55 protein-coding genes, 1 tRNA gene and 1 riboswitch (1 of these 57 only partly in view) are annotated in these 56,658 nt (G+C 68.0%); of the genes, 27 read left to right on the forward strand and 29 right to left on the reverse strand.

Annotation, left to right across the window (positions count from 1 at the left end; all coding sequences use genetic code 11):
- Positions 1–374: 374 nt before the first annotated feature.
- Positions 375–2,000 carry a chaperonin GroEL gene (gene groL / locus ACIA76_RS27795; protein WP_397155690.1) on the reverse strand — a complete coding sequence of 542 codons (1,626 nt, stop codon included), beginning with the start codon at positions 1,998–2,000 and terminating at the stop codon, positions 375–377.
- A 182-nt stretch (positions 2,001–2,182) separates the two neighbouring features.
- Complete coding sequence (locus ACIA76_RS27800) at positions 2,183–2,473, reverse strand: hypothetical protein (protein ID WP_397155692.1); 291 nt, start codon at positions 2,471–2,473, stop codon at positions 2,183–2,185.
- A gap of 95 nt (positions 2,474–2,568) precedes the next feature.
- Here ACIA76_RS27800 and ACIA76_RS27805 point away from each other — a divergent pair, with 95 nt between their 5' ends.
- Positions 2,569–3,336 carry a trans-aconitate 2-methyltransferase gene (locus tag ACIA76_RS27805; protein WP_397155694.1) on the forward strand — a complete coding sequence of 256 codons (768 nt, stop codon included), beginning with the start codon at positions 2,569–2,571 and terminating at the stop codon, positions 3,334–3,336.
- Between the two features lie 3 nt (positions 3,337–3,339).
- Here ACIA76_RS27805 and ACIA76_RS27810 read toward each other — a convergent pair whose 3' ends face one another.
- The 10 genes from ACIA76_RS27810 to ACIA76_RS27855 form a co-directional block, all read right to left on the reverse strand.
- A complete protein-coding gene (locus tag ACIA76_RS27810; protein WP_397155696.1) occupies positions 3,340–4,155 on the reverse strand; it encodes a Clp protease N-terminal domain-containing protein in 816 nt (271 codons plus the stop codon).
- Between the two features lie 56 nt (positions 4,156–4,211).
- On the reverse strand, positions 4,212–5,294 hold the full coding sequence (locus ACIA76_RS27815) for an NAD(P)/FAD-dependent oxidoreductase (protein WP_397155698.1): 1,083 nt from the start codon (positions 5,292–5,294) through the stop codon (positions 4,212–4,214).
- Positions 5,295–5,375: 81 nt separating this feature from the next.
- Positions 5,376–6,260 (reverse strand): RNA polymerase sigma-70 factor, encoded by an 885-nt coding sequence (locus tag ACIA76_RS27820; protein WP_397155700.1) that lies wholly within the window; start codon positions 6,258–6,260, stop codon positions 5,376–5,378.
- 6 nt (positions 6,261–6,266) lie between these two features.
- Complete coding sequence (locus tag ACIA76_RS27825; protein ID WP_397156148.1) at positions 6,267–6,692, reverse strand: hypothetical protein; 426 nt, start codon at positions 6,690–6,692, stop codon at positions 6,267–6,269.
- 104 nt (positions 6,693–6,796) lie between these two features.
- Positions 6,797–7,699 carry a helix-turn-helix domain-containing protein gene (locus ACIA76_RS27830; protein WP_397155702.1) on the reverse strand — a complete coding sequence of 301 codons (903 nt, stop codon included), beginning with the start codon at positions 7,697–7,699 and terminating at the stop codon, positions 6,797–6,799.
- An 88-nt stretch (positions 7,700–7,787) separates the two neighbouring features.
- Positions 7,788–8,741 (reverse strand): helix-turn-helix domain-containing protein, encoded by a 954-nt coding sequence (locus tag ACIA76_RS27835; protein WP_397155704.1) that lies wholly within the window; start codon positions 8,739–8,741, stop codon positions 7,788–7,790.
- A 237-nt stretch (positions 8,742–8,978) separates the two neighbouring features.
- Positions 8,979–9,332 (reverse strand): UBP-type zinc finger domain-containing protein, encoded by a 354-nt coding sequence (locus tag ACIA76_RS27840; protein ID WP_397155706.1) that lies wholly within the window; start codon positions 9,330–9,332, stop codon positions 8,979–8,981.
- Positions 9,332–10,807: an ATP-binding protein gene (locus tag ACIA76_RS27845; RefSeq protein WP_397155707.1), complete on the reverse strand. Its 1,476-nt coding sequence runs from the start codon at positions 10,805–10,807 to the stop codon at positions 9,332–9,334. The genes ACIA76_RS27840 and ACIA76_RS27845 overlap by 1 nt, the downstream gene beginning before the upstream one ends.
- Before the next feature lie 24 nt (positions 10,808–10,831).
- Entirely contained in the window at positions 10,832–12,505 is a 1,674-nt protein-coding gene (locus tag ACIA76_RS27850) for an FAD-dependent oxidoreductase (RefSeq protein ID WP_397155709.1), read from the reverse strand.
- Positions 12,506–12,535: 30 nt separating this feature from the next.
- On the reverse strand, positions 12,536–12,679 hold the full coding sequence (locus ACIA76_RS27855) for a hypothetical protein (protein ID WP_397155711.1): 144 nt from the start codon (positions 12,677–12,679) through the stop codon (positions 12,536–12,538).
- Between the two features lie 206 nt (positions 12,680–12,885).
- On the opposite strand from ACIA76_RS27855, the gene ACIA76_RS27860 reads away from it, so the two are divergent.
- Positions 12,886–13,335, forward strand: coding sequence for an SRPBCC family protein (locus ACIA76_RS27860; RefSeq protein ID WP_397155713.1), 450 nt, complete (start codon positions 12,886–12,888; stop codon positions 13,333–13,335).
- Between the two features lie 51 nt (positions 13,336–13,386).
- Positions 13,387–14,082 carry an SIMPL domain-containing protein gene (locus ACIA76_RS27865; RefSeq protein WP_397155715.1) on the forward strand — a complete coding sequence of 232 codons (696 nt, stop codon included), beginning with the start codon at positions 13,387–13,389 and terminating at the stop codon, positions 14,080–14,082.
- Here the strand turns inward: ACIA76_RS27865 and ACIA76_RS27870 are convergent.
- Positions 14,051–15,109: a beta-ketoacyl-ACP synthase III gene (locus ACIA76_RS27870; RefSeq protein WP_397155717.1), complete on the reverse strand. Its 1,059-nt coding sequence runs from the start codon at positions 15,107–15,109 to the stop codon at positions 14,051–14,053. The genes ACIA76_RS27865 and ACIA76_RS27870 overlap by 32 nt on opposite strands.
- 227 nt (positions 15,110–15,336) lie before the next feature.
- Here ACIA76_RS27870 and ACIA76_RS27875 point away from each other — a divergent pair, with 227 nt between their 5' ends.
- From ACIA76_RS27875 to mnhG, 11 genes are all read left to right on the forward strand, one after another.
- Positions 15,337–15,609 (forward strand): GlsB/YeaQ/YmgE family stress response membrane protein, encoded by a 273-nt coding sequence (locus ACIA76_RS27875; protein WP_397155719.1) that lies wholly within the window; start codon positions 15,337–15,339, stop codon positions 15,607–15,609.
- Positions 15,610–15,723: 114 nt separating this feature from the next.
- Positions 15,724–16,437: a phosphatidylserine decarboxylase gene (locus ACIA76_RS27880; protein ID WP_397155721.1), complete on the forward strand. Its 714-nt coding sequence runs from the start codon at positions 15,724–15,726 to the stop codon at positions 16,435–16,437.
- Positions 16,434–17,312, forward strand: a complete 879-nt coding sequence (locus tag ACIA76_RS27885; protein WP_397155723.1) for a CDP-alcohol phosphatidyltransferase family protein — start codon at positions 16,434–16,436, stop codon at positions 17,310–17,312. Before ACIA76_RS27880 ends, ACIA76_RS27885 begins: the two co-directional genes overlap by 4 nt.
- An 18-nt stretch (positions 17,313–17,330) precedes the next feature.
- Complete coding sequence (locus tag ACIA76_RS27890; RefSeq protein WP_397155725.1) at positions 17,331–19,547, forward strand: AAA family ATPase; 2,217 nt, start codon at positions 17,331–17,333, stop codon at positions 19,545–19,547.
- A gap of 121 nt (positions 19,548–19,668) precedes the next feature.
- Complete coding sequence (locus ACIA76_RS27895) at positions 19,669–20,925, forward strand: hypothetical protein (RefSeq protein ID WP_397155727.1); 1,257 nt, start codon at positions 19,669–19,671, stop codon at positions 20,923–20,925.
- Positions 20,926–21,048: 123 nt separating this feature from the next.
- Positions 21,049–23,889, forward strand: coding sequence for a Na+/H+ antiporter subunit A (locus ACIA76_RS27900; RefSeq protein ID WP_397155729.1), 2,841 nt, complete (start codon positions 21,049–21,051; stop codon positions 23,887–23,889).
- A complete protein-coding gene (locus ACIA76_RS27905; RefSeq protein WP_397155731.1) occupies positions 23,886–24,269 on the forward strand; it encodes a Na(+)/H(+) antiporter subunit C in 384 nt (127 codons plus the stop codon). The genes ACIA76_RS27900 and ACIA76_RS27905 overlap by 4 nt, the downstream gene beginning before the upstream one ends.
- Entirely contained in the window at positions 24,266–25,870 is a 1,605-nt protein-coding gene (locus ACIA76_RS27910; RefSeq protein WP_397155732.1) for a Na+/H+ antiporter subunit D, read from the forward strand. The genes ACIA76_RS27905 and ACIA76_RS27910 overlap by 4 nt, the downstream gene beginning before the upstream one ends.
- Positions 25,867–26,415: a Na+/H+ antiporter subunit E gene (locus ACIA76_RS27915; protein ID WP_397155734.1), complete on the forward strand. Its 549-nt coding sequence runs from the start codon at positions 25,867–25,869 to the stop codon at positions 26,413–26,415. Before ACIA76_RS27910 ends, ACIA76_RS27915 begins: the two co-directional genes overlap by 4 nt.
- A complete protein-coding gene (locus tag ACIA76_RS27920) occupies positions 26,415–26,675 on the forward strand; it encodes a monovalent cation/H+ antiporter complex subunit F (protein ID WP_397155736.1) in 261 nt (86 codons plus the stop codon). Before ACIA76_RS27915 ends, ACIA76_RS27920 begins: the two co-directional genes overlap by 1 nt.
- Positions 26,672–27,007, forward strand: a complete 336-nt coding sequence (mnhG, locus tag ACIA76_RS27925; RefSeq protein ID WP_397155738.1) for a monovalent cation/H(+) antiporter subunit G — start codon at positions 26,672–26,674, stop codon at positions 27,005–27,007. Before ACIA76_RS27920 ends, mnhG begins: the two co-directional genes overlap by 4 nt.
- Before the next feature lie 33 nt (positions 27,008–27,040).
- On the opposite strand, the gene ACIA76_RS27930 is transcribed toward mnhG, so the two are convergent.
- The 5 genes from ACIA76_RS27930 to ACIA76_RS27950 all read right to left on the reverse strand — a co-directional run bounded on the left by ACIA76_RS27930 (position 27,041) and on the right by ACIA76_RS27950 (position 31,403).
- The gene (locus ACIA76_RS27930; RefSeq protein WP_397155740.1) at positions 27,041–28,408 is read right to left on the reverse strand and encodes a DUF5933 domain-containing protein; all 1,368 of its coding nucleotides are present in this window, start codon (positions 28,406–28,408) and stop codon (positions 27,041–27,043) included.
- Between the two features lie 87 nt (positions 28,409–28,495).
- Positions 28,496–29,641, reverse strand: a complete 1,146-nt coding sequence (locus ACIA76_RS27935; RefSeq protein WP_397155742.1) for a glutamate--cysteine ligase — start codon at positions 29,639–29,641, stop codon at positions 28,496–28,498.
- A gap of 14 nt (positions 29,642–29,655) precedes the next feature.
- On the reverse strand, positions 29,656–30,351 hold the full coding sequence (sodC, locus tag ACIA76_RS27940; RefSeq protein WP_397155744.1) for a superoxide dismutase[Cu-Zn]: 696 nt from the start codon (positions 30,349–30,351) through the stop codon (positions 29,656–29,658).
- Between the two features lie 105 nt (positions 30,352–30,456).
- Positions 30,457–31,038, reverse strand: a complete 582-nt coding sequence (locus tag ACIA76_RS27945; protein ID WP_397155746.1) for a LytR C-terminal domain-containing protein — start codon at positions 31,036–31,038, stop codon at positions 30,457–30,459.
- A 14-nt stretch (positions 31,039–31,052) separates the two neighbouring features.
- Positions 31,053–31,403, reverse strand: coding sequence for a DUF3263 domain-containing protein (locus tag ACIA76_RS27950; RefSeq protein ID WP_397155748.1), 351 nt, complete (start codon positions 31,401–31,403; stop codon positions 31,053–31,055).
- 163 nt (positions 31,404–31,566) lie between these two features.
- Between ACIA76_RS27950 and ACIA76_RS27955 the strand changes: the two genes are divergently transcribed.
- Genes ACIA76_RS27955 through ACIA76_RS27965 form a run of 3 tightly spaced genes read left to right on the forward strand, consistent with a single transcriptional unit; the run spans position 31,567 to position 33,971 of the window.
- Complete coding sequence (locus ACIA76_RS27955) at positions 31,567–32,163, forward strand: peptide deformylase (protein ID WP_397155750.1); 597 nt, start codon at positions 31,567–31,569, stop codon at positions 32,161–32,163.
- The gene (locus tag ACIA76_RS27960) at positions 32,164–33,117 is read left to right on the forward strand and encodes a GNAT family N-acetyltransferase (protein ID WP_397155752.1); all 954 of its coding nucleotides are present in this window, start codon (positions 32,164–32,166) and stop codon (positions 33,115–33,117) included.
- Between the two features lie 29 nt (positions 33,118–33,146).
- Positions 33,147–33,971: an exodeoxyribonuclease III gene (locus ACIA76_RS27965; protein ID WP_397155754.1), complete on the forward strand. Its 825-nt coding sequence runs from the start codon at positions 33,147–33,149 to the stop codon at positions 33,969–33,971.
- Positions 33,972–33,975: 4 nt separating this feature from the next.
- Here ACIA76_RS27965 and ACIA76_RS27970 read toward each other — a convergent pair whose 3' ends face one another.
- From ACIA76_RS27970 to ACIA76_RS27980, 3 genes are all read right to left on the reverse strand, one after another.
- Positions 33,976–34,548, reverse strand: a complete 573-nt coding sequence (locus tag ACIA76_RS27970) for a Uma2 family endonuclease (protein WP_397155756.1) — start codon at positions 34,546–34,548, stop codon at positions 33,976–33,978.
- 182 nt (positions 34,549–34,730) lie between these two features.
- Complete coding sequence (locus tag ACIA76_RS27975; protein WP_397155758.1) at positions 34,731–35,369, reverse strand: hypothetical protein; 639 nt, start codon at positions 35,367–35,369, stop codon at positions 34,731–34,733.
- 109 nt (positions 35,370–35,478) lie between these two features.
- Positions 35,479–37,305: an acyl-CoA dehydrogenase gene (locus ACIA76_RS27980; RefSeq protein ID WP_397155760.1), complete on the reverse strand. Its 1,827-nt coding sequence runs from the start codon at positions 37,303–37,305 to the stop codon at positions 35,479–35,481.
- 223 nt (positions 37,306–37,528) lie between these two features.
- Between ACIA76_RS27980 and ACIA76_RS27985 the strand changes: the two genes are divergently transcribed.
- The 3 genes from ACIA76_RS27985 to fahA all read left to right on the forward strand — a co-directional run bounded on the left by ACIA76_RS27985 (position 37,529) and on the right by fahA (position 40,656).
- A complete protein-coding gene (locus ACIA76_RS27985; RefSeq protein ID WP_397155762.1) occupies positions 37,529–38,155 on the forward strand; it encodes a TetR/AcrR family transcriptional regulator in 627 nt (208 codons plus the stop codon).
- A 111-nt stretch (positions 38,156–38,266) separates the two neighbouring features.
- Positions 38,267–39,481, forward strand: coding sequence for a homogentisate 1,2-dioxygenase (locus ACIA76_RS27990; RefSeq protein WP_397155764.1), 1,215 nt, complete (start codon positions 38,267–38,269; stop codon positions 39,479–39,481).
- The gene (gene fahA / locus ACIA76_RS27995; protein ID WP_397155766.1) at positions 39,478–40,656 is read left to right on the forward strand and encodes a fumarylacetoacetase; all 1,179 of its coding nucleotides are present in this window, start codon (positions 39,478–39,480) and stop codon (positions 40,654–40,656) included. The genes ACIA76_RS27990 and fahA overlap by 4 nt, the downstream gene beginning before the upstream one ends.
- 39 nt (positions 40,657–40,695) lie before the next feature.
- Here fahA and ACIA76_RS28000 read toward each other — a convergent pair whose 3' ends face one another.
- A complete protein-coding gene (locus ACIA76_RS28000) occupies positions 40,696–41,379 on the reverse strand; it encodes a TetR/AcrR family transcriptional regulator (protein WP_397155768.1) in 684 nt (227 codons plus the stop codon).
- 98 nt (positions 41,380–41,477) lie between these two features.
- Between ACIA76_RS28000 and ACIA76_RS28005 the strand changes: the two genes are divergently transcribed.
- From ACIA76_RS28005 to ACIA76_RS28035, 7 genes are all read left to right on the forward strand, one after another.
- Complete coding sequence (locus tag ACIA76_RS28005) at positions 41,478–42,869, forward strand: lipase family protein (RefSeq protein ID WP_397155770.1); 1,392 nt, start codon at positions 41,478–41,480, stop codon at positions 42,867–42,869.
- 54 nt (positions 42,870–42,923) lie between these two features.
- Positions 42,924–43,050, forward strand: a riboswitch (TPP riboswitch).
- Positions 43,044–44,696 carry a phosphomethylpyrimidine synthase ThiC gene (gene thiC / locus ACIA76_RS28010; RefSeq protein ID WP_397155772.1) on the forward strand — a complete coding sequence of 551 codons (1,653 nt, stop codon included), beginning with the start codon at positions 43,044–43,046 and terminating at the stop codon, positions 44,694–44,696. (Overlaps the previous riboswitch by 7 nt.)
- 280 nt (positions 44,697–44,976) lie before the next feature.
- Positions 44,977–45,819, forward strand: coding sequence for a bifunctional hydroxymethylpyrimidine kinase/phosphomethylpyrimidine kinase (gene thiD / locus ACIA76_RS28015; RefSeq protein ID WP_397155774.1), 843 nt, complete (start codon positions 44,977–44,979; stop codon positions 45,817–45,819).
- 34 nt (positions 45,820–45,853) lie between these two features.
- The gene (locus ACIA76_RS28020; RefSeq protein WP_397155776.1) at positions 45,854–46,354 is read left to right on the forward strand and encodes a nitroreductase/quinone reductase family protein; all 501 of its coding nucleotides are present in this window, start codon (positions 45,854–45,856) and stop codon (positions 46,352–46,354) included.
- Between the two features lie 177 nt (positions 46,355–46,531).
- On the forward strand, positions 46,532–47,812 hold the full coding sequence (locus ACIA76_RS28025) for a glycosyltransferase (RefSeq protein ID WP_397155778.1): 1,281 nt from the start codon (positions 46,532–46,534) through the stop codon (positions 47,810–47,812).
- Positions 47,809–49,767: an ArnT family glycosyltransferase gene (locus tag ACIA76_RS28030; RefSeq protein ID WP_397155780.1), complete on the forward strand. Its 1,959-nt coding sequence runs from the start codon at positions 47,809–47,811 to the stop codon at positions 49,765–49,767. The genes ACIA76_RS28025 and ACIA76_RS28030 overlap by 4 nt, the downstream gene beginning before the upstream one ends.
- A gap of 77 nt (positions 49,768–49,844) precedes the next feature.
- Positions 49,845–49,997, forward strand: a complete 153-nt coding sequence (locus ACIA76_RS28035) for a hypothetical protein (protein ID WP_397155782.1) — start codon at positions 49,845–49,847, stop codon at positions 49,995–49,997.
- Between the two features lie 37 nt (positions 49,998–50,034).
- Here the strand turns inward: ACIA76_RS28035 and ACIA76_RS28040 are convergent.
- The 7 genes from ACIA76_RS28040 to ACIA76_RS28070 all read right to left on the reverse strand — a co-directional run.
- Positions 50,035–50,107 (reverse strand) — tRNA-Glu (locus tag ACIA76_RS28040).
- Between the two features lie 78 nt (positions 50,108–50,185).
- A complete protein-coding gene (locus ACIA76_RS28045) occupies positions 50,186–50,800 on the reverse strand; it encodes a TetR/AcrR family transcriptional regulator (protein WP_397155784.1) in 615 nt (204 codons plus the stop codon).
- Positions 50,801–50,806: 6 nt separating this feature from the next.
- Positions 50,807–51,580: an enoyl-CoA hydratase family protein gene (locus ACIA76_RS28050; RefSeq protein WP_397155786.1), complete on the reverse strand. Its 774-nt coding sequence runs from the start codon at positions 51,578–51,580 to the stop codon at positions 50,807–50,809.
- A 9-nt stretch (positions 51,581–51,589) separates the two neighbouring features.
- Positions 51,590–52,750: an acyl-CoA dehydrogenase family protein gene (locus ACIA76_RS28055; protein ID WP_397155788.1), complete on the reverse strand. Its 1,161-nt coding sequence runs from the start codon at positions 52,748–52,750 to the stop codon at positions 51,590–51,592.
- Positions 52,751–52,755: 5 nt separating this feature from the next.
- Entirely contained in the window at positions 52,756–54,852 is a 2,097-nt protein-coding gene (locus tag ACIA76_RS28060) for a biotin carboxylase N-terminal domain-containing protein (protein ID WP_397155790.1), read from the reverse strand.
- A 7-nt stretch (positions 54,853–54,859) separates the two neighbouring features.
- Positions 54,860–56,464: an acyl-CoA carboxylase subunit beta gene (locus ACIA76_RS28065; protein WP_397155792.1), complete on the reverse strand. Its 1,605-nt coding sequence runs from the start codon at positions 56,462–56,464 to the stop codon at positions 54,860–54,862.
- Positions 56,461–56,658, reverse strand: partial view of an acyl-CoA dehydrogenase family protein gene (locus tag ACIA76_RS28070; protein ID WP_397156149.1) — the final stretch only. The gene runs 951 nt beyond the window's last position; 198 of the gene's 1,149 nt are visible here — the last part of the coding sequence; its start codon lies beyond the right edge, outside the window; it ends in the stop codon at positions 56,461–56,463. Before ACIA76_RS28070 ends, ACIA76_RS28065 begins: the two co-directional genes overlap by 4 nt.

Here is a 56,658-nt window from a genome sequence, read left to right on the forward strand (position 1 = left end):
TGTGATCGTCAGGCGCTCCTCGTCCAACCTCGTTTCCCTCGCCTCTCGGCTCCGGGTCGGTGTCCGTGTCGCTCTGACCTGGAATAAGTTACGTGGCGACGGCTTTCAATGTCAAATCGCCTGGTCACACGCCCAAACGGCGATCATCGGCCACAGCGGGACGTCGGCGGCGAGTGCGAATCGCGGGCGGAATTCCCGAACCGACCCATCGGTAACGAAAAGCCGGCCCCGAAACGGGACCGGCTTTTCGTTCAAGTCCGGATCTGGTCGGCGCCGCGCGCTCGGCGGTCTGCGCCTCCGGCCCCGGGAATGCCGAAGGCCGGCCCACCCGAAGGATGAGCCGGCCTCGTAAAACGGTTGCCGGAAGGCAGGACTCAGAAGTCCATGCCGCCCATGCCACCGGTCGGGTCGCCACCGGGGGCAGCGGCCTTCTCCGGCTTGTCGGCCACGACGGCCTCGGTGGTGAGGAACAGGGCCGCGATCGAGGCCGCGTTCTGCAGCGCCGAACGGGTGACCTTGACCGGGTCGGCGACGCCGGCCTTCAGCAGGTCCTCGTACTCGTTGGTGTCGGCGTTGAGGCCGTGGCCGACGGGCAGGCCCGCGACCTTCTCGGCCACCACACCGGGCTCCAGACCCGCGTTGAAGGCGATCTGCTTCAGCGGAGCGGCCAGCGCGACCCGGACGATGTTCGCGCCGGTGGCCTCGTCACCCTCGAGCTTCAGGCCCTCGAGCGCCGGGGCGGCCTGCAGCAGAGCCACACCACCACCGGGGACGATGCCCTCCTCGACCGCGGCCTTGGCGTTACGCACGGCATCTTCGATGCGGTGCTTGCGCTCCTTGAGCTCCACCTCGGTGGCGGCGCCGGCCTTGATCACCGCGACACCGCCGGCCAGCTTGGCCAGGCGCTCCTGCAGCTTCTCGCGGTCGTAATCCGAATCCGAGTTCTCGATCTCGGTGCGGATCTGCGCGACCCGGCCCTGGATAGCGTCGGCATCGCCGGCACCGTCCACGATCGTGGTCTCGTCCTTGGTGATGACGACCTTGCGGGCGGTGCCCAGCAGGTCGACGGTCGCGGTCTCCAGCGAGAGGCCGACCTCTTCGCTGATGACCTCGCCACCGGTCAGGATGGCGATATCGGCCAGCTGCGCCTTGCGACGATCGCCGAAGCCCGGGGCCTTGACCGCGACGGACTTGAAGGTGCCGCGGATCTTGTTGACCACCAGGGTCGACAGGGCCTCGCCCTCGACGTCCTCGGCGATGATCAGCAGCGGCTTACCGGCCTGGATGACCTTCTCCAGCAGCGGCAGCAGATCCTTGACGGTCGAGATCTTCGAACCGACCAGCAGGATGTACGGATCCTCGAGGACCGCTTCCTGACGCTCGGGGTCGGTGACGAAGTAGCCCGAGATGTAGCCCTTGTCGAAGCGCATACCCTCGGTCAGCTCCAGCTGGAGGCCGAAGGTGTTGCTCTCCTCGACGGTGATGACACCTTCCTTGCCGACCTTGTCCATGGCCTCGGCGATGAGCTCACCGATGGACTGGTCGCCGGCCGAGATGGCGGCGGTAGCGGCGATCTGCTCCTTGGTCTCGACCTCCTTGGCCGACTCGAGCAGGCGCTTGGTGACGGCCTCGACGGCCTTCTCGATGCCGCGCTTCAGACCCAGCGGGTTCGCACCGGCCGCGACGTTGCGCAGGCCCTCGCGCACCAGCGCCTGGGCGAGCACGGTGGCGGTGGTGGTGCCGTCGCCCGCGACATCGTCGGTCTTCTTGGCGACTTCCTTGACCAGCTCGGCGCCGATCTTCTCGTAAGGGTCCTCGAGCTCGATCTCCTTGGCGATGGACACACCATCGTTGGTGATCGTGGGGGCGCCCCACTTCTTCTCCAGGACGACGTTGCGACCCTTGGGGCCGAGCGTCACCTTGACAGCGTCGGCGAGGCTGTTCAGGCCCCGCTCGAGGCCGCGACGGGCCTCTTCGTCGTACGCAATCGTCTTGGCCATTGCGTTGAGATCCTCCAGATCAGGGGATTGACACGATCTGGCCAGGTTCGGTGCCCGCGACGGACGAGCAGGAGTGTCGTGGAACCCGCTCTCACCATCCCGACCTGGCACTCACAGGTCGGGAGTGCCAGCTCCCTTTCTAGCACTCGGATGTATCGAGTGCAAGGTCAAGGCGGGGCGGCTCAGGTATCGGTGACCCGGAGGGCGAGGGCCAGGAAAGCATCGGTGCGGCGCTCCTCGGGCGAGCGCGGCTCGCCGCGGTCGATGGTGACCTGCTCGGCGTCGTTGATCAGCAGCTCGGCCTCGATGCGCATGATGGCACGGATGAAGGGAGGCGCCACATCGGGCGGCAAGTCGCCGTTGACGATGTAGCTGCCGTCCGGACCGGTCTCGGTCTGGACATACGAAAGCGCCCGCAGCAGGTCGGAACGTAATTCCCCTGCTATTAGGTCGGAATCGCGATCATCCGCCATAGCAACATCGTATCCGGACAACCCTTGTGCGATGCTGCGTTTCGGAAATACAGTACGTACGTACGGTTTGGTAGACGCGACCCCTGGAGCCTCTGATGTGGGATCCCCAGCAGTATCTTGCCTTCGATGACCACCGTTCCCGTCCGTTTTTCGAACTACTCGGTCGCGTGCGGGCCGAGCATCCCCGGCGTGTCGTCGACCTCGGATGCGGGCCCGGACATTTGACCGCCGCGCTGTCGCAGCGGTGGCCGGACGCGGTCGTCGAGGCATCCGATTCCTCGCCCGAGATGGTGGCCGCCGCGCGGGCCCGGGGCGTACCGGCCGAACTGCTCGACGTGCGCGACTGGCGACCCGAGCCGGATACCGATGTGGTGGTCTGTAATGCGGTGCTGCAGTGGGTGATCGGACATCCGACTCTGCTGAGCGAATGGGCCGCGGCGCTGCCCGCGGGCGCCTGGCTGGCGATCCAGGTCCCGGGTAACTTCGACGCCGCCTCGCACCGCTGCATTCGCGAACTGGCCGCGCGGGACCAGTGGCGGGACCGGCTCGAGCGGACCGGGGTGCTCGAGGCCCGCAACGTGCTCGATCCGACGGGGTACGGGACCGTACTCACCGCGGCCGGATGCGCCGTCGATGCCTGGGAGACAACGTATCTGCAGCGGCTGACCGGCGACGATCCGGTGTTGAAGTGGGTCTCGGGGACCGCCCTGCGCCCGGTCCGCACCGTCCTCGACGATGCCGACTGGGATCGGTTCACCGGTGAACTCGCCCCGATGCTGCGGGCCGCCTATCCCCAGCACGCCGACGGGACGACATGGTTGCCGTTCCGCCGGGTGTTCGCCGTTGCTCGCGTTCCTGAGTGAACGTCACCGAATAGGGGGTGCGGGAGAAGTAGGGAGTACCGGAGGCGCCGGGGGGCCGGGCGGGGCCGGCGGTGTGGGTGCGCTGGGGGGCGTAGGCGCATTCGGCGGCATGGGCGCGTCGGCGGCGAAGGGGGCGAGCATAGCCACGATGTCCTGCTCCAGTTCGGCGCGGTCTAGTCCGAGGCCGGACAGGATGCCCGAACCGTCCTCCTGTTCCAGCAGGGCGAGCAGGATGTGTTCGGTGCCGACGTAGTTGTGGCCCAGTCGAAGCGCCTCCCGGAAGGTGAGTTCCAGGGCCTTGCGGGTGTTGAGGTCGAAGGGGATGAGGGCGGGTATCTCGGGGGCGGCCGGCGGAAGCGCGGCGATGGCGACCCGGCGGACCGCGCCCAGGCTCACGCCCTTGGCGACGATCGCGAGGGCGGCCACGCTCTGCGGATCATCCAGTAGGCCGAGTGCCAGATGTTCGGTTCGGACCTCGGCGTTACCGGCTCGGCGCGCCTCCTCCTGGGAGACCACCACCACCTTGCGGGCCCGCGGGGTGAAGCGGGCGAATCCGGCGCTGGGGTCCAGGCCCGAATCGGCCTTGGGAACGAATCGTTTCTGCGCGGCCTGCTTGGTCACGCCCATGCTGGTGCCGATATCGGTCCAGGAGGCGCCGGAGCGCCGGGCCTGGTCGACGAAGTGGCCGATGAGGTGATCGGCCACATCGCCGAGATGTCCGGCGGCCACGACAGCGTCGGACAGTTGTTCCAGGACGTCGTCGGGCCGCGCCTTCTTGATGCCCTCGATCAGATCGTCGAGGCGGATATGCTGCGTCATTCGTCAACTCTAGGTTGACTCGACTCGAATCGTCAACCTTAAGTTGACGATCTTGTTCAGGGCCGGACCACCCGGGCCGCCCCGCGGACGATGCCTTCCTTGACCCAGGCCGCGGGCCGTCCGGTGAGCACACGCGGGGTGGGCGTGTCATCGGGCCGCAGGAATTGGATGACCCCGTCGCGCCGCCCCAGGCTGAGGCACTGGAAGTGGTAGCGGAAGCGCAGGGCCGGGGGCTGCGCGCCGCGCAGGCGGGCGGCCACGACCGCCGCGGCGTGCGAGGCGACGGGTATGGCCGTGGCACAGGCCATGCGCAGCTCACGGCCGTCGGCGACGGTGATCACCGCACAGTCGCCCGCGGCGTGGATATCGGGATCGGAGGTCCGCAGATCCTCGTCGACGAGGACGCGCCCACGCGCATCGACCGCCAGCCCGGCCCGAGCGGCCAGCTCCGGAACCGCGAATCCCGTTGTCCACAGCACGGTTTCGGCGGGCAGATGTTCGCCCTCGGCCGTGCGCACGCCGTCGGCGAGCACCTCGACCACCTTCACCCCGGCCCGCACGCGCACGCCGAGCCGATCGAGGGTGGTGCGGATGTGCTCGCGCGCCCGGTCCGACAACCAGGCGCCCGGCTCCTCCGAACTCACCAGTGCCACCGGCAGATCCGGGCGCGATTCGGCCAGTTCGGCGGCCACCTCGATACCGGTGGAGCCGCCGCCGACCACGATGACCCGCCCGTGCGGCGGGCGCATCGCGTCGACGTCCGCGGCCGTGGCCACGCTCAGCGCGTAATCCCGCACGCCCGCAACGCTTTCCAGATCAGCATGGCTGCCCAGGGCATAGATCAGCGTGTCGTAGTCGACGGTTCCGCCGTCCGCGAGCGTCAATCGTCTACCGGCGGTGTCGATTCCGATCGCCGTACCGTGCACGAAGCGAATGCCCCTGCGCTCCAGCGTTGCCCGTAGATCCCGGCGCGTCACCCGCTGTCCCGCCGCGAGCTGATGCAGCCGCACCCGCTCGACGAATTCCGCGCGCGCGTCGACGACGGTGACCTGCGCGCCCGGCGCCCCGCGCAGTCGGCGCGCCGCCGCCAGGCCCGCATATCCCGCGCCCAGCACGACGATTCGATATTGCCCGGTCATCTGTGACTCCTTCCGAAGAGGCCGATACTCTCCAGACCGGACGGCGACCGCATCCCTGACAGCCGCGGCACGTGTGCTCGGTCACAGCCCGTCGACGCGCTGGAAGTAGGCGAGCTTGTCGGGGTTGACCAGAACCCGCACGGCCGAGACGCCCGCCTCGGTCGCATCGATCGCCCCGATGAGCAGGGCCACGCCGCCCACCCGCGCGACGGCCGCGGGCGCGCCGTTGATCTCCTCGACGGCGACCTCGAGGCCCGGGATGTCGTGGGTGAACAACCAGGCCACGTACTGCGCCACCCGCTGCGGGCCGACCACCGGTCGCCGGGCCGCGTTCACCTTGCCGCCGCCGTCGGCCGTGGCGACGATATCGGCGGCGAACATGCGTTCCAGCGCGACCACATCGCCCGTGCGGGCGGCGGTCAGGAACCGTTCGAACAGTTGCCGGGCCCGCTCGGGCGACGCCTCGAATCGGGTGCGGTCCGCGCGAACCCGTTGGCGCGCACGGTGATACAGCTGCTGGCAATTGGTCTCGGTCAGCCCGAGCAGTTCGGCGATCTCGCCGTGCGCGTAACCGAAGGCCTCGCGCAGCACGAAGACCGCGCGCTCGACCGGCGACAGTCGTTCCAGCAGCGTCAGCATCGCCAGCGATATCAGCTCGCGCTGTTCGGCCGTCTCGAGCGGGCCGAGCTCACCGCGGCCGGTCGGCACCGGCTCCGGCAGCCACGGCCCGGCATAGCTCTCGCGGCGGGCGCGAGCGGAATCCAGCCAGCTACGGCACAGATTCACCACCACCGTGGTCAACCATGCCTCGGCCGAACGGATTTCGGACCGGTCGGCGCCGTCCCAGCGCAGATAGGCCTCCTGCACGACGTCCTCGGCCTCGCCCGCGGCGCCGAGCATGCGATAGGCCAGCGCGAACAGCCGCGGCCGCCGCGCGGAGAATTCGGCCAGCCCCGCCTCGTCCACTACCGTTCAGGCGATCCCGATGGCGGCGGCGACCGGGCGGTCGGCCTGGCTGGTGGCCAGGCACACCAGCTTCGCGGTGCCCAGTGCGAGGCTGGGGTTACCGTCCAGCTTCGATCCCGGATTCTCCGCGAGCATCTGCTCGATCAGCGACTTCTCGGCATCGGTGTCGAGGGTCTTGAATTCGGAGCAGGTCGTGCGCGATGCCGGGCCCAGCGACGAATTCTGCGCGCCCGTCGGGACGGGCGCACCGCTCGGCGGCTCGATCACCTGCCAGGAGGTGGTGGGCGCGACGGTTGCCGATGTGGCGGTCCCCGTGGCAGTCGCGTGCTGATTCGTCCCGGCGTCGTGACCGGACGAGTCGCCCCCGCCGCATGCGGTCAGCCCCAGAGCCAGGGCGCCCAGCATGGCGGTGGTCACCGAAAGTCGTTTCATCACCGTCGATTCCCCGATGGTCTCACCGGCGCCGGGCCTGTCCGGCGCGCGTCGCAGCGTACCGGGCCCGGGCGAGGTTGCAAACCCGGTCTACCGCCCGGAAGTCAGGGTGCCGAGCGGTCGAGCACGGCCCGCCGCCATTCGCTGGGCGCCATTCCGTAGGCGGCGCGGAACCGCCGGGTGAAATGCGACGGATCCCGGAATCCGCAGATCCGCGCGATCGCCGCGATCGACCGATAGCCGCTTTCCGGGCGGGCGAGCTCCCCGCGAGCGCGCTCGAGCCGCTGCCCGATGATCCACTGTTCGAGGCTGAGTTCGCCCCGGCCGCACACCTTGTACAGATAGCGCACCGAGATGTGCTGGGCGCGGGCGATGCGTTCCGGGCACAGTTCCGGATCGGTCAGATGTTCCAGCACATAGCGGCGGACCCGGCTCAGCAGCACGGCATCGGGCAGCGCCGCGACATCCGTGCCGGTCCGCGCCGCGGACAGCAGCAGGGCGCGCACCAGCTCGGTACAGGCGTCGCCGAGCGCCGAGCTCGCCGGGCCCGCCACCAGCTCATCGGACGAATCGGCCAGCACGACAAGATAATTCACCACCAGGTCATGCATGGGACTGACCGGCAGACAGGGCGCGGCCAGGCGGATCGTCTCCGCCGACAAACAGAGTGACTCGAGCGGAACCTGCAGCGTCAGCGCGCGGCATTCGCCGGGCCAGCAGATGCGGTAGGGGACATTGAGATCCAGCGGCACGAGCCGGCCCGGCCGCCCGATGAGCCGATCACCGTACTGCTCGTAGAGGCCGCTGCCGAACTGGGTCAGGATGAGCGACAGGATCGGCGCGGGCGCGGTGTCGACATGGCGGGCCGTCCGCACCACCCGCAGATCCCATATACACGATCGGAACAGCGTGACCTGGCCGAAGGTCCAGGCCTCGAAGCGCCCGCGCACCGATTCGGGATGTTCGAAGAACACATACGACAGCGCCGAGGCTTCCAGCGTCAACATCGCCAATGCCTCTGCGCGATCCCGAGGATCCAAGCGATCCGTATCGAGAACGATGACCATCTTCGCCTCTCCGCAGGACGGCTCGGACTCAGGGCCCATTCTCCCTGCGCCACCGGCTCGGTGTCGTGCCGTAGGCGCCGCGGAAGCGGCGGGCGAAATGCGCGGGATCGCGAAACCCGTTGGCATAGGCGATCGCCGCGATCGAACGCTGCCGGGCGTCGGGATGGGCGAGATCGTCGCGGGCGCGCTCCAGTCGCTCCGCGATGATCCACTGCTCCAGACTGCATCCGGCGTTCTGGCACAGCTTGTACAGCTGGCGCACGGAGATGTTGTGCGCCTTGGCGATTCGCTCCGGTCCCAGCCGCGGATCGGACAGGTGACGGCGGATGTGGTCGCGCACCTGGTTCAGCAGCAGGCCCGCCGGCACCGCGGCGCCGTCCACGGCGGTCCCGGCGGCCGCCGACAGCAGGAACGCGCGCACCAATTCCGTGGACGCCTCGCCCAGCTCGCCCGCCGCGGGATCGTCCTCGAGCGTGTCGGCGGTGCGGGCCAGCAATTCGATATGTCTGGCGACCAGGGCGTAGAGCGGACTGCGGTGCGACCGTTGCAGTCCGGCGAGAATCGTCTCGGTCGGCAGTCCCAATCCTTCCGTCGGAAGGATCAGGGCCGTCCCCGTGCCTCCGCGCCAATCGATCTCGTACGGCAGATCGATATCGATCAGGAACATCTGCCCCGGACCGGTCTCGAACCGCCGGTCGGCATGGCTCACCCGCGCCGACGTGAGCCGCTGCACGTTGCACACCAATGCCCCTGCGGGCGAATGCCGAATCTGTTTGCGCGTGCGTACCAGCGTAAAGCCGGACAGCGAGGTGTGCCGCAGCTCGACCGGGCCCAGTCGCCAGGATTCGAAGCGGGCCCGGACCTGTTCGCCGGGGGCCTTGTGCACGAGATAGGCGGGCGCCGAGGCCTCCAGCAGGGCGGCGGCCATCGCATCGGCCCGCTCACGCGGATCCATCAGGTCTGAATTCAGAACGGTCGCCATATCGGTCTCCGCGCCAAGTCGGTTCCTGTGCACCGTGAGTCGACGAGCGTGCACGCACAGCCCATTGTGCGGTTTCGGCCCGCCGTATGGTTCAGATCGGGCGGGTTGCCGCCGTCAGTATTGAGCCACCCGCGGCGGCAACCCCCTACCGGGAACGAGTCCTGGCAGACGTTCCGGTACTGGCAGTCTGCTGCACGTTCCGTCAACGACGCCGCGGTCGTGCAGCAGACCCCGTCCTCAGTGAATCTGGTTCTGCCAGTCCCAGGGCACTCGCTCACGCGGTCCGGGCACCGTCTGATTCACCGGATGATGGTGTGGCGCAGCCAATTCGGGGCCGTCGGAGAACATCTCCTCGGTGCGGAAGTCCCAGAACCACTCCTCGCCCGGCTCGAAGCTCTGGATGAACGGATGGCTGGTCTCGGCGAAGTGCCGGGACGCGTGCTGCTGGGGCGAGGTGTCGCAGCAACCCACGTGGCCGCATTGCGCGCAGCGCCGCAGATGTACCCACCAGCCCTGTGCCGCTTCACATTCCGTACAGCCGGTCCCGCTCGGCGGCACGGCCGGATCGATCCCCTCGATGGCCTGCGACATCACATACCTCCGGTATTCGCTTGTGCGGCTTCGGTTTCCATGGGGCGGCCCTGCGGATCGATGGGCAGCCGGACGATGAATCGGGTATCGCCCGGCACCGACTCCACCCGGATGTCGCCGCCGTGCTTGTTGGCCACGATGCGGAAGGAGATGTCGAGTCCGAGACCGGTTCCCTCACCGACCGGCTTGGTGGTGAAGAACGGCTCGAAGATCCGGTGCCGCAGATCGTCGGGCACTCCGGGACCGGTGTCGCAGACTTCCACCGCGACACAATCGTTTTCGCGATAGGTGCGCACGGTCAGGGTGCCGCGGCCCGACATCGCCGAGACGGCGTTGTCGATCAGATTCGTCCACACCTGATTCAGTTCCGCTGCGTAACAGGGCACCTGGGGCAGGGTGCGGTCGTACTCCTTGACCACCGTGATGTCGTCGCCGATCTTGCGGGCCAGCATCACCAGCGTGCTGTCGAGCAGTTCGTGGATATCGACCACCTGGAACGGGGCCCGATCCATCTGCGAATACTGTTTGGCCGCATCGACCAGCGAGGAGATCCGCGTGGTCGAGTCGGTGATCTCGTTCATCAACAGTTCGGTCTCGACCGTGTAGTTGAGCCAGCGGATCGCACCCTCGAAGACGCCGCCGTCACACCCCTCGAGCGTGGCCGCGATCTTCTCCAGCCAGTCGATATCCAATCCGGCCTGCACGAAGGTCGGGGCGATATCCCAGCCGTTGGCGATGCCGTGCTCGGACAGCCAGTCGCCCAGCTCGTCCTCGCGGTCGGCGGCCTCCAGCGGGGTCAGCACCGGGGCCTTGGCGACCTGTGTGGCCGCCTCCTCCTGCAGCTGGACCAGCGACTCCAGCGCGGCGGGGCTGAACTTGCCGTGCGAGATCATCTTCAGCTTGTGCCGCATCCCGGCAACCCGCTCGCGCAGCGACGAGGTGGCCCGAACCGCCGCTGCCGCAGGGTTGTTCAGCTCATGGGTCAGGCCCGCCGAGAGCGAACCCAGCGCCAGCAGCCGCTCGCGCTGGCCGATGATCTCGTTGGTGTTGCGGTTGCCGAAGAAGATCCCCTCCAGCAGATGCAGCGCCATCGGGAACCATTCCTGCATCATCCGCGCGAAGGTGCCCGAGTCGAGGACGAAGAACGTCGACGGCTCGCTGACGTAGAACGAGCCGCTGTAGACCTGATCCACCTTGTCGCCCATATAGGCGCTCCACGCGCCGCCGTAGGAGCCGCGGTGGCTGGTGCGGAGCAGTTCGATCTCCTCGCCGCCGGAGCGCTTGGTCATATAGACCTCGCCCGCCATCAGAACGTAGAAGCAGGTGGCCGGATCGCCCTCGCGGTAGACCGGCCCCGGCTCGAACTCCTCCACCCGGCCGTCGCGGCACAGCCAGGCCAGCTGCTCGTCGTCGAGCTTCTCGAACAGGAACAGCGTGCGCAGTTCGTCGGGATCACAGATCAATCGGGCGCTCATCGAGCACACCTCCTACTGCTCGGCCTACTGCTTGGCGAGGTATCGGTGGACGAGCATGACAGCCATCGCGCCCTCGCCCACGGCGGACGCGACTCGTTTCGCCGACTCCGAGCGCACATCACCGGCCACGAAGACGCCGGGGACGCTGGTCTCCAGATGCCCTGGAGGACGCGGCAGCTCCCACCCGGCCGGGCGGACGCCGTCGACCATCAGATCGGGTCCGGCCAGCACATAGCCCGCGCCGTCGCGGTGGACCAGGCCGTCGAGCCACTGGGTCTCCGGTGCGGCCCCGATGAACAGGAACAACCGCTCGGCGGCCACCTTTTCTTCCGCACCAGTCGCGTTGTTGCGGAGCACGATCCGTTCCAGGTGGTCGTCGCCGTCGGCGGCGATCACCTCGGTGCGGGTGTGCACCTTGATGGCGGGGATCTGCTCGATCTGCTGAATCAGGTAGTGCGACATGGATTTCTCCAGCGAGTCCGAGCGCACCAGGATATGCACGGCCTTGGCATTGCGGGACAGGAACACCGCCGCCTGACCCGCCGAATTCGCCCCGCCGACGATGTAGACCTCGCGATCCGCGCAGTCGGCGGCCTCGGTCATCGCCGAGCCGTAGTACACGCCGCGTCCGGTGAAATCGTCCACGCCGGGCGCGGGATGGTGGCGATAGTTGACGCCCGTGGCGATCAGCACCGAATGGGCCGCGACCGCGGTGCCGTCGTCGAGGCGCACGACCCGGGCCGAACCGCACACCTCGAGGCCGGTCACCTCACGCGCCGTGATCAGCTCGGCGCCGAACTTGATCGCCTGACGCCGGGCCCGATCGGCCAGCTGCGCGCCGGACAGTCCGTCCGGGAAGCCGAGGTAGTTCTCGATGCGCGAGCTCTGCCCCGCCTGGCCGCCGGTCGCGGTCCGTTCGACCAGGACCGTGCGCAGGCCCTCCGACGCGCCGTAAACCGCCGCGCCCAATCCGGCCGGGCCGCCGCCCACCACGATCAGGTCGTAGAAGTCTCCGGTGGGATCGGTACTCAGGCCCACACTGCCCGCGAGCTGGCTGTCGGTGGGGGCGATCAGCGCCTGTCCGGCCGCATCGATCACCACCGGGCACTGGTCCTCGGTGGCGCCGGCGGCCTCCAGCAGCCGGGCGCCCTCGGGCTCATCGGCCAGATACCAGCGATAGGGCAGCTGATTGCGAGCCAGGAACTCGCGGACCTGCGAACACCTGGCCGACCAGCGGTGGCCGATCACCTTGGTCTCGTGCACCGGACGATGTTCGTCGCCGCGCCACGCCTCGAGCAGCGCATCGATGACCGGGTACAGCTTCTCCTCCGGCGGATCCCACGGCTTGAGCAGGTAGTGGTCCAGGTCCACGACGTTGATCGCCTCGATGGCGGCGTTGGTGTCGGCGTAGGCGGTCAGCAGGACCCGGCGCGCGTAGGGGTGCAGATCCATGGCCTGCTCGAGGAATTCGATGCCGTCCATGCCCGGCATGCGGTAGTCGGCGATCAGCACGGCGACCGGCTGACCACGCAGTTTCATTTCACGTAGCGCCTCGAGCGCCGAGGCGCCGGATTCCGCGCGCAGAATCCGATACTCCGCGCCGTACCGGCGTCGCAGGTCTCGGACCACGGCGCGGGAGACACCGGGGTCGTCGTCGACGCTCAGAATTGCCGGTTTGGCGACAGCTGGTGAACTCACATCAAAAGTATGGTCTTTCGCGCAAGCCCATCAGAGTCGATGCCGTGCCAACAGCTCGAGTTCGCCCGGGGTGAGCAGGCGTTCGAGCCGCTCATCCCGATCCTTCTCCCCCGTAATCGGAAGCAGGGGGACCGATTGCGCATGCCGACGGTGCACGAGTGAGCGTATGTTCACGGTCGATCACCTCGCAGTGGACTCCAACACCGAATCTGCATGATCTATCAACGATCTTGCGCCGGGCATTACCGGTACCGATAGCGATCACATCGGAATGTGATCGAGTTGATTTTCGATGAAGTGAGACCTGCATCACAACATCTGGGCGGCGTGGCGAACGTTACGATTCCTGGTACTGATCGTTACATCTCCCGGAGGCAGTGTTGCCGCACCCCTTGGAAGCCACCATCGAGATCGCCGCGCCGCCGGAGCGGGTGTGGGCGGTGCTCTCGGATCTGAAGCGGATGCCGGAGTTCAGCCCGAGCACCGTCCGCATGATCCCGCTCGGCAGGCCCCGCGCCGGCACCTGGACGATCAATCTCAATCGCGACGGCCGCAAGTACTACCCGACCACCTCGCGGATCGTCCGCTTCGAACCCGATCGGGCGTTCACATTCCGGATGATCGAGAACGGCACGGTCTGGAGCTACACGCTCGAGCCCACCTCGGGCGGCACCCGGGTGGTCGAGCGCCGGGATGTGCCCATCGGCGTCCGCAAGCCGGTGCGCATGATGATCGACGCCGTGCTGGGCGGTGAGCAGATCTTCGAACAGGGCCTGATCGACGGCATGAACGCCACCCTGGCGCGGATCAAGACGGCCGCGGAGTCCTGATTCCGGCGTGGCATGCCGCCCGGCGGCCGCGCGCAGCGCCTAGGTTGAGGCATGCGACGAATCACAGGCATTGCCGCAGCGCTGGCCGGAACGGCCGTCCTGGTGAGCGGGTGCGGTCATTCGGATTCCGACTCCGGCTCCGGCCGTGAGGTCACCGTGGTCGGCACCGGCCAGGTGCGTGGCACGCCGGACACCCTGAACGCCGACCTCGGCGTCGCGGTGACCGCGGGCGATGTGTCGACCGCGGTCGACACGGCCAATGCCCGGGCGAAGGCGGTGATCGATGGTGTCGTCGGGGCCGGAGCCAAGCGCGAGGACATTCAGACCACCGATGTGTCGGTGCAGCCGCAGTACGGGCCGGATCAGCACGTATCGGGCTACAACGCGACGAACTCGCTGCATATCGTGGTGCGGGATCTACCCAAGGCGTCGGCGATCCTGGCGGCCGCGGTCCAGGCGGGCGGTAACGAAACTCGGGTCCAGGGCGTATCTTTCGCGCTCGACGACAATTCGAAGCTGCTCGCCGACGCCCGGGCGCGCGCCTTCGCCGATGCCAAGGCGCGGGCCGAGCAGTACGCCGTGCTGTCCGGATCGAAGCTGCGCGACGTGAAGACGGTCAGCGAATCCTCCAGCGGCGCACCGCCGCCCGGCCCGCGCTACAACAAGGCTCCGATGTCGGATGTGCCGCTGGAGCCGGGCATGCAGACGGTGACGTTCACCGTGACGGTGACCTGGAGCCTGGGTTAGGGGCCCAGTTGGGCAGTGTGACCACCTGGGCGGCATAGGACAGTCCGGCGCCGAATGCGACGAGCAGCGCGGCGGCGCCGGGCTTGGTATCGCCCTTGCGCAGTAGCGCTTCCATGGCCAGCGGGATGGAAGCCGCCGAGGTGTTGCCCGCCTCCTCGATATCGGTGGCCAGGGCGCAGTCCTCGGCGAGTTTCAGCTCGCGGGCCATGATGTCGATGATGCGGCCGTTGGCCTGATGCGGGACGAAGGCGTCGATCTCGGCGGGGGTGAGCCCGGCGCGATCGATCGCATCGAGGCATACCTTCTTCAACGAGTGTGCGGCCCAGCGGAATACGGCCGTGCCCTCCATCGCCAGATACGGCCGGACCGCGTCGAGGCCCTTCTCCTCGATCTCGACGAAGAACTGCATCCAGTCCTTGTTCTGACGGATGGCGTGATGCTGATCGCCCTCCGAACCCCAGACGGTCGGCCCGATCCCGGGCTCGTCGGAGGGGCCGATCACGACCGCGCCCGCGCCGTCGGCGAACAGGAATGCGGTACTTCGGTCCTCGGGATTGAAGGTGTCGGTGAGGCGCTCCACACCGATCACCAGGACGTGACTCGCCGTGCCGCCCTTGACCAGATCCGATGCCAACCCGACGGCGTGGCAGAAGCCCGCGCAACCGGCCGAGATATCGAATGCCGCAGGGCTTTTCATGCCCAGCTCGGTGGCGATCTGGGGCGCGGCCGCCGGCGTGAGCAGCAGCCACGTCGAGGTGGCCACGATGACACAACCGATCTGATCGGGAGTGACACCGGCCGAATCCAGCGCATCCCGCGCGGCCGCCGCACTCATGGCGATGATGGTTTCGGAATCCGAGGCGAATCGGCGGGTCCGGATGCCCGAGCGGGTGCGAATCCACTCGTCGCTGGAATTGATCGGACCGGCAACCTCGTCGTTCGTGACGACCCGGGCCGGGCGGTATACGCCGAGCCCGAGCATCGCGGTGTGCTCTGCCCCTGTGACCTGGGCGAGTCGAGCAGCCATCGTGCTTCTCCTAGGTCCCCATACGTACCTTCATCGGGCCCTCACCGACTCCCTACGAGTCTCCCTACGAGTCCGTAGACATGAGGCCCCCTCATATTAGCTCGGAACGGTTTCGCGGAGATGGGTATTGTCACAATCGTTTCGGGTATTGCCAGTTCGCACGCCGGTTGCCCGAACCTCGGGCGACCGGTGACAACCACTGCTCCAACGAGTGATTCGAGGACACAATGCTCGGTCTCGGGATTATCGGCTGGATCATCATCGGCGGTCTGGCCGGATGGATTGCCAGCAAGATCATGGGAACCGATGCCCAACAGGGCATCTTCCTCAACATCGTCGTCGGCGTCATCGGCGGTTTGCTGGGCGGTTTCCTGCTGAAGGTGCTCGGCGTCGACGTCCATGGCGGCGGGTTCATCTTCAGCTTCCTCACCTGTCTCGCCGGCGCGGTGATCCTGCTGTTCCTGGTGGGTCTGGTCACCGGCCGCAAACGAGTCCGCTAGGCCGGCCGCGGGGTGTGACGGGCCGTTCGTCACACCCCGCGGCGCGGTACGTCCCGTAAGGTGTGAGCGCGGTCTCGACACCGCGTCAGCTATCCGCGCACGAAAGAGGAGCCTGTGGCCCGCCGTCCCACGCCGCCCGGCACGCCCGAACGTACCGGGCTCGGTCATGTCGCCGACCTGGTCCGCGACGCGATTCCGCCGCTGCATCCCGCCGGTCTGCCGTTCGTCGCGGCGCCGCTGGCGGTAGCGCTGGTGGGGCGCAAGCGGACCTGGGTGCGGCGCGCGGGCCTCACGGCCGCGGCGGCGACGGCGACGTTCTTCCGGCATCCGAATCGGGTGCCGCCGAACAGATCCGGTGTCGTGGTGGCCCCGGCCGACGGGCAGATCGCGCTCGTCGACAAGGCCGCTCCCCCGGCCGAATTGAATCTGGGCGCCGAGGAACTGCCCCGGGTCAGCATCTTCCTGTCCGTGCTGGACGTACACGTGCAGCGCACACCGATCTCGGGGACCGTGCGCGAGATCGCCTATCGGCGTGGGCAATTCCGCTCCGCCGATCTGCCCGAGGCCAGTGCGGTCAACGAGCGCAACTCGATGGTGCTCGATACCGCGGCCGGCCAGACGGTCACCGTCGTGCAGATCGCCGGGCTGCTGGCGCGGCGCATCGTCTGCGACGCCACGGTCGGCGACGCGCTGACCATCGGCGATACCTACGGGCTGATCCGCTTCGGCTCCCGGGTCGACACCTACTTCCCCGCCGGTACCCGGCTGCTGGTCGAGCCCGGACAACGCACCATCGGCGGGGAGACGGTGCTGGCCGAGCTGTCATGATCGGAGAAACCGTGGTCGGTAAGGGGAATCGACGGCGAACGGTCCGGCTGCTGCCCAGCGTGGTGACGATCCTCGCGCTGTGTGCCGGACTCTCGGCGGTCAAGTTCACCCTCGACAACTCGCTCGACGTGGCACTGGCCATGATCGGCGCGGCCGCCGTACTCGACACCCTCGACGGGCGGCTGGCGCGAATGCTGTCCGCTACCACCAAGATCGGCGCGGAACTCGATTCGCTGTCCGACGCCATCTCCTTCGGCGTCGCGCCGGCGCTCGTGCTCTACATCGGCTTCCTGCGGCAGGACAGCTCCGGCTGGATCATCGCGCTCATCTACACGGTGAGCCTGGTGCTGCGGCTGGCCCGGTTCAACACGCTGATGGACGACGACACCCGGCCCGATTGGCAGCGTGAGTACTTCGTCGGCGTCCCCGCACCCGCGGCGGCGCTGATCGCGCTGTTACCGGTCGCGCTGCACGAGGAGTTCGGCAGCGGGTGGTGGAACAACTTCCCGGTGGTCGCGGTCTGGACCGTATTCGCGGCGCTGCTGGCGGTGAGCACGATTCCGACGCTGGCGATGAAGTCGGTATCGGTGGCCCCACAGGCCGCGGCCCTGCTGCTGGTCCTGGTGGCCCTGGCCGCCGCCGCACTGGTCATCTATCCGCTGATCCTGCTGATGGTTCTGGTCGGGCTGTACCTCATCCACATCCCGTTCGCCTGGCGCTCCCAGCGCTGGGTCGCGGCCCGGCCCGAGGTCTGGAACCACAAGCCAGCCGAGCGCCGCGCCCAGCGCCGCGCCTCCCGCCGCCGCCCCGCCCTGCGCGTCTCGGTCTCTTCGGCTCGCCTGCGTCTGCGCCGCCCCGGACCCCGCCAACGCTGAACCCTGCACAATGGCGGGGTGTCCCAGCTTTCGTTGACCGCGAGGTTGAACCCTTCCGCCGCCGATGCCAGGCGGGGGGTGGTGCGGTTGCATCCGGAGGCCTTGGCTGCGTTGGGGTTGCGGGAGTGGGACGGGATCGCGGTGATCGGGTCGCGGCGGACGGCCGCGGTCGCGGGGGTCGCGCCGACGGGAACGCCCGCCGGGGTGGTGCTGCTCGATGATGTGACGCTGTCCAATGCGGGGATCAAGGAGGATGCGACCGTCGTGGTCGCGCCCGCGAGTGTCTTCGGGGCGCGGCAGCTGTCGGTGACCGGATCGGCGCAGGCGATGCGGACGATTCCGGAGCGGACGCTGCGACAGGCGCTGCTGGGCAAGGTGGTCACGGTCGGCGACGCGGTCTCGCTGCTGCCACGCGATCTCGGGCCGGGCACCAGCACCGCGGCGGCCTCGCAGGCGCTGTCGCGGGCGTTCGGCATCGCCTGGACCTCCGAGCTGCTCACCGTCACCGCCACCGATCCCGTGCGCGGCCCGGTCAGCGTGCAGCCCAACAGCGCGGTCGTATGGGGAGCGGGGGTGCCCAGCGTTGACGCCTCACACGATCCCGGTGCGGGACATGACACCCAGACCGGCCTGCCCGGCACGCGAATGCGGGTGCGCGAGCGCCCGTCCGCCGTGGCGGTGGCCGATCTGGCCGGTGTGCGGCCGCAGGCGGCCAAGCTGTCGGAATGGCTCAGCCTGGCCCTCGACGAACCCGAACTGCTCAAAACCCTCGGCGCCCCACCGCATCTCGGCGTGCTGATCACGGGCCCGGCCGGGGCGGGTAAGGCCACACTGGCGCGGGCGGTCGCCATCCCACGCCGCATCGTCGAACTCGACGGGCCGACCGTCGGGGCCACCGAGAGCGGCACCCGGCTGCGCGAGGTCGGCCTCGCGGTCGGCGAAATCTGTTCCGGCCCCGGCGGAGTGCTGCTGATCACCGATATCGACGCACTACTGCCCGCGACACCGGAACCGGTCGCGACGCTCATCCTCGATCAGCTGCGCGCGGCCGTCGCGACGCCCGGAGTCGCCTTCCTGGCCACCACCTCTCGCCCGGCCGGGATCGATAGCCGTATGCGCGCACCGGATCTCTGCGATCGCGAGGTGGCGCTCACCCTGCCGACCGCGGCCGTGCGCAAGAGCCTGCTCGAGCAGCTGCTGCGCAAGGTGCCCACCGAGGCGCTGACCCTGGACGAGATCGCCGCCCGCACACCGGGTTTCGTGGTCTCCGATCTGGCGGCACTGTGCCGGGAGGCGGCCCTGCGGGCGGCCTCGCGGGCCAGCCGCGAACATACCGATCCGGTGCTCACCCAGGACGACCTGGTCGGGGCGCTGTCGGTCATCCGCCCGCTGTCTCGTTCGGGCACCGAGGAATTGGCGATCGGCAGCCTGAGCCTGGACGACGTCGGCGATATGGTCGAGACCAAACAGGCCCTCACCGAGACGGTGCTGTGGCCGCTGCGACATCCGGATTCCTTCGCCCGCCTGGGTATCGATCCGCCGCGCGGCGTGCTGCTCTACGGCCCGCCCGGCTGCGGTAAGACCTTCCTGGTGCGCGCGCTGGCGGGCAGTGGACAGCTCAGCGTGCACGCGGTGAAGGGTGCGGAGCTGATGGACAAGTGGGTCGGCTCCTCCGAACGCGCCGTGCGCGAATTGTTCCAGCGCGCACGCGATTCCGCACCGTCGCTGATCTTCCTCGACGAGATCGACGCCCTGGCCCCACGGCGCGGGCAGAGCAGTGATTCCGGCGTCGGCGACCGGGTGGTGGCCGCGCTGCTCACCGAACTGGACGGGGTCGAGCCGCTGCGCGAGGTGGTCGTGGTCGGCGCCACCAACCGGCCCGAGCTCATCGATCCCGCGCTGACCCGGCCCGGCCGCCTGGAACGACTGGTCTTCGTCCCGCCGCCGGACGCGGCCGCGCGCACCGCGATCCTGCGCACGGCCGCGCGCTCGGTCCCGCTGGCCGGCGATGTGGACCTGACGGCCCTGGCCACCGACCTCGACGGCTATTCCGCCGCCGACTGCGCGGCCCTGCTGCGCGAGGCCGCGCTGGCCGCCATGCGCCGCGACGTCGACACCGCCGATATCACCGGCCGGGACGTGGCCGCGGCCCGCGCCGCGGTGCGACCGTCACTGGATGCCGATCAGGTGGAATCGCTGCGCCGCTATGCCGAGAATCGGGCGAATCTCCAGTAACCGGCACGCCGAGGGTGGACATGATCGTTTTCACAGGTAGTTTGGCCTGGTGCGAAGCGGTCGCGGAGCATTCGAGACAGGCACGGCATTCCTCGGCACATTGGTTGCGGGGATGTCACTCATGCTGCCGATCAACTTCGCCTGGGCCTCGGAGATCTCCGCGCTGCAACTGGATCTGCTGACCCTCAGCCTGCCGCGTTCCATTGCCGCGGGCGCGATCATCGCCCTGATCGTGGCCGTATTCGCCACCACGGTCAATCATGCGCTGGCGGCCTGGGGTTCGGCGCTGTGCGGCGTCGCGATCATGTGCGTCAACCACATCGCGGGGCGGAATTCGGGCCCGGCGGCCTCGCTGTCCACCCTGAACTTCGTGGACGCCATCGCGGCCGGAATCCTGCTGGGCGGCCTGGCGGCCGCGGTCATGCACGGGCGGGCCCAGGTATTCGGTTGGACGCTCGGGGCGCTGAGCAGCATCGTGCTGGGCGTGGCGATCCACGCACCGCGCGGCGGGACCAGGACGACCGATTCGGGCACAACGATCTACCTCCCGAATGTGGCGTCCTCACCGCCGCTGTGGCTGCTCATCGTGACCCTGATCGCGATCGCCGTGGGAACCTTCGTCAACCGTCGTCGCACCGGGATCGAGCGCCGCTCGGTCGAACTGCCGATGGCGCCGATCCTCGCCGGCACGCTGTATGTCGGGGTGACCCTGTTCGGCTCCGAATGGCTGGCGCGCCATGCCGACAACGTCGTCGAGGTGGGTATGGCCGTGGCGATGACCGTGGCGGCCGGGCTGATCTCCGCGATGCTGTTGCCGCGCCGCGACGGAACCCTCGTCCTGTTGGCCATGGCGCTGTCCGCGGTGGGCGCGTCCATCATCCCGTCCCGCGTACCGATCTGGACCGCGGTGCCCCTGGTCGTGGTCATCGGGGCCGGAATCCTGTTGGGCTTTCGGCGCCCGGCCCCGTTCGCCGCGTTGTTCGCGCTCGGCGCGCTGGCCCTGCTCGGCGCTGTGACCTCGTCGAGCGCCGATTCGACCCTACGGTCGACGGTCTTCAGTCTGGCGCTGGCCGCACTCGCCGGATACTGCTTCAGCAGCGCCGCACCGCGCTACAACCCGACCCGGGTGCTGGGCATGGCGATCGTCTTCGTGCCGTCGGTGGTCTCCTCGCTACGAGATCAGGCGCGGCAGAGCGGGCGGGGCTCGATCACCGTCGAGGACGGGCACTGGCATTTCTCCCCGGCGCCGACGCCGAATTCGGCCACGCCGTATTGGACCGCGCTCGTGATCACGATCGGCTGCGTGCTCGGACTGATCGCACTGCGCCGCTGGCGCGCACCCGCGTTCCGCCGGCGCCGCACCACCACCGAGCGGTGATTGCGCACATATAGCCGATGCCGCCGAACATGGCCTAGGCCATAGGCTCGCCGTGATCGAATGACGCGCGCGGCAAGTAGGATCGACACCGCACCACCCCGCCGCCGACCGACGGAGTGACGTTTGCTCGCAATCCTGCTCGCGCATGCCGCCGCCGCACTGCTCGCGCCGCCATGTGTGCGGTCGCTGGGCAGGCGGGCGTTCTTCGTGCTGGCCCTGGCGCCGCTGGCCGGCCTCGGCTGGGTGATCGCCAACTGGAACAGCGGCCGCCAGGTGCGCAGCGCCTGGGCGCCCGGCATCCATATGGACGTGGACCTGCGCTTCGATTCCCTGGCCTCGATCCTGTCGGCGCTCGTACTCGGCATCGGCGCCCTGATCCTGGCCTACTGCGCCCGCTACTTCGACGATGACGATCGGCAGCGCCTCGGCATCTTCGCCGGATATCTGGTCGGCTTCGCCGGGGCCATGTTCGGACTCGTGGTCAGCGACAACATGATCCTGATGTTCACCTTCTGGGAGGCCACGACCGTCCTGTCCTTCCTGCTGGTCGGCCATCACGCCGAACAGATCACTGGTCGCCGCGCGGCCCTGCAGGCGCTGCTGGTCACCGGTGCGGGCGGGCTGGCGATGCTGGTCGGCATCATCGTGCTCGGCCGGCGCGGCGGCAGCTATCTGCTGTCGGAGGTTCTGACGCGGGCCGATCCGCACGACTGGTCGATCGGCATCGCGATCGTGCTGATCCTGGTGGGCGCGTTGAGTAAATCGGCGATCGTGCCGCTGCATTTCTGGCTGCCGGGCGCCATGGCCGCGCCCACTCCGGTCAGCGCGTATCTGCACGCGGCGGCGATGGTGAAGGCCGGTGTGTATCTGGTGGCGCGACTGTCCCCGGCCTTCGCGGTCGCCGCGCCCTGGCATCCGATCGTGCTCACCCTCGGCCTGCTGTCGATGCTGCTAGCCGGTCTGCGCGCACTGCAGGTGTACGACCTGAAGCTGGTGCTGGCCTTCGGAACCGTCAGTCAGCTGGGCTTTCTCATGGTTCTGCTCGGTCTCGGGACGCCGGACGCGGCGCTGGCCGGGGTGGCGCTGATGGTCGCGCACGCGCTGTTCAAGGCCTGCCTGTTCATGGTCGTCGGGATCGTCGACCACTGCGCGGGCACCCGGGATCTGCGGCGGCTGTCCGGAATCGGCCGGCGCGCGCCCGTCCTGTGCGCGATCGCGACCGTGGCGGCGGCGAGTATGGCCGGGATCCCACCCCTGATCGGATTCGTCGGCAAGGAGAGCGCCCTGGGCGCGGTGCTGGACAGCGACAATCTGGCCGCTCCGGCGCGGCTGGTCCTCGCCGCGGGCGTGGTCGTCGGATCCATGCTGACCGTCGGATACAGCATCCGATTCCTGTGGGGCGCATTCGGTTCCAAGCACGTGCGGGTGGGCGCGCCCGAACCCGAGGCGCCCTGGCATCGGCCCGATCCGCTGTTCGTGGCGCCACCGGCGCTGCTGGCGATCGCGAGCTTGATCGCCGGACTCGGCGCGCCGCTCCTGGATCGCCTGCTGCATCCCTATGCGGAAACCGTTCCGGGACACGACCTGTCCCATCTGGCGCTGTGGCACGGCTGGGGACTGCCGCTGACGCTGACCATGGTGGTGATCGCCTGCGGCATCGTGCTGTTCGAAATCCGCGACCGCATCGGCGAATCCGCGAATCCGCGCCTGGGCAACGCCGATCGCGTCTACGACGCCACGCTGCGCGCGATGGATCAGCTGTCGCTGCGCATGACCGCCGCGACCCAGCGCGGATCGCTGCCGCTGAATCAGGCGCTCATCCTGATCACGCTGATCGTGCTGCCCATCGCGATGCTGGTGACCGGCGCCCGCGCGGAAGTGCGCCTGCGCCTGTGGGATTCGCCGCTGCAGGCGATCATCGGAGCGATCATGATCGCGATGGCGGTGGGCGCCACCGTGATGCGCAACCGCCTGGCCGGGGTGCTCCTGGTCGGGGTCACCGGATACGGCTGCGGCGTGATCTTCGCCCTGCACGGCGCGCCCGATCTGGCGCTGACCCAGTTCCTGGTGGAGACGCTCACCCTGGTGATCTTCGTGCTGGTGCTGCGCAAGTTCCCGGCCGAGATCGAACCGAATCGCACCGCGGCGTTCAAGTTCCGGCGCGCGCTGCTGGCGAGCCTGGTCGGCGCGACGGTCGCGGTGCTGGCCGCCTGCGCGGTCGCCGCGCGCGGCACCGAACCGATCTGGCACCGAATCCCCCGGGCCGCTTATGAACTCGGCGGCGGCAAGAACGCGGTGAACGTCCTGCTGGTCGACATCCGCGCCTGGGACACCCTGGGCGAGATCTCGGTGCTGGTGGTCGCCGCGACCGGAGTGGCGTCGCTGGTCTTCCGCAGTCGCCGGTTCGGCACGCTGCAGCGGGTCGCCGACGCACCCGGCTACATCCCCGATCCCGATCGCGCCTATTGGCTTCCGGCCGCACAACTGGTCGCGCCGCGGGATCGATCGATGGTGCTGGCGATGACCACGCGACTGCTGTTCCCGACCATCATGGTGCTGTCGATCTACTTCTTCTTCTCCGGGCACAACGCACCCGGCGGCGGCTTCGCCGGCGGCCTGACCGCCGGATTGGCGCTGGTACTGCGGTATCTCGCAGGCGGACGTTATGAGCTGGCCGAGGCGCTTCCGGTCGATGCCGGACATGTGCTCGGCGCCGGGCTCATGCTGTCGGCCGGGACGGCCACCGGATCGCTGCTGCTGGGCGCGCCGCCGCTGTCCTCGGCGATCGTCGAGGTGACGCTGCCGGTGCTCGGACATGTGAAGCTGGTCACCGCGATGCTTTTCGACCTCGGCGTCTACCTGATCGTGGTCGGCCTGGTGCTCGACGTCCTGCGCAGCCTCGGCGCCCGGCTCGACATCGAGGGCCTCCCGTCGCCCCGCGAGAAGGTAGGGGAGACACGATGAGTGCGAACATCACGCTGCTGATCCTCATCGCCGTCCTGGTGGCCTGCGGGGTCTATCTGGTGCTGGAACGCGCCGTATCGAAGATGCTGCTGGGGCTGATGCTGTTCGGCAACGCGATCAATCTGCTGATCATCACCCTCGGCGGGCGCGACGGGCGGCCGCCGATCCTCGGGGAGGCCGATCGGGTGCACCACGAGACCGCCGACCCGCTCGCCCAGGCGATGGTGCTGACCTCGATCGTGATCACCATGGGCCTGGCGGCCTTCGTCCTCGCCCTGGCCTATCGGGCCTACATGCTGACCCTGAGCGAACGGGTCGAGAACGATCCGGAGGACGTGAAGGTCGCCTCGCGACGCGAGGGCGAGGATCCCGAGAAATGACCCTACTGCCCACCCTGACCCCGCTGCCGGTGCTGATTCCGCTGCTCACCGCGGCGGCGACCCTCATCGCCGGGCGCAGACCGCGTGTGCAGCAGGGCATTTCGGTGGCCGCGCTCACCGCGGTGGTGATCGTCGCCGGGCTGCTGCTGTATCTGGCCGACCGGTACGGCATGGCCGCGGTGCAGGTCGGCGGCTGGGAGACCCCGATCGGGATCACGCTGGTGGTGGATCGGCTGTCCGCGGCGATGCTGCTGGTGTCGTCGATCGTGCTGCTGGCGGTGCTCGTATTCGCGGTCGGTCAGGGTATCAGCGACGGCGCCGAACGCCAGCCCACCTCGATCTTCCAGCCCACGTATCTCATTCTGAGCGCGGGGGTTTCGATCGCGTTCCTGGCGGGCGATCTGTTCAACCTGTTCGTCGGATTCGAGGTCCTGCTGGCGGCGTCGTTCGTGCTGCTGACCCTCGGCGCGAGCGCCGACCGGGTGCGGGCCGGGGTGTCCTATGTGATGGTCTCGATGGTGTCGTCGCTGATCTTCCTCACCGGCATCGCGCTGGCCTATGCGGCGACCGGCACCCTGAATCTGGCGCATATGGCCGCGCGCATGGCGGAGGTGCCCATCGGCACCCGCAGCGGCATCTACGCGGTGCTGCTGGTGGCGTTCGGGATCAAGGCGGCGGTGTTCCCGCTGTCGAACTGGTTGCCCGATTCGTATCCGACCGCGCCCGCACCCGTCACGGCCGTCTTCGCGGGCCTGCTCACCAAGGTCGGTGTGTACGCGATCATTCGGATGCATACACTGCTGTTCCCGTCCGGGCGGTTCGATCGGATCCTGATGATCTGCGGGCTGTTGACCATGCTGATCGGCATCCTGGGCGCGATCGCGCAGAGCGATATCAAGCGGTTGCTGTCGTTCACCCTGATCAGCCATATCGGCTATCTGATGTTCGGGGTGGGCCTGAATACCGCGGCCGGGCTCGAGGGCACGGTTTTCTATGTGGCACATCACATTCTGGTGCAGACCACGCTGTTCCTGGTGGTCGGCCTGATCGAGCGGCAGGCGGGATCGGCGTCGCTGAGCAGGCTCGGCGGGCTGCTGGCGGCCAGTCCGGCGCTGGCGCTGCTGTTCGGCATTCCGGCGCTGAATCTCGGTGGGATTCCGCCGCTCTCGGGATTCATCGGCAAGGTGACGCTGCTGGAGGCCGGGGTGGCCGACGGCAGCGTGCTGGCCTGGATTCTGGTGGCGGGTTCGGTGCTGACCAGCCTGCTCACGCTGTACGCCATGGCGCGGGTGTGGAGTAAGGCGTTCTGGCGGCCGCGCGCGCAGGCGCCCGAGGGCGATCTGTCGGACGCGGCGCCGTCGGCGCTGATCGACGAGTCCACCGATGTGCTGTTCGACGATCGGGCCGATGTGGGGCGGATGCCCCGGCTGATGCTGGCCCCGACCGTCGCCCTGATCGCGGTCGGCCTGGCGATGACCGTCTTCGCCGGGCCGATCCTCGGCATCGCCGCGCGGGCGGCGGCGGATCTGCAGAACCGCTCGACGTATCTGGAAACCGTGCTGGGACCGCGGGATTCGTGGCAGTCGGGAGGGACGCGATGACTCGCGAGGGGCTGGTCCGCATCGGGGTGCTGCTGTGGCTGGCGATCGTGTACACCGCGCTGTGGGGCGAGGTGACCGTCGCGAACGTCCTGGCGGGTCTGGCGATCGGCGCGCTGGTCATGCTGGCGCTGCCACTGCCGCGGGTGCCGATCCACGGCCGGGTGCATCCGCTGTCGCTACTCGAATTGACCGCTGTCAGTGGGTATTACGCGCTCGAGTCCAGTCTGCAGATCGCCTGGTTCGCGGTGCGCCCGGCCGGAGCGCCGGTATCGGGCGTGCTGCGGGTGCGGTTGGAGATCCGCTCGGATCTGGTGCTGGTGCTGTGCGCGGATCTGCTGAATCTGATCCCGGGCACGATGGTGCTCGAGCTGGATCGGCAGTCCCATACCGTCTGGGTGCATGTGCTCGACGTGGGCAGCGAGGCCGCGGTCGACAAGTTCTACCGCACCACGCGACGGCTCGAGCAGCTGCTGATCCGATCGTTCGAGCGGCCCGGCGAGTGGCACGAAACCTCCGGCCCCACAACAGTTTCCGAGGAGGGATGATGACGGTTGTCGCAATCGTCGCCGCGGTGCTGCTGACCATCGCGGCCGTGCTGACCGGCTATCGCGTACTGGCCGGGCCCGATACGCTGGACCGGGTGGTCGGCATCGACTCGCTGGTCGCCATCGCCGCGGCCGGGCTGACGGTCTGGGCCGCCTACAGCGACGACACCATGGTGCTGCCCGGCGTCGTCGCGCTGGCCCTGGTCGGCTTCCTCGGCTCGGCGGCCGTATCCCGCTTCCGCGTCCGGGACGACCGATGAACACCGTCCTGCAATGGATCTCCTATATCTCGATCGTCTTCGGCGCGGCGCTGGCCCTGACCGCCGCCATCGCGATCGTGCGCTTCCCCGACACCCTCTCGCGCATGCACGCCGCGACCAAGCCCCAGGTGGTCGGGCTCGTCCTGATCCTCATCGGCGCCGCCATCCAGCTACGCGGCCACCCCAACGTCTGGCTGCTGCCATTGGTGGGCCTGTTCACCCTGCTCACCGCCCCCGCCATCGCCCACCTCATCGGCCGCACCGCCTACCGCGAACAGCGCCACCGCGACGGCCTGCTGCTGATCAACGAATTGGGCGACGACGTGGATTGACCGGCATCACGCCGGATACCGGACCCGGCTCCGTCAGCTCACGTGCACAGGAGCCGACGGTGTGAATTCCGCAGTCCGATTCCGCGCGAACCAGGTTGCGTAGAAGGCGTACACATAAGCACCGAACAGGCCCAGCAGGATGACGCCCGCGGGGAAGGGATGCTGCGACATCCACACCGCCAGGAAGCGATAGGACAGCAGCAGCGTCGCGAGCAGGGTCGCCCCCGCGGCGATCAGTTGGATGCGGGCGCGGTCCCAGCCGCGTTCGGGGGCGCGGAGGACCGATTCGATCGTGAGGCACAGCACCGCACCCGCCAGCAGGTCCGCGCCGTAGTGGTAGCCGAAGCCCAGCGTGGCGGTCAGGGTGGCCAGCAGCCAGAAGGCGCCTGCCCAGCGCAGCCAGCGGGGGGCGGGCGAGCCGTCGGGCGCGCGGCGGGAATGCAGGAAAACGGTTGTGGCCCAGGCGGTATGCATGGACGGCATGCAGTTGCGCGGGGTCACGGTGTCGAAGGGCAGCGTCGCCGGGGCGGCGTCGAGCGGTGGCACGGTATGGGGCCAGTAGTTGCCGATCTGCAGGCCGTGCCCGTCGGCGGCGAAGGCGAACATCGGCCCGACCACCGGAAACAGGACGTACACCACGGGACCCACGAGGCCGAGCACCAGGAAGGTCCGGACCAGATAATGGCTCGGCCACACCCCCGACGACACGACGCGCCGCAGCTGCCAGGCCGCCACGACCATCGCCGCCACCGGCAGTTCGATGTAGACCCAGTGCAGCACGCCATATCCGACCGGCCCGAGCGCCTCGACGACCTGGCCCATCACCCACGACGGCTCGCCGAGGGCATGATCGGCCAGCAGCACATACCGGTCGAGCACATTCGGCCCGGCCATCACGGTGATATGCAGCCAGACGTCACCGACCTTGGTCGCGAGGATCAGCAGCGCGCCCAGCGCGGCCGCGTGCAGGGCATTGCGCTTATCGGCACCCTCCCAGCCCAGCCAGGCCACCAGCGCCAGCCCGGTCAGCGCGATCACCGCGCCGTTGCCGATCGTCATCGGTCCGCCGTGCAGCACCCGCACCACCGCGAAAACGGCATCGATGGCGAGCGCGGCCCCCAGCGTGACGAACCGCCGCCGCCACGAGACGCCCACCAATGCCAGGGCCAATCCGGCCCACGGCACCGAGACCGACTTCGGCGTCCCTGCGAAATCGTTCCACAGGCTGTGCAGCGGCCCCTCGAACCCGTTGTGCGCGGCCACGATCTGCAGAACGATCAACAGCACCGGCACCGCGGCCACGGCCGCGCCCAGCGCGACCCGCCGCGACGAGATCCGCGACCACCGACGGTCATCACCGTCCAAACCTGAGCGCGGATCATCGAGAAGCACGTCGACCATAGTAAACACGTGATGAACGCCACCCGCCTGAGCAGCTGAACTAGTGGCTACCGCGCGGCAACGAAAACTCGAGAACCCCCGGTGGGATCAGGTCTCGAGTTCCTTGACGAGCGCGTCGACCACGGCGACCAGATCACCCTGCGAGGCCGCGGCCACGCGGCGCTGGCGTTGATAGGACGCGCCGCGCTTGGGGATATCGGCGACCAGCGAGAGTTCGTTCTCGCAGCCGAGCAGTTTGGCGGTGGGCTCGAGCCGGTTCAGCAGATCGTCGAGATCGTCGGTGACCAGGCGCTCATTGCTGTCGGCGTCGGTGATGATGATCGCGTCCAGACCGTAGCGGGCCGCGCGCCACTTGTTCTCCTGCACATGCCAGGGCGGGATGGTGGGCAGGGTCTCGCCCGCCTCGACCCGGCGGTCCAGATCCACGATCAGGCAGTGGATGAGCGATACCATTGCGGAAAGCTCTGTCCAGGAAGGGATTCCGTCGCACACCCGGACCTCGATGGTGCCCCACTTGGGCGCGGGACGGATATCCCAGTGCATGCCGCCGAGCTGTTCGAAGACCCCGGTCTTCATCTGGTCGTGCACGAAAGCCTCGAACTGCGACCAGTTCTCGAACTGGAACGGCAGCCCGGCGGTCGGCAGCTGCTGGAACATCAGCGCGCGATTGCTGGCGTAGCCGGTGTCGGTTCCGGCCCACATCGGCGAGGACGCCGACAGCGCCAGCAGGTGCGGATACGACAGCAGCAGCGTGTTGAGGATCGGAAAGACCTTCTCCGGGTGGGAGATCCCCACGTGCACATGCACGCCCCAGATCAGCATCTGCCGCCCCCACCACTGGGTGCGATCGATCAGCTCATCGTAATGCGCTGTGCGCGTGAGCAATTGGGTCGACCACTGCGCGAAGGGATGGGTGCCGGCGCAGAACAGATCCACCCCGACCCGGTCGGCCGCGCACCGCACCGCGTCCATCGCTCCGCGCATCTCGTCGACCACCTCGCCCGCGGTGTGGTGCACACCACTGACGATCTCGACGGTATTGCGCAGCAGCTCCTTGGTGACCTGCCGGGTGCCGTCGTGCGCCCGCAGATCACCGACGGCGTCGAAGACCGCGGCGGCGGTATTGGAGAGATTGCGCGTCTGCTTGTCGACGAGCGCTATCTCCCATTCCACACCCAGTGTCGGGCGGGGCGAGCTGTTCCAAGTGACCTTACGAATGCCTCGCTCGCCCATGGCATACCTACGCCTTACCCGACCACACCACAGGCGATCCGGCCACCCGCGTCACCGGTCGCCATGGTCTCGGCGTCCGGCCCGGCGGTGCCGTTGGCCTGCGTGTATCGATTCGGAATGTTGCCGAAGTCATCCGCACCCGCGTGCACCATCAGGGCCTTGCCCTTGATGTCGTCCAGGGTGACGGAGTCTGTGGTGGTGACCAGGTGGGCCGTGCCGTCCTGGCGCACTTCGAGCGAGGTCAGGTCGCCGCTGGCCGGATGCGAGGTCTGATCGCCGACCTGCAGATGTCCACCGGCGGAAAGGAAGTCACCGGCCGGGCCGCCGGCCGGGGCGACCGAATTGGCCTCGCACTTGCCGATCGAATGGAAGTGCAGGCCGTGGAAGCCCGGCTTGAGGCCGCGCACGTCGACGGTCAGCTCGAGGTGGTTGCCCGACTTCACGATCGTCGCGGTGCCGACCTGAGCGCCGGAGGGATCCTTGAGCTGAACCGACACCGAATCACCCGGGGTCGCAGCCGTCGAGGGGGTGCCGTGCTCACCGGTGGCGGCGACACCGGGAGCCGCCGAACCCGTCCACACCGGCGGGTTGGTTCCCTTGACATCACTCGACTCCTGGCTGTTGGTACAGCCCGCGAGCCCGAAGACCGCGAGCGCCAGCACCGGAGTCACAGTCCGCCAAGAGGGGCGACGAATTGTGGACGTGGCCATCGGGGAACTCCTTTACGAGTACCGAGTTTACGAGTAATGCACGGTGGACAGATTCGTTACCGGACAAGATGATGCCAGAGCCGTTATGCAGATCGGCGGTGGGGCTCAGTTACCTGTGACGATGACGATGATTCCGGGAGGTGCGTCGGCTATTCCGGCGAATCGGGGCTCCGCGGACACCCCTAGTTCGGCGGCGACCGCACGGGCCGCGGCCTGCTCTTGTGGCGAATTCCCGTAGTAGACGGTCGTTTTCGGAATCGCGCCGTTGGGATAGTTGGCCGTCTCGGTGACATTCCAACCGGCGGCGGACAACTCGTTACCGGTCCGCGCGGCCAGGCCGGCGATCGTGCCGTTGTTGAGCACCCGCACCGGGATCGACTTGTCCACGGCCGCAGCGGTTGTCGGCGCCGCGGCGGTGGTCGTGGTCGGGGATGGAGTGGTCGTCGGGGCGTCCGGGGTGGTGGTGGCCGCCGCGGGCGAACTGGTGATCGGGGCCGCGGCGGAGACGCTCGGCTTCGGCGCGGCGCTCGGGGACGCCTGGCCCTGCGGGGTGGAACCCGAACTCTCCGAGCCGGACTTCGACAATGACATCGCGCCGAGACCGGCGAACACGATGGCCAGCGCGATCAATACCATCGCGAGCGCTCGTAGCGGAGGTCCACCGGAGGGCGGATTCGGATTGCTCACCTGGTCGAGCCTAGTCACACGTGGAAGCCGAGGCGGCGGGCCGCCCGCGCCTTCTGTCTGCTGGCGCGCAGGCGCCGCAGGCGCTTCACCAGCATCGGGTCGGCGGCCAGGGCCTCGGGCTTGTCGACGATGGCATTGAGCACCTGGTAGTAGCGGGTGGCGGACATACCGAACAGTTCGCGAATGGCTTCTTCCTTGGCGCCCGCGTACTTCCACCACTTGCGCTCGAAGTCGAGAACATCGAGCTCGCGCCGGGTGAGTCCGCCGGCGGCCTGATCGTCTGCAGGTACCGCGATCCCGGTGTCCTCGCCCGCGGTAGAGCTGTCCCCGCTTGCGGATAGATTCCGGGCCGCTGCGCTGTCCATATCGCTCCCTCGCCAGACGTCTTGTTCAACACTGAGGTGCTTATACGTCGCCGCTCATTCAACCACGGATGCCCGCGTTCCCAGATGCGTACTACGGCGTGTCGGCGGTGGCGGCGCCAGCTCCGCGTCGGGGGTGAATCGGGCCCCAGTACAGTGTGTGACCATGGCGATTCTCCCGATCCGCATCGTCGGTGATCCGGTCCTGCACAATCCGACCGAACAGGTCACCCAGTCGCCGGAGGAGCTCGCCGAGCTGATCAGCGATATGTTCGACACGCTCGACGCGGCGCGCGGGGTGGGTCTGGCGGCCAATCAGGTCGGTGTGCCACTGCGGCTGTTCGTCTACGACTGCCCGGACACCGAGGCCGACGGCTCGGTCAGGCGTCGCCGCGGCGCGGTGGTCAACCCGATCCTCGAGACCTCCGAGATCCCCGAAACCATGCCCGATCCGGACGATGACGAGGAGGGCTGCCTGTCGGTGCCCGGCGAGCAGTTCCCCACCGGCCGCGCCGACTGGGCCCGCGTCACCGGCACCGATGAGCACGGCAAGGCGATCGAGATCGAGGGCACGGAGTTCTTCGCCCGCATGCTGCAGCACGAGGTGGGCCACCTCGACGGCTTCCTGTACGTCGACGTGCTGATCGGCCGCAACGCGCGCGCGGCGAAGAAGGCGATCAAGCGAAACGGCTGGGGCAAGCCGGATCTGAGCTGGGTGCCGGGCGAGGGTCCGGACCCGTTCGGACACGACGACGAGGACTGAGTGGCCACCGAGATTCCCCTCGGCCGTCGCGTGGTGGTGCGCTACCGCCTGCCCGCCGGGCAGTCGCACGAGTTCACCGATGTGATCGGGGAACTGATCTCCCATGATCCGTTGACGGTGCGCACGGCCGACGGCCGGACCGTCGCGGTGGCCGCGGCGGATGTCGCCGCGGTGAAGGCGTTGGGCCCCAGGCCGATTCGCACCGGCGAGATCCGCGCCCTGGAGGCCGCGGCATGCGACGGCTGGCCCGGCCTGGAGCGCGCGTGGCTGGACGGCTGGCTGCTGGCGGCCGGAAACGGCTACACCAACCGCGCCAATTCCGCCGTGCCCGTGGGCGAATCGGGTGAACCGGCCCGCCTGCACGTGGACACCCTGCACCGCATCGGCGAGTGGTACGCCCAGCGCGACCTGCCCCCGCGGCTGCGGCTGCCCGACCGGCTGGGACCGGTGCCGCCGGGCTGGCGGGCCTGGAGCGAGACCGTGGTGCTCGGCATCGATATCGAGAACTTCGTTCTCCCCCAGGGCCCTTCGATGGTTCGCGTGGAGCCCGCGCCGAACGAGAACTGGGTGGAACTCCATCGCTTCCGCGGCGAGGATACGGTCGCCGTGCCGCCGCCGAATCCGGATACCGCGGTGCTGCGGGCCGTGCGCGAGGGCGAATTGGGCTTCGCCACACTGGGTTTGCCCGATCCGCTGGCCATCGGCCGCGGCGCGCTCACCACCGCGCCGGGCGGGCGGCGCTGGATCGGGCTGAGCTGCATCGCCGTCGCGGCCCCCCACCGCCGCCACGGGCTGGGCACCCTGATCTGCGCCGAACTGATCCGCTGGGGTCACCGGCACGATGCGACCCACGCCTATGCGCAGGTCGAGGCGGACAATGCCGCGGCCCTGGCACTGTATGGCGAGATGGGCTTCGTGGAGCATCACCGCTACCGCTACGCCGCCCCGGCATAGCACCGGGCAACGAAAGAGGGCTTACTCCTGTGCGTTTGGCTACCTGGAACGTGAATTCGATTCGATCGCGGCTGGATCGGGTGCTCGGCTGGCTCGACCGCTCCGATATCGACGTGCTCGCCATGCAGGAGACCAAATGCCGCGACGATCAGTTCCCCATGGAGCGGTTCGAGGAGGCGGGCTACGAGGTCGCGCATATCGGGCTGAGCCAGTGGAACGGCGTGGCGATCGCCTCCCGCATCGGCCTCGACGAGGTCGAGATCGCCTTTCCGAATCAGCCCGGCTTCGACAAGGACGCCGAGACCTCACTGCTGGCCGCGCCGATCGTGGAGGCGCGAGCCATCGGCGCGACCTGCGGCGGGGTGCGGGTGTGGAGCCTCTACGTCCCCAACGGCCGCGCATTGCACGATCCGCACTACACCTACAAGCTGGAATGGCTTGCGGCGCTGAAGGATTCGGGCACCCGCTGGCTCGCGGAGCGGCCACAGGCACCGATCGCGCTGTGCGGCGACTGGAATATCGCCCCGACCGACGACGACGTATGGTCGACGGAGTTCTTCGCGGATAAGACGCATGTGTCCCAGCCGGAACGCGATGCCTTCGAAGCCATCGTGTCCACCGGATACTCGGATGTGCTGCGCCCGTTCGCACCCGGGCCGGGCGTCTACACCTATTGGGACTACACGCAGCTCAGATTTCCGAGAAAAGAAGGCATGCGGATCGACTTCATCCTTGCCTCACCAGCATTGGCCGCCCGCGTGACCGATGCCAGCGTCGACCGCGAAGAACGCAAAGGCAAGGGTGCGAGCGACCACGCCCCGGTCGTCGTGGATCTGGGTGATCAGGACGAGTGACGGCTCAGCGTACGAGCGCGTCGAGATCCAGCCGCATATCGAACGGCGCGTTGGTGATGAAGACTCCGGTGTGCTCACCATTGTCGACATAACCCATTTCCCCTGCCAAATGACAGGCGAGCAGGCTGACCGGCTCGTTGAGGTCGACGATCCAGTAGTGCGGGATCCCGGCGTCTGCGTATTCGCCCCGCTTGGTCACGTAATCGGTGCGGCGCGAGCCTTTGGAGACGATCTCGATCGCCAACAACACCGAGGAAGCTCGCAAAATGCCACCGACCTTATCGACCCGGTCGAACTCCGCCGAATCGACCACGAACAGATCCGGGCGACGCGCCGAACCCGGGTCGTCCACCGGCGCCAACTGCAGGTCCACATCGATGTCGTCGAGCAACTCGTAGCCTGCCGGGATCTGTGGATCGAGCTGGATCAGCAGCCGCTTGGACACCCGAGCGTGGCGCGGCGACAGCGACGGCGACATCACGAGATTTCCCTCCACCAACTCCCAGCGTGCGCGGTCGTCCTCATCCAACGCCGCGTAATCGGCGATGGTCAAATGCCGGTGAACCGGATAGGCCATGATGCCTCCTGTCGACGCCATCTATCCCCCACGACGAACCTTACATTCCTTACACCCCGACTGGCTCGTCTCGACACAAGGTCGCCCGAGCCGCGACGGGAACACCGCGTCGGCATCGACGGCGAGGAGTGAAAGGATAAGGGCGCCAGCGATCATGTGCCGGTGATCGCCGAATTCGGCGACTAGGCCGGGCGGGTCTTGATTGCGTCGCGGGAGATGTACACGTCGTAGTTTCCGGGGACGGCGATCACCGCATTGCCGTAGGCGGAGCGGACGAATGGTTTGGTGTACCAGCTCTCGGTGCGCATATCCTCGAAGAAGTCCTGGTCGCTGCCGTTGAGGAAGATCTGGTTCTGCTTCACCGCGACGCCGTCGAGCCGCTGACCGTACAGCCGGGTCACCTTGTAGCCGGAGTGGAAGCCCAACGCGTTCACCCACGGCTCCAGCTCGACGATATCGGCCTGCAGCACCCACATATCGCCCTCGACCTGATAGGTCTGATGCTGTTCGGCATGGTCACCGTCGCCGAACAGCGTCAGGTCGATATCGAGCGTATGTGGGCTGTTGGCAACGGTTTTGGCGACCAGATGCGCGGCCCTCACCTCCCCGGTCAACCCGAGGAAGGTCTGCAGCAGTGTGGTGACCCACAGGATCACCACCGCCACCAGCAGTACCGATACGGCCCCGGTGGCGCGCCCGACCAGCGCGCGCCACCCCACCCTGCGGGCCTTGATCAGCGCCGTCACGACCAGCACCACGCCGATCACGAACAGCACCACGATCAACGCCTGCAGCCAGCCGAAGTCCACCGGGAAGACCATGCGGTAGTTGTACCCCTATTCCGCCGATCTTCCCCCGGTTCCGGCCAAGAGCACGCCGGAACCAGAAGGGGCGCGCCAGAAGCCGGACCCAGGCCTCAGGAGGAGGGGGTTATAGGGCCGCCTCGTCCAACCGCATGATGTCGCCATCGAGGTTCTCGAGCACCGACCGCACGCCGGTCAGCAGCGGCAGCTGGTTCTTGGCGAACCACGAGGCCACCGCGACCTTGCCGGTGTAGAACAGCCGATCCTTCTCACCCGGCTGACCCTCGAGCGCCGTGAGCGCGATCTTGGCCTGCTCCAGCAGCCGCCAGCCGATGACGAGATCGCCCGCGGCGTGCAGGAATCGGACCGAGCCGAGACCGACCTTGTAGAGCTCCTCGGGAGTCTGCTGCGAGGCGACGAGATAGCCGGTCAGCGTGGCGGCCATCGCCTGCACATCGGCCAGCGCGGTCGCCAGCAGCGCCCGCTCGGTCTTGAGCTGTCCCTCGTCGGCGTCGATGAACTTCTGCACCAGCCCGGCCACATGTCCGAGCGCCGCACCCTTATCGCGAATGATCTTGCGGAAGAAGAAGTCCTGCGCCTGGATGGCCGTGGTGCCCTCGTACAGCGAGTCGATCTTCACATCGCGGATGTACTGCTCGATCGGGTAGTCCTGCAGATAACCCGAACCGCCGAAGGTCTGCAGGGTCTCGGTCAGCGTCTCGTACGCCCGCTCCGAGCCGACGCCCTTGACGATCGGCAGCAGCAGATCGTTCACGCGCGCGGCCAGTTCCGCGTCCGCGCCGAAGTTGGCCTCGGCGATATCGGGGCTCTGATAGGCCGAGCAGTAGAGGTACAGCGCCCGCAGACCCTCCGAATACGCCTTCTGCAGGGTCAGGCTGCGCCGGATGTCCGGATGGTGGGTGATGGTCACGCGCGGCGCGGCCTTATCGGTCATCTGCGTCAGATCCGCACCCTGTACGCGAGTCTTGGCGTACTCCAGCGCATTCAGATAACCGCTGGACAGCGTGCCCGCCGACAGCACGCCCACCATCATGCGGGCGTTCTCGATCACCTTGAACATCTGGGCGATGCCGTTGTGCACCTCGCCGACGAGGTAACCGATGGCGGGTGTGGCGCCGCCGTAGGTCAATTCGGCCGTGGGCGAGGATTTGATGCCCATCTTGTGCTCGAGGTTGGTCAGCAGCACGCCGTTACGTTCGCCGAGTTCCATTGTCTCCCGATCGAACAGGTACTTCGGCACCATGAACAGCGACAGGCCCTTGGTGCCCGGGCCCGCGCCCTCCGGCCGCGCCAGGGTGAGATGGAAGATGTTGTCGGCCGTGGCGCCCACGTCACCGCCGGAGATGAACCGCTTGACGCCCTCGATATGCCAGGCGCCGTCGGGCTGCTGGATCGCCTTGGTGCGGCCCATGCCCACATCGGAGCCGGCATCCGGCTCGGTGAGCACCATCGTTCCGCCCCAACGGTTTTCCCATGCGTGCTGGGCCCAGCGCTGCTGCTCCTCGGTGCCCTCGCTGTACAGCACGTGATGCATGAGCGGACCCATGTTGAAGAATGCGGCCGCATTGTTGGCGGCCACCAGCATCTCCTGCGTCGCCCAGGTCAGCGGCGACGGCGCGTTCACGCCGCCCATCGCCTCGGGCATGCCCAGTCCGGACCAGCCCGCCTCGTTGACCGCCGCGACCGTCTTGCTCAGCAGGTCGGGAACGATCACCTCATGGTTGACGGCGTCGAACTGGATGGGATTGCGGTCGGCATCGACGAACGAATCGGCCACCGGCCCCTCGGCCAGGCGCAGCACCTCCGTCAGAATGCCCCGGGCGGTCTCGGTATCCAGGTCGCCGTAGGCGCCGGCGTCCAGCTGTGCCCCGATCCCCAGCACCTCGAACAAGTTGAACTCGATATCACGAAGGTTCGCCTTGTAGTGCGACACCGACGGCCTCCTCAGCTGAGGTTGATGTTGTCATCTGGAGGTTGCCGTACACGCGTTCGGTTACGCAACCGTAGGCTCCGAAACGCCAGGAGAATTCTTCGTACCTTGTACAAAACAGGCGCATCAGGACAAACGCCGAGCGGCCTCGCGCGGGCCGCCGACAGCCAGGAGTTTGCTGTATGCCGTCCGGCGACCCCGGCGGCCCGCTGATATCTTGGTGATCATGGGTCCGAGAGCAGCCGTGCGACCGCGTCAGCGCGCCCAGCATCTCGGCCCCGAGCGCCGCCGCCCGCAGGTGCTCGACACCGCATTGCGGATCGCGGTCGAGGACGGCATCGCGGCCGTCACCATCGCCGCCGTCGCCGACCGCATGAACGTCACCCGCCCGGTCGTCTATGCCTGCTACGCCGATCGCGTCGAACTCATCGACGAGCTCATCCGCCGCGAGGAGCGCTATCTGGTCGACGGCATCATGGACGCGCTGCCGCGCCGCCGGGTCGAGGCCGACGAGGAGGTGTTCGTCGAGGGCTTCCGGGCACTGCTGGAGACCGTCGCCGCCCGCCCCGACACCTGGAAGTTGTTGTACGGCAACCCCGATCCGGCCGTGAGCCATTCCTTCGGCCGCAGCCGCAGCTTCGCCGTCGAGCGTTGCACCCGCCGCCTGCACCCCACCCTGCGGGCCTGGGGCACCGAGGATGCCGACCGCAAGCTCCCGGCCCTGGTCGAGCTGTGGGTCTCGGCCGGTGAGGGTGCGGTGCGCACCCTGCTGTCGGGCGAAGGTGATTGGAACCCAGAGGATCTGGGTGCGTTCGTCGGCGCCGCGGTCTATCGCGCGCTGCGCAGCGCCTGACCCGGAGTCGCCGAGCGACCCATATGGCGAAAGCGCCCCCGACAGGGCAATCCGGATAGCTAGGATGAGGAAAACTATCTATCCGACCAGCAACCTGGCGGGAGAGCGGGCATGGCGTTCTATCGGCAACTCGGGTCGGTGCCCCCGAAACGGCACACACAACATCGCGACGAGCAGGGGCGGCTCTACTACGAAGAGCTGATGGGCGAGGAGGGCTTCTCCAGCGATTCCTCGCTCCTGTACCACCGGGCATTACCACCGGCAATCGTGGATTCCACGCCCTGGCAGCCGCCCAATCAGGAGACGGTGCCGAATCATCCACTGCGCCACCGGCATCTGCGGCTACCCGAACTGTTCCCCGGCGACACCGCGGCCCGCACGGATGTGGTGACCGGCCGCCGCCTCATCCTGGGCAACGACGACGTGCGCATCTCCTACGTTGTGGCACAGCGGCCTTCGCCGCTGTACCGCAACGCGATCGGCGATGAGCTGATCTACATCGAATCCGGTTCGGGCACGGTCGACACGGTCTTCGGCACGCTGCCGGTCCGCCAGGGCGATCAGGTCCTGCTGCCGCGCGCGACCACCCATCGCTGGCGTCCGGCCGACGGGGCGCCGCTGCGCGCCTACGTGATCGAGGGGACCGGTCATATCGCCCCACCGAAGCGCTATCTGTCCAAATACGGCCAGTTCCTGGAGCATTCGCCCTACTGCGAGCGAGATCTGCACGGCCCCACCGAATTGCGCACCGAGGAGGGCACCGAGGTCGAGGTGCTGGTCAAGCACCGCCCCGGACGCGAGATCCTCGGCACCCGCCTGGTGTATGCCACCCATCCCTTCGATGTGGTCGGCTGGGACGGCTGCCTGTACCCCTACACCTTCAATATCGAGAACTTCGAGCCGATCACCGGCCGCGTACATCAGCCGCCGCCGGCCCATCAGGCCTTCGAGGGCGCCAACTTCGTGATCTGCAACTTCGTGCCGCGCAAGGTGGACTACCACCCGCTGTCGATCCCGGTGCCCTACTACCACTCCAACGTCGACTCCGACGAGATCATGTTCTACTGCGGCGGAAACTACGAGGCGCGCAGGGGATCCGGCATCACGCAGGGTTCGGTCTCGGTACATCCGGGCGGCTATGCGCACGGTCCCCAGCCGGGCGCCTACGAGCGCAGCATCGGGGCGGAGTTCTTCGACGAGCTGGCGGTCATGGTCGACACCTTCCGGCCGCTGAGCCTCGGCGAGGGCGCGCTGGCCTGCGAGGATCCGAACTACGCGTGGACCTGGTCGGGCCGTGGGCCCGATACCGACAAGGAGAACCGATGACCGACCTGCTCCGCATCGAGATCGCGGACGATTCCCTGTTCGGCCCCGAGAATCTGCCCTACGGCGTCTTCGCACCGGCCGCCGGCGACTTCCGGGCCGGCGTGCGTATCGGCGATTCCGTGGTGGATCTCGCTGTGCTGCTGGATGATTCGACCTTCGCACAGCCGACGCTGAACGCCTTCCTGGCACAGGGACCCGGCCGCTGGCGCGAGGTCCGCGACCGTGTGCGCGATGGCGTCACCGGCGAGATCACCGCCGCTGCGGTGCATTCCGTGGATTCGGTGCGGCTGAAGCTGCCCGTGACGATCGGCGACTACGTCGACTTCTATGCCAGCATCGACCACGCCACCAACCTGGGCCGCCTGCTCCGCCCGGATGGCGAACCGCTGCTGCCGAACTGGCGGCATCTGCCCGTCGGCTATCACGGCCGCTCCGGCACGGTCGTGGTCTCCGGCACCGAGATCGCCCGCCCCACCGGTCAGCGCCGAACCCCTTCGGGCACACCGGACTTCGGCCCCACGAAGCGGCTGGACATCGAGGCCGAACTCGGCTTCGTGATCGGCGTCGGCTCCGAACTGGGTGAGCGGATCCCGACCGAGGAGTTCGCCGAACACGTCTTCGGCGTCGCGCTGGTCAACGACTGGTCCGCCCGCGATATCCAGGGCTGGGAGTATCAGCCGCTGGGCCCGTTCCTCGGCAAGTCGTTCGCGACATCGATGGCGGCCTGGGTGACCCCGCTCGCGGCGCTGCGGGAGGCCCGGGTGCCGCTGCCCGGCCAGGATCCCGAACCGCTGCCGTATCTGCGCGAACGCGAATCCTGGGGCCTGGACCTGGATCTGGCCGTGCGCTGGAACGGTGAGCTGGTGGCGACGCCGCCCTATCGGCGGATGTACTGGTCCCCGGCGCAGATGCTCGCCCATCTGACCGTCAACGGGGCGTCCACCCGGCCGGGCGATCTCTACGCCTCCGGTACCATCTCCGGTCCGGAGCGTGATCAGCGCGGCTCGTTCATGGAATTGTCCTGGGGTGGAAGCGAATCCGTCGCGGTGAACGGCGAGAAGCGGACGTTCCTCGAGGACGGCGACGAGGTGGTCATCACCGCGACCGCTCCCGGCGCGGACGGCCGGCGGATCGGATTGGGCGAGGTCGGCGGCCGAATCCTGCCCGCGCGCTGAACCTTTCGGGGCGCGCCGCCGGATCGTCGGCGGCGCGTCCTACTGTCTCGCCTGCCGGCCCGCGCCCACGGTGGCGAAGAAATGGGTGAGATCCTCGGTCAGCGTCTCCGCCGCGTCCGGCGATCCGCCGTCGTCGTGATGATGCAGCCAGTCGGCGACCAATTCGAACAACCCGCCGATCGTGGCCAGCGCCAGGGCGATTCGCCGACGCTGCGCACCGGCGTCGGCATCGGGTTCACCCGCCCACTGCGCGTCCAGGAAGCCCGCCGCCCAGCGGCGGTTGCCGCGACGCTGCTTCTCCACCACGGGTGAGATGCCGCCCGCCTCGCCGAAGCTCACCTTCGCCAGCCGGGGATCGTCGGCGATGGCGTGGACGAAGGCCGCGATCAGCCCCGGCGCGCGCTGCTGCCACTCCAGCTCCGCCGATTCCGCCGCCACCCCTAGTACCCGTTGCCGGATCTGTGCCGTGATCAGCTCCAGCAGCGCGATGTAGCAGGCCTCCTTGCTGTCGAAGTGGTCGTAGAAACCCTTCGTGCCGACATAGGCCTGCTGGCAGATCTGTTCGATCGAGGTACCCGAAAAGCCCTGCCGAGCAAACAGTTCGGTGGCGGCATCGAGTAGCTGCAGACGGCGCTGGGCGCTGCGCTCCTCGGCATCGAGGCCGCGGATCCGGCGCCGCGCCGGGACCGGCGCGGGCCGCGCGGCGGAGTTGCTGCGGGTCATACTCCGACGATAGTAGGAGGTCCGGCGAAAAGGGGCCTTGTTGGCAACTGGTCGACATGCTGTAATTCGTGTCACACCTGATGAGCGAAGGACAGCACGTGTCTGTGATCAATGAGGATCGACGCGGGCGACGCTGGGCGGTGGTGGCCCTGACGGCCGCCGTGACCATTGCGACCGCCCTGCTGCTCGGCAATGTCTCCCCCACCCCCGCCACGGCGGATCCGATTGCACCGCAATCGGATCCGTTCTATCAACCGCCGGACGGCTTCGAATCCGCCGAACCCGGCGCGATCCTGCGGTCGCGTCCGGTACAGCTGGCCGTGACGACCATCCTGCCGGTGCATATCCAGTCCTGGCAGCTGCTGTATCGCACAACCGATCTGAACGACCAGCCGACGGTCTCGGTCACCACGGTGGCCATGCCCATGGGCGCCGATCCCCGTAATCACCGGCCGCTGGTCTCGCAGCAGTTCTACTACGACAGCGTCGCGCCCCAGTGCGCGCCGTCCTACGTCCTGCAGCAGGGCACCGGCCTGGCCGGCCTCGAGGGCATCCACTCCGATAGCGAATACCTGGGGCTGGCCGCCTCGATCAGCCAGGGCTATGCGATCAACATCCCCGATTTCGAGGGCCCGCACGGACATCTGGCCGTGGCCGAGGAGCCCGGCTACATGGTCCTCGACAGCATCCGCGCAGCCGAGCGGTTCGAGCCGCTGGGCCTGGACGGGACGAATACCCCGGTCGCGCTGTGGGGCTATTCGGGCGGCGGCATGGGCAGCGGCTGGGCGGCGGAGATGCAGCCGGGCTACGCGCCCGAGCTGAATATCAAGGGTGTCGCACTGGGCGCGCCGACCTCCGATGTGCAGTCGCTGCTGCATGTGAACGGCTCGATGTTCTCCAGTCTGATCGCCATCGGCCTCGGATCGCTGATGAACGCCTACCCCAAGTTCGCCGAGACCACCGAGAAGTATCTGACGCCCGAGGGCCGCGCGGTGATGGACCGCACGAACCATCAGTGCCTGTCCCGTAACGCCGTCACCGATATGCTCATCGACTATCAGCGGCTGATGACCATCCCGATCGATCAGTATCTGGCGTTGCCGGATATCAAGGAGGTCTTCGACACCCTCGTGCTCGGCAGCAATCCGCCGACCGCGCCGGCCTACGTCTATCAGGGCGTATTCGACGAGGCCGTGCCCGTCTGGTCAAACGACCGGATGGTGAAGCAGTGGTGCGACGGCGGCTCCTCGGTGATCTACACCCGCGACCACCTCAGCGAGCATCTGACGCTCACGACGCTGGGCATGGGTGACGCGTTCAACTGGATCAAGGGCCGGCTCGCGCCGAACGCACCCGACCAGAAGGGTTGCCGCACCGACGATGTCGCGTCGATGTTCGCCAATCCGGATGCCTTCGTCGAGCAGACGATCATCAATCTCAACGCGTTCGCCGGCGCCCTCGGCTGGCCGATCGGACCGAAGGAGAACTGAGGCCTCCCCTGTCGTCCCGGTCACACCGCGGGTAATCTCGGCCGGGTACAACAGCACATCGCCAACGGGGGCTCGCACCAGCGGGCTGAGAGGACGGCTAGCCCATTCGGGCGGATCAGGGCCGTCGACCGCACGAACCTGACCGGGTAATGCCGGCGTAGGGAGGATTCACGAATGTCATCGACGCACGCCTCGACCACGGTCGACACCGTCACCACCGGCCCCATCCAGGGCAGTGTCAAACACTACGAGCGGATCGATGCCGACGGCACGACCCTGCGCGTTCCGGTCCGACGGATCAATCTGACCAACGGTGAGCATTTCGATGTCTACGACACCTCGGGCCCGTACACCGATTCCGAGGCGACCCTCGATCTCGAGGGCGGTCTGCCGAAGCTACGCGACGAGTGGACCAAGCCCGATGTGGCGTCCCCGCGCACCCAGCTCGCCTGGGCGCGGCAGGGGATCGTCACCGCGGAGATGCGTTATATCGCTGCGCGCGAAGGTGTTTCGCCGGAGCTGGTGCGCGAGGAGGTCGCCGCCGGACGCGCGGTGATCCCCGCCAACCACAACCATCCCGAATGCGAGCCGATGATCATCGGCAAGAAGTTCGCGGTGAAGATCAACGCCAATATCGGCAATTCGGCCGTCAGCTCCTCGATCGCCGAGGAGGTGGAGAAGATGGTGTGGGCCACCCGCTGGGGCGCCGACACCATCATGGACCTGTCCACCGGCAAGAACATCCACGAGACCCGCGAGTGGATCCTGCGCAACTCGCCCGTACCGGTCGGCACCGTGCCGATCTATCAGGCACTCGAGAAGGTCAACGGCGATCCCACCCAGCTCACCTGGGAGATCTACCGCGACACCGTGATCGAGCAGGCCGAGCAGGGCGTGGACTATATGACCGTGCACGCGGGCGTGCTGCTGCGCTATGTGCCGCTGACCGCCAAGCGGGTCACCGGCATCGTCTCGCGCGGCGGATCCATCATGGCCGCTTGGTGTTTGGCGCATCATCAGGAATCGTTCCTGTACACCCACTTCGCCGAGCTGTGCGAGATCCTGGCGCGCTACGACATCACCTTCTCCCTCGGTGACGGCCTGCGTCCGGGCTCGATCGCCGATGCCAACGACGAGGCGCAGTTCGCCGAGCTGCGCACCCTGGGTGAGCTGACGAAGATCGCGAAATCCCATAGCGTGCAGGTGATGATCGAGGGCCCCGGCCATGTGCCGATGCACAAGATCGTGGAGAACGTGCGGCTCGAGGAGGAGCTGTGCGAGGAGGCGCCCTTCTACACCCTGGGCCCGCTCGCCACCGATATCGCCCCGGCCTACGACCACATCACCTCCGCGATCGGCGCGGCGATCATCGCCCAGGCGGGCACGGCCATGCTGTGCTATGTGACACCGAAGGAGCATCTGGGCCTGCCCAACCGCGACGATGTGAAGACCGGCGTGATCACCTACAAGATCGCCGCACACGCCGCCGATCTGTCCAAGGCGCATCCGCGCGCGCAGGAGCGGGACGACGCATTGTCCAAGGCGCGCTTCGAATTCCGCTGGCTCGACCAGTTCGCGCTGTCGCTGGATCCGGATACCGCCCGGGAGTTCCACGACGAGACCCTGCCCGCCGAACCGGCCAAGACCGCCCACTTCTGCTCCATGTGCGGTCCGAAGTTCTGCTCCATGCGCATCTCCGCGGACGTCCGCGAGTACGCCGCCCAGCAGGGCCTCACCGATGTGCAGGCCATCGAGGCGGGCATGGCGGAGAAGTCGGCCGAATTCACCGAGGCGGGCGGGCAGGTGTACCTGCCGGTCGTGTCGTAAGGCTCAGCGCGACAAGCACTCTCGTTGCCCAGGCCGCTCTCGTTGCCTCTGGGCGGAGCCCGGGGTACCGCCTTGCCCCGGACTCCGCCCGGGGCAACGAGAGATCCGGTGGGCTCATCGCCCCTGCGGCCGCCGGCGCTGAGCGAATTCGGCAGCGTCAGCATGCGGCCGTGCGGGTCGGACCGGGGACGGCGCGGGTCGCCGGGATCAGGCCGAGGTCGTGGGTGGGTGATCCGCGCGCGCAGGCGCCGTTCCATGACAGGATTGTAGGCTTCATCTCGTGAAACTCTTGCCGCTGCCCTCCGACGGGCAGACCCCGGTTCGCGTCCTCACCATCGCCGGAACCGATTCCGGCGGCGGCGCGGGGATCCAGGCCGATACTCGCACGATGGCGCTGCTCGGTGTGCACGCCTGCGTCGCCGTGGCCGCGGTGACCGTGCAGAATTCCCTGGGCGTCAGCGGATTTCACGAGATCCCGCCGCAGACGGTGGCCGATCAGGTGCGAGTCGTGGTGGGCGACATCGGAATCGGCGCGGTCAAGACCGGAATGCTCGCCTCGACGGCCATCATCGAGGCGGTCGCACAGGTCTGCGGCGAGGTCGGCATCGGCCGCGACGCCGCGATCCCGCTCGTGGTCGATCCGGTCGCGGCCTCCATGCACGGCGATCCGCTGCTGCATGCCTCGGCTCTGGATGCCCTGCGGCACACGCTGATTCCGCTCGCGACGGTGGTCACCCCGAATCTGGACGAGGTGCGGTTACTCACCGGCATCGACGTCACCGACGACCGCGCCGCCCGCAAGGCCGCCGAGGCACTGCTCGCGCTCGGCCCGCGCTGGGCGATCGTCAAGGGCGGACATCTGCGCTCCTCGGACTTCAGCACCGATATCCTCTACGACGGCAACCGATTCCACGAACTGTCGGCGCCGCGCATCCCCACGGGCAACGATCACGGCGGCGGCGACACCCTCGCCGCGGCGACGGCCTGCGCATTGGCCCACGGCTACGAGGTCCCCGAGGCGATCGCCTTCGCCAAGGAGTGGACCACCCGCTGCCTGAAGGCCTCCTACGATCTCGGCGCGGGGCACGGACCGGTATCGCCGCTGTGGCGGCTGCGGGCCTGACGAATCTGTCGGTGCCCGCGGGCATACTGCCGTTATGACCGAATCGACTGAGGCACAGGACAACCGGCCCGAGATCACCTCCTACCACGATCCGGACGCGCCGTGGAACCAGCTCACCGAGGAGACCATCGGCGAGTGGAACAACACCGTGGTCGCCGAGTTCCGCGCCAACGGCGGCAAGGTGGGCGGCGCCTACCAGGACTCCACCCTGCTGCTGCTCACGACCACGGGCGCCCGCAGCGGCCGCGCGCACACCGTCCCGCTGGGCGCGGGCTACCACGGCGAGGTGCTGTATCTCAGCTCGTTCGTCGAGGGTAAGTACCCCGCCTGGTGGCACAACATCAAGGCGAATCCCGAGATCACCGTGGAGCTGGACGGTAAGACCCATGCGGGCCGCGGCCGCGTGCTCGAGGGCGAGGAGTATCGCGAACTCGCCGAATCGGTGCTGGTCGCGAACCCGATGCTGGCCGAATTCCAGGCCGAGACCGATCGCCCGATACCGCTGGTCGTCCTCGACCTCGGCGAGCCGAGTTGAACCTCGAACCCCCGAGTTGAGTCGGTAACAGATCCGGTCGCAGGGATAGCACGATCGCCAAACGGTTGCTAGCCTCGGCACACCAAAGTTCCGGATGGAAGGTTTACTGTGGCCCTCCCAGGAACCTCCCAGCCGGAGCGCAGCGGTGCCAAAGGCTGATCACCGAGGTTAGAGTGCATGTCCGAGACAGTGACGGCCGTTCAGGCGACCCCCACCCCCGACACGGTGCGCGCCCCCGTACTGGATGTCGTTATTCCGGTTTACAACGAGGAGCGTGATCTTGCCGGGTGTGTGCGCCGGCTGCACGCCTTCCTCCGCGAAGGCTTCCCATTCTCGGCGCGAATCACCATCGCCGATAACGCCTCCACAGACACCACCCTGCAGGTGGGTCGTGAGCTGGCCGACGAGCTCGCCGGGGTGCGCGTGGTGCACCTCGATCGCAAGGGGCGAGGGCGGGCGCTGCGCGCGGTCTGGGAGGCCTCCGACGCCCAGGTCGTCGCGTATATGGACGTCGACCTGTCCACGGATCTGAATGCGCTGCTGCCGCTGGTGGCGCCGCTGGTGAGCGGGCATTCGGATCTGGCGATCGGCACCCGGCTGGCGAAGTCCTCGCGGGTGGTGCGCGGACCCAAGCGCGAATTCATCTCCCGCTGCTACAACCTGATCCTCAAGGCCTCGCTGCAGGCCCGATTCTCCGATGCCCAATGCGGTTTCAAGGCCATGCGCACCGAGGTCGCGCGCAGCATCCTGCCGCTGGTGCAGGACGGTGAGTGGTTCTTCGATACCGAACTGCTGGTCATCGCCGAACGCGCCGGACTGCGCATCCACGAGGTGCCGGTGGACTGGATCGACGATCCGGACAGCCGCGTCGATATCGTCGACACCGCGCGCAAGGATCTGCTGGGCGTGTGGCGGGTCGGTAAGGGGCTGACCACGGGTTCGTTGCCGATCAACGAACTACGCGCGGCCGTCGGACGGGAGCCGCTGGTGGATGGTGTGCCGCTGGGCATGGTCGGTCAACTGGTTCGGTTCGCCATCATCGGCGTGCTGTCCACGCTGGCCTACATGCTGCTGTATGTGCTGCTGCAGGGCGTGATCGGCGCACAACCGGCCAACTTCATCGCGCTGCTGCTCACCGCGATCGCCAATACGGCGGCCAACCGCGCGTTCACCTTCGGCGTGCGCGGCTCGACCCGGGCGGTATCGCAACACGTCCAGGGTCTGTTGATCTTCGGATTCGCCTGGGTGCTCACCAGCGGGGCGCTGTTCGTACTGCATCACTGGGCACCGGATGCCGCGATCCATTGGGAGCTGTTCGCGCTGGTGACCGCGAATCTGATCACCACACTCACCCGATTCGTCGGCCTGCGCTGGGTATTCCGCAACGCTGTCACCGGCTCGGGCGCCCGGCTCACCGAAGTGGTTCTGCCGGAGGCGGATTCGGATCCCACGCTATGACCACAGCTATCGTCGGCCCGTCCACTCAGGTGGACGGGCCGCCGTCGCGTTCGGGCGGCGTGCGCTGGGAGTATGTCGCGCTGGCGCTGCTGCTGGCCGGGGCCGCGGTCGCCTATCTGTGCAACCTCAGCGCCAACGGCTGGGCTAATACCTTCTATGCCGCTGCGGCGCAGGCGGGTTCGGTGTCGTGGAAGGCATTCCTGTTCGGCTCCTCCGACGGCGGTAATACGATCACCGTCGACAAGACGCCCGCCTCACTGTGGCCGATGGCGCTGTCGATTCGACTGTTCGGGCTGAGCAGTTGGAGCCTGCTGATTCCCCAGGTGCTGATGGGCGTCGGCGCGGTGGCCCTGGTGTGGGCCGCGGTGCGCCGGACCTTCGGCGGGGCGGCCGGGCTGCTCGCCGGTCTGACGCTGGCGCTGACACCCGTTGCGGCCCTGATGTTCCGGTTCGACAATCCCGATGCGCTGCTGGTGCTGATGATGGTGGCCGCCGCGTGGGCGATGACGCGGGCCGTCGAGGACGGCCGCACCCGCTGGCTGGTGCTGTGCGGACTGTTCGTCGGCCTGGGCTTCCTGGCCAAGCAGCTGCAGGTGATGCTGGTGGTTCCGGCACTGGCGCTGACCTACCTGATCGCCGGACCGCCCCGGCTCGGCAAGCGGCTGGCGCAGCTGCTGGCCGCCGGGGCGGGCATGCTGATCGGTGCGGGCTGGTGGGTGCTGATCGCGGAGCTGTGGCCTACCGGCTCGCGCCCGTACTTCGGTGGCTCACCGCATAATTCGATTCTCGAGCTGACGCTGGGCTACAACGGGTTGGGGCGGCTCAACGGCGCGGAATTCAACGGCGGCGGTCCGGGTGGGCCCAGTGGGCATCCCGGGCACGGGGCCGGGAGTTGGTTCTCCGAGGGTGCGGGGATCACACGACTGTTCCAGCCGAGTCAGGGCGGTCAGATCGCATGGCTGCTTCCGGCCGCGCTGGTGCTGTGCGTGGTCGGAATCATCCTGTGCGGCAGGGCGATCCGCAGCGACAGACAGCGCGCCGGATTCCTGCTGTGGGGCGGATGGCTGCTGATCACCGGCCTGGTGTTCAGCTTCATGAAGGGGATCTTCCACCAGTACTACACCGTCGCCCTGTCCCCCGCGATCGCGGCACTGCTCGGCGCGGGCGCAATCCTGTTGTGGCGCAACCGAGAACGACTGTGGGTCCGCGCCACCGCCGCACTGACACTCGGGCTGACGGTGGCCACGGCCTGGATACTGCTGTCCCGCACCGCGTCCTTCCTCCCCTGGCTGCGCTGGGTGGTGCTGATCGGCGGCATCGCGGCAACGATCGCGCTATTGCTGCCCGCACCCCGCCGAGCGGCCGGAGTGATCGCGCTGGCGGCCGTGGCCGTGGGATCGGCCGGACCCTTGGCCTACACCGTGGAAACCCTTGCGATACCCCACGCCGGTCCGATGCCGATGGCAGGACCGAAGGTGGCCATGCACTTCGGACCGGGGACGCCCTGGGGCCAGGGCGGACAACCAGGCCCCGGCGGGCAGCCCAGCTCGAGTGGGCGGACCGGCGCGAACGGGCAGCAAGCGTCCGGCGGGTTCATGATGGGTGGGCGGGCGAATGATCAAGTGGTGCGGCTGCTCGAGGAGAATCCGGGTGGGTATACCTGGGTGGCGGCGACCGTGGGATCCATGAGTGCGGCGCCCTATCAGCTGGCGACGCAGTTGCCGGTGATGCCGGTCGGTGGGTTCATCGGGCATGATCCGGCGCCGACGCTCGAGCGGTTTCAGCAGTATGTCGCCGATGGGCGGATCCACTACTTCATCGCGGGCCGGGAGCACGGGCCGGGCGGGCGGGACAGCGACTCCGATTCGGCACGGATCTCGGCCTGGGTGGCGGCCGGGTTCACCGCGCGGGAGATCGACGGCGTCACGGTGTACGACCTGACCCAACATCGCTGAACGGCAATCGTTCTCGCGGCCGGGCCCGATTCCGCCGAAGCGGGCCCGGCCGGGAAGCGGCGGACCTAGGCTGAATCATGAGCACGCCTCATCCGCTCAGTAATGAACACCGAGAGGCCTTTTGGCGACGCATGGGCTGGTCGGAAGATCTGCCGGAGGCGCAGCGGCGGGCCATCGAGGATCGCTGGGATGATGAATCCATCGATATCGCCGAGGTTTTCGGCTGGTGAGTCCCGCCCGAGAGGGCGGGTCGAAGAGAGATGAAAGTAGTCCCGACGGGATTCGAACCCGCGCTACCGCCTTGAGAGGGCGGCGTCCTAGGCCTCTAGACGACGGGACCAGGAACAAAGCTCCGCAAGCTTAACCGCCCGGTCTCGCCCGACCAAATCCGGTAATCCAGCTCACTTCCGGTATCCGGTCAGCGGCCGCCGCCGAGCGCGGCGTGCAGGGTTGCCGACCACTGCTGCACGATCTCCTTGCGGCGGGCGGAATCATCGGTCAGCACATCGGCCAGGCCGAGGCCGCGGGCCAGGTCGAGGGTGGCCTGGACCAGGTGGTGGGCGACCGGATCGGAATCGTCGACCCCGAGCGCCGCCACGGCCATGCGATGCGAGATGCGACCGAAGCGGGCCTCCAGCGGGACGATGCGCTCACGCAGCACCGGATCGGCGGCGGCATGCGTCCACACCTGCAGGGCCGCCTTGAACAGCGGACTCGTATAGGACTCGACCAGCCCGGAGACGACGGCCTCGGTGCGCCCGGCCCCCTCGGCGACCGCACTCGTCGTCATCGCCTCGGCCTTGGCCTGCGACATGCGGGTATCGAACATGTACTCGAGCGCGGCGGTGATCAAATCCTCCCGGGTCGGGAAGTGATGCTGTGCCGCCCCGCGCGACACCCCGGCCCGCTCGGCCACCACGGCCACGGTGGCGGCCGCCCAGCCCATCTCGGACAGGCAGTCGATGGTCGCCTCGAGCAGCCGCTGCCGGGTGGCCCGGCTGCGGTCCTGCTTGGGTTCGTGCGGGGTAGCCATGAGGGCCTATTGTGCCCAGCTCGGCGGGCGACGCTGGAAGAAGGCCGTCATCCCCTCGATCACCTGCGGCGTGCCGAAGAAACTCCCCGACCGTTTCGCCAGGTCGTCGGCGGCTCGATCGAATTGCGCGAGCAGTGCGGCATTGACGAGCCGCTTGCTCTCGGCCAGGCCCTGCGGCGAACCCAGCCGCAGCTGCCCGGCCAGCCGCGACACCTCGGCGGCCGGATCCTCGGCCGATACGGTGATCAGCCCCGTGCGCTCGGCCTCGGCGGCGTCGAAGGTCTCCCCGGTCTGGAAGTAGCGCGCCGCCGAGCGCGCGCTCATCCGCGGCAGCAGCGTGAGCGAGATGATGAACGGTGCCAATCCGATGCGCGCCTCGGTGAGCGCGAAGCTGGAATCCGGCCCGGCGACCGCGAGATCACAGGCCGCCAGAATCCCCATCCCGCCCGCGCGGACGTTGCCGTTCACCTGAGCCACCACGGGTTTCGGCAATTCGAGGATGGTGCGCAGCAGCGACACCATCCATTGGGTGCGGATATCGGCGGCGGCCGCCGGATCGGCATCCAGCGCCTCCTTGAGATCCGCACCCGCACAGAAGGTGTTACCGGTATGGGTGAGCACCACCCCGCGCACCTGCTCATCCGCACCGGCGCGCCGCAGACCCGCCAACAGGTCCTGAACCAGACTGGCGGACAACGCGTTTCGATTATGCGGCGAATCCAGCGTCAGGACGGCGAAGCCGTCCCGGGCCGCGTAGGTCACGGCGGGTGTGTCACTCATCGGGCCTCCTCAGTACGACTTGGGCAGACCGAGGGAGTGCTGGGACACGAAGTTCAGCACCATCTCCCGGCTGACCGGTGCGACGCGGCCGATGCGCGCGGCGGCGAGCATGCCCGCCAGGCCCACATCGCTGGTCAGACCCGAGCCGCCGTGGGTCTGGATCGACTGATCGAGCGCCTTGATACTGGCCTCTGCCGCAGCGTATTTCGCCATATTCGCGGCCTCCGCGGCGCCGAAGTCGTCGCCGGAGTCGTAGAGCACCGCGGCCTTCTGCATCATCAGCTTGGCCAGTTCCAGCTCGATCTTCACCTGCGCCAGCGGATGCGAAATACCTTGGTGCGCACCGATCGGCGTCTTCCACACCTGTCGCTGACGCGCGTATTCGACGGCCCGGTCGATCGCGTAGCGGCCCATGCCGACGGCCATGGCCGCGCCCATGATGCGCTCGGGATTCAGGCCCGCGAACAGCTGCGCCAACGCCGCGTCCTCCTGGCCCACCAGCGCCTCGGCGGGCAGCCGCACATCGTCGAGGAACAGCGTGAACTGGCTGTCCGGCTCGATGATGTCCATCTCCTGGCGCGTCTTCACGAATCCGGGCGCATCGGTCGGCACGATGAACAGCGCGGGCTTCAGCTTGCCGGTCTTGGCGTCCTCGGTGCGCGAGACGATCAGCACGGCCTCGGCCTGGTCGACACCGGAGATGAAGATCTTGCGGCCGTTGAGGATCCAGTCGCCGCCGTCGCGACGGGCGGTGGTGGTGATGCGGTGGGAGTTGGAGCCCGCATCGGGTTCGGTGATGCCGAACACCATCCTGGACGAGCCGTCGGCGAGGCGGGTCAGCCAGTGGCGCTTCTGCTCCTCGGTGCCGTACTTGCTGATGATGGTGCCGCAGATGGCCGGGGACACGACCATCAACAGCAGTCCACAGCCCTGTGCGGACAGCTCCTCCTGCACCAGCGCCAGCTCGTAGATGCCCGCGCCACCGCCGCCGTACTCCTCGGGGAGGTTCACACCCAGGAAGCCGAGTTTGCCTGCCTCCTCCCATAATTCGGTGAGCGGCTCATTGCGCCGGGCCTTGGGTCCGGCGTAGTCGCGGAGGTTGTACTTGGCGGCGAGCTTGGCGACGGCGGCCCGCAACTGTTTCTGTTCGTCGGTCTCGATGAAACTCATGACCCTCACTCCTGGGTGTTCTCGTCGGCTTGTACGACGGCCAGTACCGCACCGACGTCGACCTGTTGTCCCGCGGTCACATTCAGCTCGGTGAGCACGCCGTCCGCGGGGGCGGCGATGGTGTGCTCCATCTTCATCGCCTCGAGCCACAGGATCGGCTGACCCTTGGCGACCCGGGCGCCCACCTCGGCCCCGAGGCGGATGACCGCGCCCGGCATGGGCGCGAGCAGCGAGCCCTCGGCGATCTGTTCGGACGGATCCTCGAAGCGCGGCAGGCGGCGCACCGTGACGGGGCCGAGCGGTGAGTCGATGTGAATCCATTCGGTTCCCGGCGCTTTTCCGGGATCCCCGTAGCGGGCGATATCGAAGCGGCGGCGCACCGCGCCACGCTCGCCGGGCACCAGCAGGGTCACCGAAACCGGTGTGGCCTCGACCAATTCGAGTCCGGGCGCGGAGTCTTCGGCGAGTCCGGCGCGGGTGATCGAATAGCGGATCTCATGTCTGCCGGTGCTGCGGCTCTCATAGGTCTTCGTCTGCGGCTGCGAGGGCAGATTGCGCCAGCCGGTGGGCAGTCCGCGGCCCACTCGCGCCCGCGACCGGTTGTGCGCGGCATCGGCCAGTGCGGCGGCCACGATCGACAGCCGCTCATCGGATTCGGAGGCCAGCGGCGCGGCGAGGGTATCCAGGCCGTGCCGGTCGAAGAAGGCGGTATCGGTATCGCCCGCCAGGAATGCAGGATGTTCGAGCACCCGCACCAGCAGATCCCGATTGGTCACCAGGCCGTGAATCCGGGCCCGCCGCAACGCCGTCGCCAGCAGCCGGGCGGCCTCGTCGCGGGTGTCGCCGTAGGAGATGACCTTGGCCAGCATCGGGTCGTAGTGGACGCCCACGATCGAGCCGTTCACCACTCCGGAGTCCAGCCGGACACCCGGCCGTTCGAGGACCGCGAATTCGGCTGTGCCGGAGCCGATGTCGATCCGGTGCACGGTGCCGCTCTGCGGCTGCCAGTCGTGCGCGGGATCCTCGGCGTAGAGCCGCACTTCGATCGAATGTCCGTGCGGCGCGGGCTGATTCGCGGGCAGTGGCCGACCCTGTGCGATCTGCAGTTGCAGCCGAACCAGATCCAGGCCGGTGGTGTTCTCGGTGACCGGATGCTCCACCTGCAGGCGCGTATTCATCTCGAGGAAGAAGAATTCGCCCTTGTCATCGGCGAGGAATTCGACGGTGCCCGCACCCTCGTATCCGATGGCCTCGGCCGCCAGCCGCGCGGCCTCGAACAGCCGATCCCGCATGCCGCGCCCATCGGGCATGCGCGGGGGCCCTGCGTGGTTACGCTCCGGTGCCTCCTCCGGGCCTGACCCGCGCATGCCGTCGATCTTCTCCACCAGCGGCGAGGGGGCCTCTTCCACAACCTTCTGATGCCGCCGCTGAATCGAACATTCGCGCTCGCCGACCGCCCACACCGTGCCGTGGGTATCGGCCATCACCTGCACCTCGATGTGGCGGCCGGTCTCGAGATAGCGTTCGCAGAACACCGTCGGATCGCCGAAGGCCGATTCCGCCTCGCGCCGTGCGGCTGCCAGCTGCGCGGGCAGCTCGTCGAGTGCGCGCACCACCCGCATACCGCGGCCGCCGCCACCGGCCGACGCCTTGATCAGCACCGGCAGCATGGCCGCGGTGACCTCGGCGGGATTCAGCTCCGCCAGCACCGGCACCCCGGCCGCGTCCATCATCTTCTTGGATTCGACCTTGGAACCCATCTGCTCGATCGCGGTGACCGGCGGGCCGATCCACACCAGTCCGGCCGCGAGCACCGCGCGCGCGAAATCGGCGTTCTCGGAGAGGAATCCGTAGCCCGGATGGATCGCGTCGGCTCCGGCGGCCAGTGCGGCCTCGATGAGCAGATCGCCGCGCAGATACGTCTCGCCGGGTGTATTGCCCGGTAGCCGAATGGCCGCATCGGCCTCGCCGACATGCGGCGATTCGGCATCGGCGTCGGAATACACCGCGACCGTGCCCAGCCCCATCCGCCGACAGGTGGCGAAGACGCGCCGGGCGATCTCGCCGCGATTGGCGACCAGCACCGTCGAAATGGTCGTCATGGCGCCCTCACATCCGGAAGACGCCGAAGCCCTCGGCGCCCTTGATCGGGGCATTGTGGATGGCCGACAACGCCATTCCCAATACCGTACGGGTATCGCGAGGGTCGATCACACCGTCGTCGTAGAGGCGGCCCGACATGAACATCGGTAAGGACTCCGCCTCGATCTGCGCCTCGATCATGGCGCGCATCCCGGCGTCGGCCTGTTCGTCGAACGGTTGCCCCTTGGCCTCCGCGGCCGCCCGGCCCACGATCGAGATCACCCCGGCCAGCTGCGCGCCGCCCATCACCGCGGATTTCGCACTGGGCCAGGCGAAGACGAAGCGCGGATCGTAGGCGCGCCCGCACATGCCGTAATGCCCGGCACCATAGGAGGCGCCCATGAGCACCGAGATATGCGGCACCGTCGAATTGGAGACCGCGTTGATCATCATCGCGCCGTGTTTGATGATGCCCTTCTGCTCGTACTCCTTGCCGACCATGTAGCCCGTCGTGTTGTGCAGGAACAGCAGTGGCGTATTCGACTGGTTGGCCAGCTGGATGAATTGCGCCGCTTTCTGCGCCTCCTCGGAGAACAGCACGCCACGGGCATTGGCGAGGATGCCGACCGGATAGCCGTGCAACTCGGCCCATCCCGTGACCAGGCTCGAGCCGTACAGCGGCTTGAACTCGTCGAAATCGGAGCCGTCCACCACCCGGGCGATCACCTCGCGCGGATCGAACGGGATCTTCAGATCGGTCGGGACGATGCCGAGCAGCTCCTCCTGGTCGTAGCGCGGCTCGATCACCTCGGTCGGCGGGCGCGGTGCCGGCCCCCGCTTCGTCCAGTTCAGGCGCCTGACGATCGAGCGACCCAGCCGAATGGCGTCGGGCTCGTCCACGGCCAGGTAGTCGGCCAGACCCGAGATGCGAGAATGCATTTCGGCCCCGCCCAGGGATTCGTCGTCGGACTCCTCGCCGGTGGCCATCTTCACCAGCGGTGGGCCGCCGAGGAACACCTTGGAGCGTTCCTTGATCATGACGGTGTAGTCGGACATGCCGGGGATGTACGCGCCGCCCGCGGTCGAGTTTCCGAAAACCAGTGCGATGGTGGGTATTCCGGCCGCCGAGAGCCTGGTCAGATCCCGGAACATGCGACCGCCGGGCACGAAGACCTCCTTCTGCGTCGGCAGATCCGCACCGCCCGACTCCACCAGGCCGATGACCGGCAGCCGGTTCTCCCGCGCGATATCGTTCATGCGCAGGTTCTTCCGCAACGTCCACGGGTTGGACGTGCCGCCGCGGACCGTCGGATCCGGCGCGACGATCATGCATTCGACGCCCTCGACGATGCCGATGCCCGCGATCACGCTCGCGCCCACATGGAATTCGCTGCCCCAGGCGGCCAGTGGGGCCAGTTCCAGGAACGGCGAATCCTCGTCGATGAGCAGTTCGATGCGTTCGCGCGCGGTCAGCTTGCCGCGCTTGCGATGCCGGGCCATCTTGTCCGGGCCGCCGCCCGCGATGTTCTTGGCGTATTCGGCCTCGACCTCGGCGAGTTTGGCGGTCATGGCGTCGGCGGCGGCCCGATAGTCCGCCGAGGCCGGATCCACGGAGGTGCGCAGGATGCTCAAGACTGGAACCCCAATCGCTTGGCCGCGAGGCTGGTCAGGATCTCGTTGGTGCCGCCGCCTATGCCGAGGATGCGCACATCCCGGTAGTGCCGCTCGACCTCCGACTCGCGCATGTAGCCGAGGCCGCCGAACAGCTGAACCGCCTGGTGCGCCACCCATTCCGCGGTCTCGACCGCGGTGTTCTTGGCGAAGCA

It is taken from the genome of Nocardia sp. NPDC051570, assembly GCF_044454005.1.
In the GTDB taxonomy this organism is placed as follows: domain Bacteria; phylum Actinomycetota; class Actinomycetes; order Mycobacteriales; family Mycobacteriaceae; genus Nocardia.

What these genes read in the sequence shown, in the direction of transcription:
- ACIA76_RS27950 (WP_397155748.1), bottom strand. Translation starts at nt 31,403, where the DNA reads ATGGACAGCGCAGCGGCCCGGAATCTATCCGCAAGCGGGGACAGCTCT.
- ACIA76_RS27935 (WP_397155742.1), bottom strand. Translation starts at nt 29,641, where the DNA reads ATGGGCGAGCGAGGCATTCGTAAGGTCACTTGGAACAGCTCGCCCCGC.
- ACIA76_RS27825 (WP_397156148.1), bottom strand. Translation starts at nt 6,692, where the DNA reads ATGAAACGACTTTCGGTGACCACCGCCATGCTGGGCGCCCTGGCTCTG.
- ACIA76_RS27805 (WP_397155694.1), top strand. Translation starts at nt 2,569, where the DNA reads ATGTGGGATCCCCAGCAGTATCTTGCCTTCGATGACCACCGTTCCCGT.
- ACIA76_RS27975 (WP_397155758.1), bottom strand. Translation starts at nt 35,369, where the DNA reads ATGGTCTTCCCGGTGGACTTCGGCTGGCTGCAGGCGTTGATCGTGGTG.
- ACIA76_RS27810 (WP_397155696.1), bottom strand. Translation starts at nt 4,155, where the DNA reads ATGACGCAGCATATCCGCCTCGACGATCTGATCGAGGGCATCAAGAAG.
- ACIA76_RS28020 (WP_397155776.1), top strand. Translation starts at nt 45,854, where the DNA reads ATGACCGAATCGACTGAGGCACAGGACAACCGGCCCGAGATCACCTCC.
- groL (WP_397155690.1), bottom strand. Translation starts at nt 2,000, where the DNA reads ATGGCCAAGACGATTGCGTACGACGAAGAGGCCCGTCGCGGCCTCGAG.
- ACIA76_RS27970 (WP_397155756.1), bottom strand. Translation starts at nt 34,548, where the DNA reads ATGGCCTATCCGGTTCACCGGCATTTGACCATCGCCGATTACGCGGCG.
- ACIA76_RS27875 (WP_397155719.1), top strand. Translation starts at nt 15,337, where the DNA reads ATGCTCGGTCTCGGGATTATCGGCTGGATCATCATCGGCGGTCTGGCC.
- ACIA76_RS27990 (WP_397155764.1), top strand. Translation starts at nt 38,267, where the DNA reads ATGGCGTTCTATCGGCAACTCGGGTCGGTGCCCCCGAAACGGCACACA.
- mnhG (WP_397155738.1), top strand. Translation starts at nt 26,672, where the DNA reads ATGAACACCGTCCTGCAATGGATCTCCTATATCTCGATCGTCTTCGGC.
- ACIA76_RS28055 (WP_397155788.1), bottom strand. Translation starts at nt 52,750, where the DNA reads ATGAGTTTCATCGAGACCGACGAACAGAAACAGTTGCGGGCCGCCGTC.
- ACIA76_RS28030 (WP_397155780.1), top strand. Translation starts at nt 47,809, where the DNA reads ATGACCACAGCTATCGTCGGCCCGTCCACTCAGGTGGACGGGCCGCCG.
- ACIA76_RS28035 (WP_397155782.1), top strand. Translation starts at nt 49,845, where the DNA reads ATGAGCACGCCTCATCCGCTCAGTAATGAACACCGAGAGGCCTTTTGG.
- ACIA76_RS27910 (WP_397155732.1), top strand. Translation starts at nt 24,266, where the DNA reads ATGACCCTACTGCCCACCCTGACCCCGCTGCCGGTGCTGATTCCGCTG.
- ACIA76_RS27815 (WP_397155698.1), bottom strand. Translation starts at nt 5,294, where the DNA reads ATGACCGGGCAATATCGAATCGTCGTGCTGGGCGCGGGATATGCGGGC.
- fahA (WP_397155766.1), top strand. Translation starts at nt 39,478, where the DNA reads ATGACCGACCTGCTCCGCATCGAGATCGCGGACGATTCCCTGTTCGGC.
- ACIA76_RS27915 (WP_397155734.1), top strand. Translation starts at nt 25,867, where the DNA reads ATGACTCGCGAGGGGCTGGTCCGCATCGGGGTGCTGCTGTGGCTGGCG.
- ACIA76_RS27845 (WP_397155707.1), bottom strand. Translation starts at nt 10,807, where the DNA reads ATGAGCGCCCGATTGATCTGTGATCCCGACGAACTGCGCACGCTGTTC.
- ACIA76_RS27895 (WP_397155727.1), top strand. Translation starts at nt 19,669, where the DNA reads ATGCTGCCGATCAACTTCGCCTGGGCCTCGGAGATCTCCGCGCTGCAA.
- sodC (WP_397155744.1), bottom strand. Translation starts at nt 30,351, where the DNA reads ATGGCCACGTCCACAATTCGTCGCCCCTCTTGGCGGACTGTGACTCCG.
- ACIA76_RS27920 (WP_397155736.1), top strand. Translation starts at nt 26,415, where the DNA reads ATGACGGTTGTCGCAATCGTCGCCGCGGTGCTGCTGACCATCGCGGCC.
- ACIA76_RS27800 (WP_397155692.1), bottom strand. Translation starts at nt 2,473, where the DNA reads ATGGCGGATGATCGCGATTCCGACCTAATAGCAGGGGAATTACGTTCC.
- ACIA76_RS27885 (WP_397155723.1), top strand. Translation starts at nt 16,434, where the DNA reads ATGATCGGAGAAACCGTGGTCGGTAAGGGGAATCGACGGCGAACGGTC.
- ACIA76_RS27930 (WP_397155740.1), bottom strand. Translation starts at nt 28,408, where the DNA reads ATGGTCGACGTGCTTCTCGATGATCCGCGCTCAGGTTTGGACGGTGAT.
- ACIA76_RS27870 (WP_397155717.1), bottom strand. Translation starts at nt 15,109, where the DNA reads ATGGCTGCTCGACTCGCCCAGGTCACAGGGGCAGAGCACACCGCGATG.
- ACIA76_RS27985 (WP_397155762.1), top strand. Translation starts at nt 37,529, where the DNA reads ATGGGTCCGAGAGCAGCCGTGCGACCGCGTCAGCGCGCCCAGCATCTC.
- ACIA76_RS27865 (WP_397155715.1), top strand. Translation starts at nt 13,387, where the DNA reads ATGCGACGAATCACAGGCATTGCCGCAGCGCTGGCCGGAACGGCCGTC.
- ACIA76_RS27835 (WP_397155704.1), bottom strand. Translation starts at nt 8,741, where the DNA reads ATGGCGACCGTTCTGAATTCAGACCTGATGGATCCGCGTGAGCGGGCC.
- ACIA76_RS27840 (WP_397155706.1), bottom strand. Translation starts at nt 9,332, where the DNA reads ATGTCGCAGGCCATCGAGGGGATCGATCCGGCCGTGCCGCCGAGCGGG.
- ACIA76_RS28000 (WP_397155768.1), bottom strand. Translation starts at nt 41,379, where the DNA reads ATGACCCGCAGCAACTCCGCCGCGCGGCCCGCGCCGGTCCCGGCGCGG.
- ACIA76_RS28025 (WP_397155778.1), top strand. Translation starts at nt 46,532, where the DNA reads ATGTCCGAGACAGTGACGGCCGTTCAGGCGACCCCCACCCCCGACACG.
- ACIA76_RS28060 (WP_397155790.1), bottom strand. Translation starts at nt 54,852, where the DNA reads ATGACGACCATTTCGACGGTGCTGGTCGCCAATCGCGGCGAGATCGCC.
- ACIA76_RS27830 (WP_397155702.1), bottom strand. Translation starts at nt 7,699, where the DNA reads ATGTTGACGCTGGAAGCCTCGGCGCTGTCGTATGTGTTCTTCGAACAT.
- ACIA76_RS27955 (WP_397155750.1), top strand. Translation starts at nt 31,567, where the DNA reads ATGGCGATTCTCCCGATCCGCATCGTCGGTGATCCGGTCCTGCACAAT.
- ACIA76_RS27905 (WP_397155731.1), top strand. Translation starts at nt 23,886, where the DNA reads ATGAGTGCGAACATCACGCTGCTGATCCTCATCGCCGTCCTGGTGGCC.
- thiC (WP_397155772.1), top strand. Translation starts at nt 43,044, where the DNA reads ATGTCATCGACGCACGCCTCGACCACGGTCGACACCGTCACCACCGGC.
- ACIA76_RS28050 (WP_397155786.1), bottom strand. Translation starts at nt 51,580, where the DNA reads ATGAGTGACACACCCGCCGTGACCTACGCGGCCCGGGACGGCTTCGCC.
- ACIA76_RS28045 (WP_397155784.1), bottom strand. Translation starts at nt 50,800, where the DNA reads ATGGCTACCCCGCACGAACCCAAGCAGGACCGCAGCCGGGCCACCCGG.